49 protein-coding genes and 5 tRNA genes (2 of these 54 running past the window's edge) are annotated in these 57671 nt (G+C 58.5%); 15 read left to right on the forward strand and 39 right to left on the reverse strand.

Annotated features, from left to right (window positions below; all coding sequences use genetic code 11):
- The 3 genes in view from CORAM0001_RS00760 to CORAM0001_RS00770 are tightly spaced (at most 50 nt apart) and all read right to left on the reverse strand, a layout consistent with a single transcriptional unit that may run on beyond the window.
- Positions 1–2 carry a 2-nt sliver of a DAK2 domain-containing protein gene (locus CORAM0001_RS00760; protein WP_005509513.1) on the reverse strand. 1525 nt of this gene lie to the left of the window's left edge, so only 2 of the gene's 1527 nt are visible here; its start codon straddles the left edge of the window (only 2 of its three bases are visible, at positions 1–2); its stop codon lies beyond the left edge, outside the window.
- A 6-nt stretch (positions 3–8) separates the two neighbouring features.
- Complete coding sequence (locus CORAM0001_RS00765) at positions 9–674, reverse strand: uracil-DNA glycosylase (RefSeq protein ID WP_005509342.1); 666 nt, start codon at positions 672–674, stop codon at positions 9–11.
- A gap of 50 nt (positions 675–724) precedes the next feature.
- The gene (locus tag CORAM0001_RS00770; protein WP_005509401.1) at positions 725–1681 is read right to left on the reverse strand and encodes a thiamine-phosphate kinase; all 957 of its coding nucleotides are present in this window, start codon (positions 1679–1681) and stop codon (positions 725–727) included.
- A gap of 111 nt (positions 1682–1792) precedes the next feature.
- Here CORAM0001_RS00770 and CORAM0001_RS00775 point away from each other — a divergent pair, with 111 nt between their 5' ends.
- Complete coding sequence (locus CORAM0001_RS00775; protein WP_005509691.1) at positions 1793–2773, forward strand: DUF3515 domain-containing protein; 981 nt, start codon at positions 1793–1795, stop codon at positions 2771–2773.
- Positions 2774–2783: 10 nt separating this feature from the next.
- On the opposite strand, the gene CORAM0001_RS00780 is transcribed toward CORAM0001_RS00775, so the two are convergent.
- Together CORAM0001_RS00780 and CORAM0001_RS00785 are read right to left on the reverse strand one after the other, a co-directional pair.
- Positions 2784–3887 (reverse strand): D-alanine--D-alanine ligase family protein, encoded by a 1104-nt coding sequence (locus CORAM0001_RS00780; RefSeq protein ID WP_005509548.1) that lies wholly within the window; start codon positions 3885–3887, stop codon positions 2784–2786.
- A gap of 35 nt (positions 3888–3922) precedes the next feature.
- Positions 3923–4921 carry an NAD(P)H-dependent glycerol-3-phosphate dehydrogenase gene (locus CORAM0001_RS00785; RefSeq protein WP_005509423.1) on the reverse strand — a complete coding sequence of 333 codons (999 nt, stop codon included), beginning with the start codon at positions 4919–4921 and terminating at the stop codon, positions 3923–3925.
- 112 nt (positions 4922–5033) lie between these two features.
- On the opposite strand from CORAM0001_RS00785, the gene CORAM0001_RS00790 reads away from it, so the two are divergent.
- Positions 5034–6014: an NUDIX hydrolase gene (locus CORAM0001_RS00790; RefSeq protein ID WP_005509659.1), complete on the forward strand. Its 981-nt coding sequence runs from the start codon at positions 5034–5036 to the stop codon at positions 6012–6014.
- A 3-nt stretch (positions 6015–6017) separates the two neighbouring features.
- Here CORAM0001_RS00790 and CORAM0001_RS00795 read toward each other — a convergent pair whose 3' ends face one another.
- From CORAM0001_RS00795 to leuC, 4 genes are all read right to left on the reverse strand, one after another.
- Positions 6018–8486, reverse strand: a complete 2469-nt coding sequence (locus CORAM0001_RS00795) for a polynucleotide kinase-phosphatase (RefSeq protein ID WP_005509584.1) — start codon at positions 8484–8486, stop codon at positions 6018–6020.
- A gap of 2 nt (positions 8487–8488) precedes the next feature.
- Entirely contained in the window at positions 8489–9889 is a 1401-nt protein-coding gene (locus CORAM0001_RS00800) for a 3' terminal RNA ribose 2'-O-methyltransferase Hen1 (RefSeq protein WP_040360697.1), read from the reverse strand.
- A gap of 16 nt (positions 9890–9905) precedes the next feature.
- The gene (gene leuD, locus CORAM0001_RS00805) at positions 9906–10496 is read right to left on the reverse strand and encodes a 3-isopropylmalate dehydratase small subunit (protein ID WP_005509716.1); all 591 of its coding nucleotides are present in this window, start codon (positions 10494–10496) and stop codon (positions 9906–9908) included.
- A 62-nt stretch (positions 10497–10558) separates the two neighbouring features.
- Positions 10559–11986 (reverse strand): 3-isopropylmalate dehydratase large subunit, encoded by a 1428-nt coding sequence (leuC, locus tag CORAM0001_RS00810; protein ID WP_005509665.1) that lies wholly within the window; start codon positions 11984–11986, stop codon positions 10559–10561.
- Between the two features lie 65 nt (positions 11987–12051).
- Here leuC and CORAM0001_RS00815 point away from each other — a divergent pair, with 65 nt between their 5' ends.
- Positions 12052–12777, forward strand: coding sequence for an IclR family transcriptional regulator (locus CORAM0001_RS00815; RefSeq protein WP_005509568.1), 726 nt, complete (start codon positions 12052–12054; stop codon positions 12775–12777).
- A complete protein-coding gene (locus CORAM0001_RS00820; protein ID WP_005509714.1) occupies positions 12777–13961 on the forward strand; it encodes an MFS transporter in 1185 nt (394 codons plus the stop codon). Before CORAM0001_RS00815 ends, CORAM0001_RS00820 begins: the two co-directional genes overlap by 1 nt.
- Here the strand turns inward: CORAM0001_RS00820 and CORAM0001_RS00825 are convergent.
- The 6 genes from CORAM0001_RS00825 to CORAM0001_RS00850 form a co-directional block, all read right to left on the reverse strand.
- Positions 13958–15649 carry an ABC transporter permease subunit gene (locus tag CORAM0001_RS00825; RefSeq protein ID WP_005509400.1) on the reverse strand — a complete coding sequence of 564 codons (1692 nt, stop codon included), beginning with the start codon at positions 15647–15649 and terminating at the stop codon, positions 13958–13960. The genes CORAM0001_RS00820 and CORAM0001_RS00825 overlap by 4 nt on opposite strands.
- On the reverse strand, positions 15646–17112 hold the full coding sequence (locus CORAM0001_RS11370; RefSeq protein ID WP_005509490.1) for an ABC transporter substrate-binding protein: 1467 nt from the start codon (positions 17110–17112) through the stop codon (positions 15646–15648). The genes CORAM0001_RS00825 and CORAM0001_RS11370 overlap by 4 nt, the downstream gene beginning before the upstream one ends.
- A gap of 96 nt (positions 17113–17208) precedes the next feature.
- Entirely contained in the window at positions 17209–18417 is a 1209-nt protein-coding gene (locus CORAM0001_RS11375; protein ID WP_005509577.1) for an MFS transporter, read from the reverse strand.
- Positions 18414–19058, reverse strand: a complete 645-nt coding sequence (locus CORAM0001_RS00840; RefSeq protein ID WP_040360700.1) for an ABC transporter ATP-binding protein — start codon at positions 19056–19058, stop codon at positions 18414–18416. The genes CORAM0001_RS11375 and CORAM0001_RS00840 overlap by 4 nt, the downstream gene beginning before the upstream one ends.
- Positions 19055–19642, reverse strand: coding sequence for an ATP-binding cassette domain-containing protein (locus CORAM0001_RS00845; RefSeq protein WP_005509361.1), 588 nt, complete (start codon positions 19640–19642; stop codon positions 19055–19057). The genes CORAM0001_RS00840 and CORAM0001_RS00845 overlap by 4 nt, the downstream gene beginning before the upstream one ends.
- A gap of 52 nt (positions 19643–19694) precedes the next feature.
- Positions 19695–20633 (reverse strand): TDT family transporter, encoded by a 939-nt coding sequence (locus CORAM0001_RS00850; RefSeq protein ID WP_244261954.1) that lies wholly within the window; start codon positions 20631–20633, stop codon positions 19695–19697.
- 69 nt (positions 20634–20702) lie between these two features.
- On the opposite strand from CORAM0001_RS00850, the gene CORAM0001_RS00855 reads away from it, so the two are divergent.
- Complete coding sequence (locus CORAM0001_RS00855) at positions 20703–21617, forward strand: LysR family transcriptional regulator (protein WP_005509528.1); 915 nt, start codon at positions 20703–20705, stop codon at positions 21615–21617.
- Positions 21601–22026, forward strand: coding sequence for a carboxymuconolactone decarboxylase family protein (locus CORAM0001_RS00860; protein ID WP_005509465.1), 426 nt, complete (start codon positions 21601–21603; stop codon positions 22024–22026). The genes CORAM0001_RS00855 and CORAM0001_RS00860 overlap by 17 nt, the downstream gene beginning before the upstream one ends.
- On the opposite strand, the gene CORAM0001_RS00865 is transcribed toward CORAM0001_RS00860, so the two are convergent.
- The 9 genes from CORAM0001_RS00865 to CORAM0001_RS00905 form a co-directional block, all read right to left on the reverse strand.
- Positions 22020–23129, reverse strand: a complete 1110-nt coding sequence (locus CORAM0001_RS00865; RefSeq protein WP_005509542.1) for an acyltransferase family protein — start codon at positions 23127–23129, stop codon at positions 22020–22022. The two genes, CORAM0001_RS00860 and CORAM0001_RS00865, sit on opposite strands and share 7 nt — an antisense overlap.
- A gap of 224 nt (positions 23130–23353) precedes the next feature.
- A complete protein-coding gene (locus CORAM0001_RS00870) occupies positions 23354–24790 on the reverse strand; it encodes a hypothetical protein (RefSeq protein ID WP_040360705.1) in 1437 nt (478 codons plus the stop codon).
- Positions 24791–24984: 194 nt separating this feature from the next.
- Positions 24985–25057, reverse strand: a tRNA-Glu gene (locus CORAM0001_RS00875).
- A gap of 84 nt (positions 25058–25141) precedes the next feature.
- Positions 25142–25924, reverse strand: coding sequence for a TatD family hydrolase (locus CORAM0001_RS00880; protein ID WP_005509703.1), 783 nt, complete (start codon positions 25922–25924; stop codon positions 25142–25144).
- Positions 25924–26703, reverse strand: a complete 780-nt coding sequence (locus tag CORAM0001_RS00885) for a tRNA threonylcarbamoyladenosine dehydratase (protein WP_005509710.1) — start codon at positions 26701–26703, stop codon at positions 25924–25926. The genes CORAM0001_RS00880 and CORAM0001_RS00885 overlap by 1 nt, the downstream gene beginning before the upstream one ends.
- Positions 26704–26779: 76 nt before the next feature.
- Positions 26780–26852 (reverse strand) — tRNA-Glu (locus CORAM0001_RS00890).
- 39 nt (positions 26853–26891) lie between these two features.
- Positions 26892–26963, reverse strand: a tRNA-Gln gene (locus CORAM0001_RS00895).
- A 30-nt stretch (positions 26964–26993) separates the two neighbouring features.
- Positions 26994–27066, reverse strand: a tRNA-Glu gene (locus tag CORAM0001_RS00900).
- Positions 27067–27115: 49 nt separating this feature from the next.
- Positions 27116–27187, reverse strand: a tRNA-Gln gene (locus CORAM0001_RS00905).
- 281 nt (positions 27188–27468) lie between these two features.
- Between CORAM0001_RS00905 and CORAM0001_RS00910 the strand changes: the two genes are divergently transcribed.
- On the forward strand, positions 27469–28878 hold the full coding sequence (locus CORAM0001_RS00910; RefSeq protein WP_005509380.1) for a hypothetical protein: 1410 nt from the start codon (positions 27469–27471) through the stop codon (positions 28876–28878).
- Here the strand turns inward: CORAM0001_RS00910 and gltX are convergent.
- Both gltX and CORAM0001_RS00920 read right to left on the reverse strand, forming a co-directional pair.
- Positions 28862–30349 carry a glutamate--tRNA ligase gene (gene gltX, locus CORAM0001_RS00915; protein ID WP_005509651.1) on the reverse strand — a complete coding sequence of 496 codons (1488 nt, stop codon included), beginning with the start codon at positions 30347–30349 and terminating at the stop codon, positions 28862–28864. The genes CORAM0001_RS00910 and gltX overlap by 17 nt on opposite strands.
- 56 nt (positions 30350–30405) lie before the next feature.
- Positions 30406–31119, reverse strand: a complete 714-nt coding sequence (locus CORAM0001_RS00920) for a TIM barrel protein (RefSeq protein WP_244261955.1) — start codon at positions 31117–31119, stop codon at positions 30406–30408.
- On the opposite strand from CORAM0001_RS00920, the gene CORAM0001_RS00925 reads away from it, so the two are divergent.
- A complete protein-coding gene (locus CORAM0001_RS00925) occupies positions 31118–31840 on the forward strand; it encodes an SDR family oxidoreductase (protein ID WP_005509618.1) in 723 nt (240 codons plus the stop codon). The two genes, CORAM0001_RS00920 and CORAM0001_RS00925, sit on opposite strands and share 2 nt — an antisense overlap.
- A gap of 56 nt (positions 31841–31896) precedes the next feature.
- Positions 31897–33129, forward strand: coding sequence for an isochorismate synthase (locus tag CORAM0001_RS00930; RefSeq protein ID WP_005509553.1), 1233 nt, complete (start codon positions 31897–31899; stop codon positions 33127–33129).
- 11 nt (positions 33130–33140) lie between these two features.
- Here the strand turns inward: CORAM0001_RS00930 and CORAM0001_RS00935 are convergent, their stop codons facing one another.
- The 3 genes from CORAM0001_RS00935 to CORAM0001_RS00945 all read right to left on the reverse strand — a co-directional run bounded on the left by CORAM0001_RS00935 (position 33141) and on the right by CORAM0001_RS00945 (position 36490).
- Complete coding sequence (locus CORAM0001_RS00935) at positions 33141–33929, reverse strand: fumarylacetoacetate hydrolase family protein (RefSeq protein WP_005509430.1); 789 nt, start codon at positions 33927–33929, stop codon at positions 33141–33143.
- Positions 33930–33994: 65 nt separating this feature from the next.
- Positions 33995–34582: a 3'-5' exonuclease gene (locus tag CORAM0001_RS00940; RefSeq protein ID WP_005509395.1), complete on the reverse strand. Its 588-nt coding sequence runs from the start codon at positions 34580–34582 to the stop codon at positions 33995–33997.
- A 33-nt stretch (positions 34583–34615) separates the two neighbouring features.
- Positions 34616–36490, reverse strand: coding sequence for a DUF294 nucleotidyltransferase-like domain-containing protein (locus CORAM0001_RS00945; RefSeq protein ID WP_005509721.1), 1875 nt, complete (start codon positions 36488–36490; stop codon positions 34616–34618).
- Positions 36491–36551: 61 nt separating this feature from the next.
- Between CORAM0001_RS00945 and CORAM0001_RS00950 the strand changes: the two genes are divergently transcribed.
- Complete coding sequence (locus CORAM0001_RS00950; protein WP_005509408.1) at positions 36552–37205, forward strand: mycothiol transferase; 654 nt, start codon at positions 36552–36554, stop codon at positions 37203–37205.
- A 45-nt stretch (positions 37206–37250) separates the two neighbouring features.
- On the opposite strand, the gene CORAM0001_RS00955 is transcribed toward CORAM0001_RS00950, so the two are convergent.
- The 3 genes from CORAM0001_RS00955 to CORAM0001_RS00965 all read right to left on the reverse strand — a co-directional run bounded on the left by CORAM0001_RS00955 (position 37251) and on the right by CORAM0001_RS00965 (position 41560).
- Positions 37251–38267, reverse strand: a complete 1017-nt coding sequence (locus CORAM0001_RS00955) for a 3-isopropylmalate dehydrogenase (RefSeq protein ID WP_100066763.1) — start codon at positions 38265–38267, stop codon at positions 37251–37253.
- Positions 38268–38335: 68 nt separating this feature from the next.
- Complete coding sequence (locus CORAM0001_RS10855) at positions 38336–39844, reverse strand: HNH endonuclease signature motif containing protein (RefSeq protein ID WP_050773564.1); 1509 nt, start codon at positions 39842–39844, stop codon at positions 38336–38338.
- Between the two features lie 201 nt (positions 39845–40045).
- Entirely contained in the window at positions 40046–41560 is a 1515-nt protein-coding gene (locus tag CORAM0001_RS00965) for an acetyl-CoA hydrolase/transferase family protein (RefSeq protein ID WP_005509723.1), read from the reverse strand.
- Between the two features lie 289 nt (positions 41561–41849).
- Between CORAM0001_RS00965 and CORAM0001_RS00970 the strand changes: the two genes are divergently transcribed.
- On the forward strand, positions 41850–42926 hold the full coding sequence (locus CORAM0001_RS00970; RefSeq protein ID WP_005509636.1) for a GTP-binding protein: 1077 nt from the start codon (positions 41850–41852) through the stop codon (positions 42924–42926).
- A 151-nt stretch (positions 42927–43077) separates the two neighbouring features.
- Positions 43078–44580 carry an acetyl-CoA hydrolase/transferase family protein gene (locus tag CORAM0001_RS00975; protein ID WP_005509578.1) on the forward strand — a complete coding sequence of 501 codons (1503 nt, stop codon included), beginning with the start codon at positions 43078–43080 and terminating at the stop codon, positions 44578–44580.
- Positions 44581–44690: 110 nt separating this feature from the next.
- Here the strand turns inward: CORAM0001_RS00975 and serA are convergent, their stop codons facing one another.
- From serA to CORAM0001_RS01000, 5 genes are all read right to left on the reverse strand, one after another.
- Positions 44691–46286, reverse strand: coding sequence for a phosphoglycerate dehydrogenase (gene serA, locus CORAM0001_RS00980; protein WP_005509698.1), 1596 nt, complete (start codon positions 46284–46286; stop codon positions 44691–44693).
- 238 nt (positions 46287–46524) lie between these two features.
- The gene (locus CORAM0001_RS00985; RefSeq protein WP_244261956.1) at positions 46525–48279 is read right to left on the reverse strand and encodes a hypothetical protein; all 1755 of its coding nucleotides are present in this window, start codon (positions 48277–48279) and stop codon (positions 46525–46527) included.
- Between the two features lie 250 nt (positions 48280–48529).
- Entirely contained in the window at positions 48530–49546 is a 1017-nt protein-coding gene (gene ilvC, locus CORAM0001_RS00990) for a ketol-acid reductoisomerase (protein WP_005509455.1), read from the reverse strand.
- 53 nt (positions 49547–49599) lie between these two features.
- On the reverse strand, positions 49600–50103 hold the full coding sequence (ilvN, locus tag CORAM0001_RS00995; protein WP_005509600.1) for an acetolactate synthase small subunit: 504 nt from the start codon (positions 50101–50103) through the stop codon (positions 49600–49602).
- A gap of 34 nt (positions 50104–50137) precedes the next feature.
- Positions 50138–52048 (reverse strand): acetolactate synthase large subunit, encoded by a 1911-nt coding sequence (locus tag CORAM0001_RS01000; RefSeq protein WP_005509385.1) that lies wholly within the window; start codon positions 52046–52048, stop codon positions 50138–50140.
- Positions 52049–52425: 377 nt separating this feature from the next.
- On the opposite strand from CORAM0001_RS01000, the gene CORAM0001_RS01005 reads away from it, so the two are divergent.
- The 3 genes from CORAM0001_RS01005 to ilvD all read left to right on the forward strand — a co-directional run bounded on the left by CORAM0001_RS01005 (position 52426) and on the right by ilvD (position 56636).
- Complete coding sequence (locus CORAM0001_RS01005) at positions 52426–54081, forward strand: mechanosensitive ion channel family protein (RefSeq protein ID WP_040360809.1); 1656 nt, start codon at positions 52426–52428, stop codon at positions 54079–54081.
- 57 nt (positions 54082–54138) lie between these two features.
- Positions 54139–54657 (forward strand): PH domain-containing protein, encoded by a 519-nt coding sequence (locus CORAM0001_RS01010; protein ID WP_005509701.1) that lies wholly within the window; start codon positions 54139–54141, stop codon positions 54655–54657.
- Positions 54658–54791: 134 nt separating this feature from the next.
- On the forward strand, positions 54792–56636 hold the full coding sequence (gene ilvD, locus CORAM0001_RS01015; RefSeq protein ID WP_005509392.1) for a dihydroxy-acid dehydratase: 1845 nt from the start codon (positions 54792–54794) through the stop codon (positions 56634–56636).
- Between the two features lie 15 nt (positions 56637–56651).
- Here ilvD and CORAM0001_RS01020 read toward each other — a convergent pair whose 3' ends face one another.
- A complete protein-coding gene (locus tag CORAM0001_RS01020; protein ID WP_005509656.1) occupies positions 56652–57536 on the reverse strand; it encodes a hypothetical protein in 885 nt (294 codons plus the stop codon).
- 75 nt (positions 57537–57611) lie between these two features.
- On the reverse strand, positions 57612–57671 hold the final stretch of the coding sequence (locus tag CORAM0001_RS01025; RefSeq protein WP_244261957.1) for a DoxX family membrane protein. It continues 1314 nt past the right edge of the window; 60 of the gene's 1374 nt are visible here — the last part of the coding sequence; its start codon lies beyond the right edge, outside the window — the gene reads right to left on this strand; the stop codon is at positions 57612–57614.

Raw genomic sequence — 57671 nt, forward strand, 5'->3', positions numbered from 1 at the left:
ATGAATTCCTATTCTAGCGTCCAGTCGATAGGGGTAGCTCCCTGACGAATCAGCGACTCATTGGCCCGGCTGAACGGACGCGACCCGAAGAACCCACGGGATGCGGACAGCGGTGAAGGGTGCGGCGAACAGATGCAGTCCACGCCCGGGAGCCAACGCTGCAAACTCTGCGCGTCGCGTCCCCATAGAATAGCCACGAGAGGCTGATCACGGGCGACCAATGCTTTGATTGCATGCTCCGTGATTGCCTCCCACCCCTTACCGCGGTGCGAGGCAGCAGCACCCGGGCGCACAGTCAGCACACGGTTGAACAGGGCCACGCCCTGCCTACACCACGGAGTGAGGTCACCGTTGGAAGGAGTCGGGAGCCCCAGGTCGGAGGAGTACTCCTTAAAAATATTCGCCAACGACCGCGGTACCGGCCTCACATCCGGCTGGACCGAGAAGCTGAGCCCCATCGCATGCCCCGGGGTCGGATACGGGTCCTGTCCGATGATGAGCACCTTGACCTCATCGAATGGGTAAGTAAAGGCACGCAGCACATCGGTGCCCGCGGGCAGGTAACCGTAGCCGGCCGCGTTTTCCTCGCGCAGGAACTGCCCCATCCGGTGGATGTCATCGGCCACTGGCTCCAGCGCCTTCTGCCACCCTTCTTCGACCGGCAACGGATCCATGTCATGCAGCCTTTCTTCTCAAGACTTCTTCAAACTCTTAATTCAAACTCTTAAAAGGAAACCCAACCGGCATCGCGGGCAGGAGGTTTGCCGTCGATAAGCACCGAATCGAACTTCTCCTTCGACACCGTGCCGATAGCGCGGAACCCCGTCGGAGGCTCCCCCGGCGTCGAACCGATCAGTGTGTGGTCCTCCCCGCCGGTGAGCACCCACTCCCACGGGTCGATGCCCAGGTATTCGCCAGCGGCAATCTGCAACTCATCGGGCGCAATGGCATTGCTGTCAACTTCCAAAGTAACCCTGGAGGCCTGCGCAATAGCGCGGAGATCCACCACCAGTCCATCGGAATTGTCCGTGAGTGAACGCACACCTGTGGCCCGCGCCGTGGCACCCCTGCGGTATTCAAATTCGGGCGTACAGTGTGCTGCCACCAACTGTGCAAACTCACGTGGAACCTTCGCCGGGCTTCCGCAGTGCTGCAGCAGCGCAAGGCCCGCCGCAGAGTAGCCAATGCGTCCCGACGCAATCACCGTATCCCCCGCGCGTGCCGCTGAGCGCAGCAGCGGCCGTCCCAGCCCACCGAGTTCGCCCATCGCGCTGATGGAAATCACCAGAGAATCTCCGCTGACCATGTCACCGCCGACGAGTTCCGCCGGACATTGCTTGCCTTCCTGCCACAATCCCTCGGCGATCCCGGTGACAACACTCACCGGAGTATGCAACGGTGCTGAAATGGCGAAAAGCATGGCCGTTGGACGCGCACCCATCGATTCGATGTCGGCGAAATTCTGTACTGCGGCCTTAGCTCCAACTTGCTGGGGTGTCGACCAGTCCAGACGGAAGTGGCGCCCCTCCACCAGCATGTCGGTGGAGGTGACAAAGCGGGCGTTGGGAGTTGTCTGCGTCAAGACGGCGGCATCGTCGCCATTGCGTGCCGACGGGGCGATAGCCCGGATGGCCTCAATGACCCCAAACTCGCCAATATCGCCAATGGTCAATTCAGTCACAGTGTCGTGTCACATTCCTAATAGTCGATGGTTGACCGTTAATAGCGGAACCCGTCTCGGTATTGCCCCCAACCAATTGGAGTTGGTACCGGACAACGTAGAATCAGGCCCATGGTAGACGCACCCCCATCGGGAGAAACAGTTCAGTCCAAGGGTAGCCGGACACGCGCGGGCATCGCACTCGTTATCGCCATTATCTCTATCCTCGGCATCATTTTTGCCGCAAAGATTTACCAGGATAATCAGGCGGCGAAGCCAGTCACGATTTCCAACCCGGAGCTTCCCGCCAATGACTCGCCTGAATGTGCGGAACTGCTCGACCGACTGCCAGATCGCGCCGCAGGTCTGGTTCGCGCCGAAATTGCAGAGCCGGCTCCAGAAGGTGCCGCCGTGTACCGAGACTTGGAACAAGACCGCATCACGCTGCGCTGTGGCGCAAACGTACCTAGCCAATACAACGAACTGGCCAAGACCGAAGAGGTCAAGGGCATTTCGTGGCTGCGTGTTGTCGACAGTACCGACGAGTCTTTGGCGACTTGGTTCACCGTCGGGCGCGAACCGGTTGTTGCGATTACCGCCGAAGGTAATGCAGAGGCGGAGGATGCCCTGAGTGACCTCGCCGAGGCGCTGCGCCCGGACTCCGAGTACAAGAACAAGCCGGAGCGCGGCGGCGTCCCGCTGGCAGAACTGGCAGCTCCGGAAGCTGACAAGCGCTGCAGCGGCTTGGAGGCTGCCCTTCCCCGCGATCTTGGCAAACGTCACCGTCTGAGCGCAGAGGAAATGCCGGCTGACATGCCGAAGGACATGGTCATTTGGGGCGGCACCCCAGCCGATCCAGTGGTGCTGCGCTGTGGCATCGATGAGCCGGCTGGCTACAGCACCACCACGCAGCAGCTGACGCAGGTTGGCGACATTGTCTGGTTCAACGAACCAACGCTTTCCTCCGGTACTTCCGCAACCTGGTACGCCATGGGCCGGGAGCGCTTCGTCGCCGTTGAAATGCCGATGTCGGAGGCCAGCTCACTGATGCCGGTGCTCTCCTCGGTCATCGCTGACAATCTGGAGAACATCTCGCCGAGCGAAGAAAAGTAAGAACCCGCTGCTATCGACGAGCTACCAGCGCCCGCTCAATCAGGGCGCTGAGCAGCTCCTCGTAGGCAACACCTGAAGCCGCAAACATCTGCGGGTACATCGAAATCGGGGTAAAGCCCGGCATGGTGTTGACCTCATTGATAATCGGGCCATTATCCGTGACAAAGAAGTCCACACGAGTCAGCCCATCAGAGCCTAGTGCCCTGAACGCCCGACGAGCATCCGTGTCCAGCGCCTTCAAAACATCCTTCGGCAGCTCAGCCGGAATCTGCGCCGAGACGACATCATCCAAGTACTTGGTTTCAAAACCGTAGAAGCCCTCGTCGGAGTCCTCTGTGCCACGCAGCAATGACGGAACTGAAACCTGTAGGCTGCCGTCAGCGCGCTGCAGCACGCCAATCTCCACCTCGGCGCCGTCTACACCAGCCTCTACGATGACCTTCCAATCATGCTCGCGGGCCAGCTCTACCGCCGCATCCAGATTCGCCCAATCATCCACGCGGGAGATACCAATCGACGATCCGCCACGGGCAGGTTTGACGAACACCGGCAGGCCAAGGGTCTCCTTGTCCTCGTCGGAAAGCGACTCGCCAACGTGCAAAACAACCTGCTTACCGATAGGAAGACCCGCTGCCTGCAAGAGATTCTTCGTGCGCTCCTTATCCATCCCCGCAGCAGAAGCCAGCACACCCGGGCCAACATAAGCAATCCCGGAAAGCTCAAAGAGCCCCTGAATCGTGCCATCTTCGCCGTGCGGACCGTGGAGAACCGGGAAGATGACGTCGACGGTGTCGAAAACCTCGCCGGCGCGATCACCGGTGACGAAGCGGAATTCACCGCGGCGTGACGGCGAGGTGCTCAGCGCAACTTCCTCGCCCGGGATGACCTCCGGCATCGTACGCCCCTGTGTGCGCAGCGTATCCGTCTCACGCGTGCCGACGGTCCAAACACCATCCTTGGTAATACCAATGGGAACCACTCGGAAGCGGTCTTCATCCAGGTGATCCATAATTGCGCCGGCCGAGACACAGGAGACGCTGTGCTCAGGGCTTGCGCCACCGTAGATGACGGCGACGGAAATGCGATCTGCAGACGAGCTATTCGACGAAGTCATGGTGACTAAGTTTAGCCCCGACCTCGTTTAAGTGGTTACTCCGACTTGCGGCTGCGCCCCATCAGCTTGCGAATTGTCTCATCAACCTTCGCGCCTTCGTGGCAGACGGCGTAAACGGCCTCAGTAATTGGCATTTCCACGCCATTGCGACGAGCGAGGTCACGGACCGAGATTGAAGAAATCACGCCTTCCGCCACCTGACCGCGCGTAGCGTGCTGCGCCTGCTCCATCGTGTCACCGCGACCGAGACGATCACCGAAGGTGCGGTTACGCGACAGAGGCGAGGAACAGGTGGCCACCAAGTCCCCTAGGCCCGCCAGCCCCGCGAAAGTCTTATCCTCTGCGCCAACCGCGTCGCCCAGACGCGTGATCTCCGCCAGACCACGGGTGATGATGGTTGCGAGCGTGTTCTCGCCCAATCCCTGACCAGCGGCCATACCGCAGGCCAATGCGATGACGTTCTTGCAGGCACCGCCGATTTCGCAGCCAATTACATCGGTGTTGGTGTACGGGCGGAAGTAGTTAGTGGCAACTGCCGCCTGAATCATCTTGGCGTTGTTCTCATCAGCGCAAGCAATGACCGTTGCCGCTGGCTGCTCCATCGCAACTTCGCGGGCGAGGTTCGGGCCGGATAGCACCGCAATGCGCTCCGCTGGCAGGTCTGTGACCTCGGCAATAACCTCACTCATGCGCAGGTGCGTCTCGCGTTCCACACCCTTAGCAAGGCTGAGCAGAATCGTCTCCGGCCCGATGAAGTCCTTCCAGACCTTCAAATTGTCACGCAATGTCTGCGAGGGCACGCCCAGCACCACCACATCGGCGCCCGTCAGCGCGGCCTCTGCATCCGAGGTGGCCTCAATATTGCGAGGCAGCCCCAGGCCTGGAAGATAGTCGTGGTTTTCGCGGCTTATCTGAATACGCTGTGCCTGCTCCGCACGTCGCGACCACAGCCGTACAGGATTGCCTGCATCAGCAAAAACCTTGGCGAGCGTCGTGCCCCACGAGCCCGCACCCATCACTGAAACCTGCACCATCGCCGCGACCTTCCTCCGTTAGCCTCTAATCTCCAACAAGTCTAGCGAGACGTTCTCACACTGCGATACTAAACTAGGTCGGCGACAAAGGATTGAAAGGGAATTCACGATGATGCACGAAGAGGACAAGGACCTCAAGGGCGATACCTCCGTGACCGGTCGCCTGCGCCAGATTCCGACGAAGCCAGGCCAGGATGTCACCAAGCCGACCTTCGCGGCCGGCGCGGTTCTATGGCGGGGCGATGTCCACAACCCTGAAATCTGCGTGATTCACCGTCCTTCCTACGACGACTGGTCACTGCCGAAAGGCAAGCTCGACGCCGGTGAAAACCTCATTGCCACCGCCGTCCGCGAAATCTGGGAAGAGACCGGCTACCGCGTCCGCCTGGGTAAGCTCGTCGGAAACGTTTCCTACCCCGTCACTGGCCGCACCAAACTGGTCTGGTACTGGACCGCTGAGGTTCTAGACGGCGAATTCGAGCAGAACTCCGAGGTCAACGAGCTCCGCTGGGTCTCCTGGGACGAGGCTGAAAAACTTCTGTCCTACGACCTCGACCGCGACGTGCTGGTCAAGGCCCGCAAGCGCATGAACAAGGAACCGGACACCCGTCTCATTTTGGTTCGCCACGGGCGCGCACACCGTCGCGCCAACTGGAACGGCAATGATGCACTGAGGCCACTGGATAAGAAGGGACGTCGTCAAGCGGAACTGCTCGTCTCTGCCCTAGAGGGCTTTCGCCCCGAGCGCGTCTACTCCGCCGAGCCCGTGCGCTGCCAGGACACCGTCGCACCGCTCGCCGCAGAGCTGGGCATGCAGGTCACAGTCGACGAACGGCTTGGCGACGAGCGCTGGATTGCCAACCAAGTCGAGTCCAAGAAGGCCTTCGAGGACATTGTCGCGCTCGGCGGGGTCAGCGTGATCTGCTCTCAGGGCATCACTATCCCCGACCTGTTGGCCGCCTGGTCCGCGGAGGGCACCCTTCCCTTCGACGAGGAAATCCTGTGCAAGAAGGGCTCTGCCTGGGTGCTGGGCTTCAACGACGGTGTGATGACCACCGCTGATTACTACGCCTCGGCGCTGCCGGTGAAGTAAACCCTACAACCTCGGATCCATCGGCTCTGACTCCAGCGCCAACACGCCGAAGACGGGGACATGGATCCGATGCAGAGGCTCGCCAGCCGCTAGTCGCTCCAGCGACTCAATGCCCAGGGCATATTCGCGCAGCGCCGATGACTGCTTGTGCTGCAAATTTCGCCGCTTCAGCCGCTCTTGACGCTGCGGGTGCAGGTAGTCGTGCCCGTAAATCATGCGCAGATACTCCCGTCCGCGCACCTTCATGCCGGGCTGCACCTGACGCGACGTCTCTGCGTTTTCCATTGGCTTGACGACGGCCCCTTCCCCGCCCGACTCTGTCAGCTGCAACCACCACTGCGATGCGGCCTCTACCTGTTCCGGGTCACTGGGGTCGAGGACGAAGCAGCGCGTCTTCCGGTAGATCTCACTGTCTGCTGCTACCAGCCGATTCGCAATATCCAGGTGCCATGAGTGGGGCTTGTGATGCCAGGTGGCATCCTCACTTGCCAGCACTTGGAAGGGTGCGAACTGAATCTTGTTGTCCCTGTCGACATAGCGGTTGTAAGCAGCGCGAAACTTCTCGAGCTCGTCTAGAGTCTGTTCTGGAGCGGGACCGCCGACATCTATTCCCCTGTCGGTGGCCGCCTGCAGAGCGGCCGCGAGCTGCCTGGCAGCACCGATACCGACAGCAGCGGTGGGTGCATAGATGTCGTCGATAAGCCCTTGTGCCTTGAGATTCCAAGGCAACATTTCGCCGTCGAGCAGAACCCAGTCCCCGAATTGGTCGAAAAGCCCGGCGCGCACTGCCGCCTTGATCATTTCGTCGAGTGCCGGATTCTTACCTTCGAAGAAGGCGCGTCCCGTCCGGGTGTAGGCGTACGAACTAGTACCGAAACGGGTCGTCGAACCTGGCCGGATCAGGCACAGCGCAGCTCGGGAACCCATGTGCTTTTCCTGACAAATGACCTGGTCAGTGTGTGCGGCGTAGTAGCGGAATGCCTCCTCCGGGTGTTCCAGGAACCCTTCTCTCTGTGAGGTCGGCGCAGGTGACATGGTCGGTGGCAGGTACGGAATTTTCTCCGGCGCGAGCGTGAAACGACTGATAATTTCCAAAGCTGCGGCCGCACGGTCACTATCAATGCGAATGCGACCATGCCGGCCAGTTTGGATACCATCGACATCTAGCACGTCAGTGATGCGCAGCTCGGACTCCGGGCGATTGGTGGTTTTGCGGGATGGGGCCTCCCACCAGGTCTGCTTTGCATCGACCTGCACGGTCTCTAGTTCGGGATAGCGCAGCGCAGAGAGCTTGCCGCCGAAGACACAACCCGTGTCGATGCACATGGTGTTATTGACCCAGCGCAGACGGTCCGCTTCCATGTGGCCATAGACAACACGGGCGGCACCTCGGTAGTCCGCTGCCCAATCCAGACGTTCTGGCAGGCCATTTTCATCGACCTTGCCAGTAGTGGCACCGTAGAGCGCGAACTCACGGACCTTACCGGAGGCCCTGCCATGGAGGTGCTCAGGTAGTCCCGCGTGGGCTACGACCAGGGCTCCGTCGTCAAGCACATAGTGCACGGGCAGGTGGTCGATGAAGTCGCGGACGTCCTTTCGGAACTCCTCACTTTCGTCGGCGAGCTGAGTGAGCGTTTCGGCCAGCCCGTGACCGGTGGTGACGTTGTGGCCGTCGAGGGCGCGCACCAACTTAGAGTCGTGGTTTCCGGGCACGCAGAGAGCATTGCCGGCCGCGACCATCCCCATGACCAGCTTTAAGACGGCTGGGCTATTCGGCCCGCGGTCAACAAGGTCCCCAACGAAAATGGCGGTGCGGCCGTCTGGGTGATGCGCATTGCTGCCATCTGCCGAGAGCTCGTAGCCGAGCTTTTCCAGCAGTGCGGTCAGCTCGTCGTAGCAGCCGTGGACATCGCCGATGATGTCGAAGGGGCCGTGGAGATCGCTGCGGTCGACCTTCAGCGGCACCCGTTCAATGGTGACGTTGTCGATTTCCGCCGCGGAATTCAAGATGAAAACATTGTGAATCTTCTCGCGCTTCAGGTGCTTGAGCCCTCGGCGCAGATCGCGGTGCTGGCGCTCCAACACCTCTACTCCGAAGTTGCGGTCAGTGCGCTGCCTGTGCCGCTCCTTCACCTCCGCCAGCGGGAGATTCAAAACGATAGCAGCACTGAGCGCATGGTGGCTGCGCGCCAGCTTCACAAGCCGGGCGCGGTCCTGCGGTTTCACATTCGTCGCATCGACCACGGTGAGCAACCCTGCTTCCAGGCGCTTGCCGACGATCGTCTCCAGCAGCTCAAAAGCAGGCGTCGTCGCCGCCTGGTTATTCGGATCGTTGGAAACAATGCCGCGACAGGTATCCGAGGAAACGACCTCAAATGGACCAAAGTGTCGTGCCGCGAAGGTCGACTTTCCAGCGCCAGAGACCCCGACCAGCATGACCAAGCTGAGGTTAGGAAGCGAGATGGTACTCATAGTTAGCTCTCCTCTGCTGCGGTGAAGTCGTAGGAAAAAACTGCCATTTGTGTCGGTTGGCCATAGGTTTCGTGCACGTCCCCAATACCGTCGAAGTCCACCAGATAACCGAACTTCTCAGCCACGCCCTTCGCCCACTGTCGAAACTCCGCGCGGCTGAACTCGAAGCGGTGATCGAGGTGTCGGAACTGTCCAGGTTCCAGATTGGGATAGCACGCGTTGTAGTCACTGTTCGGTGTGGTGACGATGACATACTGCGGCTGGGCTACTCCAAAGACGTTGTTCTCCAACGCGGGCAACCGGTCGGCATCAATGTGCTCGATGACCTCCATCAGGATTGCCACGTCCATGTTCGCAATTCGCTCGTCGGCATAGGTGGCCGAGGATTGGAAAAGCTCCACCCGTGCGGCTTGGCGCTCCGGCATCCGATCTAGGTTCAGCGCCTTGTGCGCCTTACGAAGCTCCCCCACAGAAACATCGGTACCAACGATCTGCGCGATTCGCGGGTTCTCCAACATCGGCCCCAGCAACACGCCGGAACCACAGCCGATGTCCACCACACTGCGCGGGCGCAGGCTAAATACCTCGCGCAGGACTCGGTCTTGACGCTGTCGATTGAGTGGCTTGGCGGACTGGTCAGCGTTGGCCAGTTCGATTGCACCGGCTTCCCCAGCTTCCCCAGCAAGCTTCACGACGGCTTCGTTGACCAGGCCTTTTTGATCTGCGAGGTAGCGCTTTAGGATTTTCTCCCGCTTCGGGTGCTCCGGTAGCCAACCCTGCGCACGCGTAGCGAGCTTGTCGATTTCCCGGTCATCGACCCAATAGTGTTTCCCACCGTCGAGGACAGGAAGCAAAATATACAGGTGATTGAGCAAATCGCGGACGGTTGCCCTACCCGAGAGCGTTACCGTCGGTGAGAACTTCTGCCCGGCAATATTGTTGGAAAAATCGAGGGTGACTTTCCACCCAAGCGGTTCGAACAGAGCTCGGATCTCTTCGTCAGTGCCGGGTACCGCGGCGACTGTCACTGTGAGGTCGCTCGGGGCTTCGTCGTAAGGCGAGGGTTTCTCCATGGCCATCGCCGTGGAGAAGACGGATTTCAGCGCCACGGTCAAAAGCGATGACGCGGCCCACTGCCGGTCATTGATGTAGCCGGTCAGATTGAACGTATCGGCGCGGTACTGCTTGAGTTTCAGCAGCTCATCGCGGTCAATATCAACCCAGAGGGCTGCCGTGCATTCGGCATCGGTAGCCGTGGGAAAAAAGACTCGGGCAACACCGAACTTTAACTCGGCCTCATGCACGCGATCGGGATGCTTTCGCAGTATAAATCCCAAATCGCGTGCTGATTCAGCTCGTGGAGGCTGACCGGGCCGTGTGTGTTTGGTGATTGCCAGATACATGCGGCAATTCTAGCCCCTAGAGCGTCTTCGGCTTGTGGGCCGGACGATTCTTCTCGTAGGCCACAATGTCCGCTTCGTTGCGCAGGGTCAGGGAGACGTCGTCAAGCCCTTCCATCAGACGCCAGCGAGTGTAGTCGTCGACCTCGAACGGGAAGACCTGCTCGCCGGCCTCGACGGTGCGGGTCTCCAGGTTGACGGTGAGCTCCATGCCCGGGTTAGCTTCCAGCAGCTTCCACAACAGCTCGACATCGGACTGCTGCATCTGTGCGGCGAGCAGCCCCGCCTTACCGGCGTTACCGCGGAAGATGTCGGCAAAGCGGGAGGAGATGACGACGCGGAAGCCGTAATCCATCAGCGCCCACACGGCGTGCTCACGGGAAGAACCGGTACCGAAGTCCGGCCCTGCCACGAGGATGGAGCCCTTAGCGTATTCCGGACGATTGAGTACGAAGTCGGATTCGTTGTTGCGCCAGTTGCTGAACAGGCCATCCTCGAATCCGGTGCGGGTGACGCGCTTTAGGTAGACGGCCGGGATGATCTGGTCGGTGTCGACGTTGGATCGCTGCAGGGGAACGCCGACGCCGGTGTGAGTATCAAACTTTTCCATGGTGAAAGGTCCTTAGAAGTTCTGTTTGGATCTGTTGTGCAAAGATCGGCAGTGAGAGTCAGTTAAAGATCGGCCGGTGCTGCGAAGTGACCGGCGACGGCGGTAGCTGCGGCGACAGCCGGGCTGACCAGGTGAGTACGACCGCCCTTGCCCTGACGGCCCTCGAAGTTACGGTTCGAAGTCGAAGCGCAACGCTGGCCCGGAGTCAGCTGGTCCGGGTTCATGCCCAGGCACATAGAGCAGCCCGGCATACGCCATTCGGCGCCTGCCTCTTCGAAAATCTTGCCGAGTCCCTCTTCTTCAGCCTGCGCACGGACCTTTGCAGAGCCCGGCACGATGAGCATCTGAACGCCGTCGGCAACCTTGCGATTCTTCAGCACGTCGGCAACAGCGCGCATATCCTCGATGCGGCCGTTGGTGCAAGAGCCGACGAAGACCACGTCAACATTGACGTCGCGCATCGGGGTGCCCGGCTTCAGATCCATGTATTCCAGTGCACGCTCGGCGGCGATGCGGTCGGAGTCCTCAGCGATGAATTCCGGGTCCGGCACGGTCTCCCCCAGCGGCACGCCCTGGCCCGGGTTGGTACCCCAGGTAACGAATGGGGTCAGCGCGGAACCGTCGATTTCGACGACCTTGTCGAACTTCGCGTCCTCGTCAGTGACCAGGGATTTCCAGTATGCGACAGCCTCGTCCCACTGCTCGCCCTGCGGCGCGTGCGGGCGACCCTTCAGGTATTCGAAGGTGGTCTCGTCCGGAGCAATCATGCCGGCGCGGGCACCGGCTTCGATGGACATGTTGCAGATGGTCATGCGAGCTTCCATCGACAGCTTCTCGATGGCCTCGCCACGGTACTCAATAACGTGGCCCTGACCGCCACCGGTGCCAATCTTGGCGATAATCGCCAGAATCAAATCCTTGGCGGTAACACCATCCTGCAGTTCACCGGTGACGTTGACGGCCATGGTCTTGAAAGGCTTCAGCGGCAGGGTCTGGGTAGCCAGAACGTGTTCAACCTCGGAGGTACCGATACCGAAGGCCATGGCGCCAAAAGCACCGTGGGTTGCGGTATGCGAGTCACCACAGACGACGGTGGTGCCCGGCTGAGTCAGGCCCAGCTGTGGGCCGACGACGTGCACGATACCCTGCTCGCGGTCGCCCATCGGATGCAAGCGGATGCCGAACTCCTCGGCGTTCTTGCGCAGTGTGGCAATCTGGGTACGAGAGGTCGGTTCCTCAATCAGGTCGATTTTGCCGCCGGCGACAGTGGTCGGAACGTTGTGGTCCTCGGTTGCGATGGTCAGATCCGGGCGGCGTACCTTGCGCCCTGCCAGACGGAGGCCATCAAAAGCCTGTGGCGAGGTAACCTCGTGGACGAGGTGCAGATCGATATAAATCAGATCTGGTTCGCCGTTGTCGCCTTGCTTGACTACGTGGTCACGCCAGACTTTCTCGGCCAGAGTCTTCGGGCTGGTGTCCGTGGTGCGCATAGTGGGTGAGCCGCCTTCCGGATATATCGCTTTTATCTCAAGGAATGAGATGTTAATATCATGACATGGGACAGATTAGCACATCCGAGACGCCAGCTCTAAGCGGCATTAAAGTTCTCGATCGTTCGGTACTCATTCTCAAGTCCGTTGCAGAAACTCCTCGCACCCTCGCCGAGCTCTGCGAGGACACCGGCCTGCCCCGCGCCACCGCTCACCGCCTGGCCACAGCGCTGGAAGTGCACCGCCTCGTCACCCGCACTCCCGACGGGCGCTGGACAACGGGCCCCGGACTCACCGAAATCACACCTGTCACCACTGACCTGCTTGCCGACGCCGCAGCGCACATCCTCCCCAAGCTGGTAGAGGCAACTGGCGAGTCCGTGCAGCTCTACCGTCTCACCGGCGACACCCGCACCTGCATTGCCTCTATGGAGCCCGCCACCGGGCTGCGCAACACCGTGCCAGTTGGCTCTCGCATGCCACTGACCGCCGGTTCCGCCGCACGCGTTCTCCTGGCTTTTGGCCCGGCCAACCTCGCTGAGCGCATGCTGCCCGACGCCGACTTCAATCAACAGGATCTCGATGACTGTCGACGTCTCGGCTGGTCCGAGTCCATGGGTGAGCGCGACCCCGCACTCGCCTCCGTCTCCGCCCCGGTTTTCGACGGAAACCAGCGTATGATTGCAGTCCTATCCGTCTCCGGCCCCGTGGAGCGTATGACTCCGTCGCCCTATAAATGCTGGGGCGCAAAGGTTCTCGCCGCCGCTGAGGAGATGAGCTCCCGACTGTAATGCCCGCTTACCGTCACCTCATCCTACTTCTATCCATGTTCGCGGCGGTCGGTTCGTCCGTCGTTCACATGGGTGTACCTTTTCTCATCCCATCCCTGCAGGAAAACGGTCTAAGCCTCTCTGCTGCCGGTCTCATCGCAGCAATGCCGGCGGCCGGTATTGTCTTCACGCTCATCGCCTGGGGCTGGTTCGTCGACCGCTACGGCGAACGCGCGGCTCTGTTCGCAGGCCTTACTTCTACCGCCTTGACGACGGGGCTTGCGGCGCTGGCTTCGTCGTCAAGCCCGGCCCTGCTCGGGGCCACGCTCTTCCTCTCCGGATGTGCGGCGGCGAGCGTGAATTCGGCATCCGGCCGCGTGGTGTCGGGCTGGTATCCGCCGCATCAGCGCGGCACTGCGATGGGCATTCGCCAAATGGCTCAGCCCCTCGGCGCTGCACTATCAGCGGTAACCTTGCACCCTCTCGCACAGAACTACAGCATCGGTGTCGCACTCGCGATGCCTGCAATCCTGTGCGCCGTGCTGGCGTTGCTTGTGCTGGTAGGCGTGAAGAATCCCCCACGCCCTGATGCCTCGAGCCCCACCGTCACGGCCAGCCCTTACCGCGACGGCAAATACCTTGTGCGCATCCATATCGCCTCGGCGCTGCTGTCTTGGCCGCAGTCAATGATGGGCGCCTACATTCTGGTGTGGCTGTTGTCCGTGGGTTATGCCGATGGTACAGCGGGCACGATTGTGATGGTCTCACAGCTGCTCGGTGCCGGATCGCGAGCACTGATGGGTGTGGTCTCCGACCGAGTGCGGTCCCGCATTCGCCCCTACCGCTGGGTCTCGGGTGCGACTTTTATCTTGGCTGTCGCAATGATGATTGCCAGCTGGGCTGATTGGCGCACACTTGGCACCGTGCTGGTCTGCGCACTGGCGGTCGCGGTGGTCAGCCCGAATGGGCTCGCCTTCACCGCAGTTGCTGAGTACGCAGGTCCCTTCTGGTCCGGACGCGCTATGGGTACGCAGAACACGTTCCAGAACATTATCTACGCTGCAACGCCTCCGGTTTCGGGTGCGATTGTGGCCGCTGCGGGCTTCCCCGCGCTGTTTGCCGTCACGGCTCTGTTCCCCGCCGCCGCGCTGGGTATTGCGCCACGAGAAGATCAGAACCGCCACGGGCGGGTAGAGCTGGGCTAACCAGCCTGCCGCTTGCCGACGAATCGGTCGGTAGCAATGGTTGCGGTAACACCGAGGCTGGCTAGTCCAATCATCGGCCCCCACGCTAACCACGGCGCTCGCTCGAGATATTGCGTGGATTCGTTGAGGATTACTCCCCAATCTGGACTGCCTACACCTGCGCCTACGCCGAGGAAGCCGAGTGCTGCGAGGGCGATAGCATTATGGGCAATCCTGGTCACGGCATGGCGAGCTACTGCTGGAATAGTCATGGGAAGAACATGCAGCTTCAAAAGGTGCCAACGGCTGGCCCCCATGGTTTGCGCAAATCGGTAGTGCCCGGATGCAGCGGCTTCATTAGCAACTTCGACGCAATGTGCAGCCAGAGGAATCCACCCGACCAAGAACACCGCTATCGCAGCTGTCAGCATCGAGCGGCCCAACACTCCAGCCAAAATAAGGCCCAGCATTATTGCGGGTACCGCATTCATGGCATCTCCGAAGAACTGCACTGACGCCCCTAGATGCCCAATCACAAGGGCGATGAGTGCGCACACTATGGTCACCAGGATTGCAGTTCCGATTGTGGCGCCGATACCGTCGGCAAGCCGCGCCCAAATGTCACGGCCAAGCTGATCGGTACCCAGTGGGTGTTGCCAGGACGGTGAAATGAAGCGTTTAGCAGAGTCGATGTCCGCTCTGCGGGGGACTCCCAGCGCAATTAGCACGATAGGAATAATCGACAGGATGAGACTCCAGAAACCTCCACTCCCTGTAGGCCGGCCAACAGTGGCGATGCTTCCTCGCAGCTTCCGCGCATACTGCCCCCGTATTGCCTGAGCCACGAGTCCACAGATGATGCCGATCCCCAACACCACAGTCACTGCGCCTTGCAGAACAGGAATATCGCCCGCCGTAGCAGCCGCAACCACGTTCCGCCCAAAGCCCGGCAAATGAAAGGTGACCTCAATTGCTGCGGTGGCCGATAACGTGCCCGCAAAGAACAGCGTCAACTGCGACAGTGTCGGCAGTAGGCTACGCCACGTGACAAATCGAATAATCGTGGATTTTGGGACACCGTTGGTGCGCCATGACTCTACCCAGGGTTCTGCCAACGCAGAATCAGCTGAAATCAGCAACACGCGCCCATAGAGTCCCGCGGCGGGCAGGCCAATTGCCAGCACCGGCAGCACCATATGCGCCGGTGATGCCCAACCGCCTACCGGAAACATGCGCAGTTCAACAGCCAACCACCACAACAATAAGACCGCCACTACAAAATTTGGCAGTGCGGCGAGAACCGCTAGCACGCTCGGTGTCCATTTTCCGGCTTGCAATCCGGCAATCCGTGGAAGTACGAGCGCCAGCGCAACGACGACGCACAACGCCATGGAAGCCGCAGTCAATGCGAACGTAATACCGAAGCCGTTCACAGCCTGAGCGAAAGCATCTTGTCCGGTTACCCACGAGGTGCCAAAGTCACCGTGAAGAATATTTGTCGTCCACTGTTGGAGTGACTCCCAAGGCGTTGTCGGCAGGCCATATTCTCTGCGAACAGCCTCAATAAGCTCCGGTGTTATCTCCCGTTCCCGCTCACGGGCACGCAGAACGGCGTATGCGGGTTCCCGTCCTGTCAACCACGGCAACAGAGCCGTGAGGACGAGAAGTCCCACAATTGAGGCAACTACCGCGAAAGCTTTCCGAATCACTTAGCCGTCTTCTCTGTAATCAGGTGGCGCTCCATAGGATCGAGTGCGATACCACGAACATTCTTCGCACCGACTAGCGATTTTTCATGAGACAGCGGAACTACTGCACCATCAGCAACAATTTCCGCGCCGATTCGAGCTGCTGCCGACAGGCGCTCCTCATCGTCGCCAAGCTCAGCGGCCTTCTCAATATCGGCATCTATGGTTTGGTTACACAGCTGCGAGAGATTATAAGAGCTCTCACAGGTGAAGTCGGATTGTAGGAAGCTGATTGGGTCAGCCGCACCGAGCATGTAATTACGGGAGCCGACGATGACATCAAAGTTCCCCTCGAGCATGTCGGCTTCCAAGGAGTTGTAGTCGGCTACCGTGATGTCGACTGTGAATCCCATCTTGCGCAGCTGATCCGCAACGAGATTGGCAACTTCAGGCAGCTCCGCACGGGAATCCCACGTAGCCAAGCGGATTTCCTTCCCCTTGCCATTCGGCCCCGGCTTCACAGTGGTCTCAGGAGTTGCTGCCGCCCACGAGGCTGAACGATTAAAAATCGCCCCCTTCGGATTCACCGCTTGAGCTTCAAAAATGTCCCTAACCACCGGTTCCGGATCGATTGCAGCGGCTACCTCCTTACGCAGTTCGGCGTCGGCAAACACGCCTTTTGCGGTATTGAAATGCAGGAGATTGACACGAGGCAGATCCACCTTAGACACGTCCACGTCATCGAGGCCGCCAAGCGATGAGATTGGCAACCCCTTCACCAGGTCTTGCTCATCTGCGCGCAGTGCATTCGTACGAGCTGTGGAATCCCCAATGAAAGACAATGTCAGAGTCTCAGTTTCCGGCTTACCATTCCGGTAGTCGGCGAATGCACGTGCGGATACAGTACCGTCTGGGTTCTTCGTCTCGAGCTCAAACGGACCTGTACCATGCCCAAAGGGGTCAGGTACGTCCCCCTCAAATGCTGCGGGAGAGAGAACCATAGTTCCCGGATCAGCAAAGCGCTTCACCAAAATTGGATCATCTTTATCCGAAGTGACAGTAACCTCTCGGTCTCCTGTGGCCGTAGCCTGAAGTTGGTTCTTGCCGAGCCCCTTTGGCCTCGTCGGCGCATCAATGGCATGTGTGAGCGAGTTGGCGACAGCCTGCGCATCGACTGGCGTTCCATCGTGGAAAGTCAATCCATCCGGCAGCGTAAATACGACGGTGCGAGCATCCTTCACTTCCCACTTCTCTGCCAGTTCGGGCTTAACGGTGCCCTCGTCATCAATCGCCACAAGCATTTCCGTGGCACCTGCGCGGGTCGACAGGACTGCGTCATCGGAGTATGGCGAGAACTCTGCGACCGGTTCGAATTGCAGGGCTACCCGCAGCGCATTCGCATCACCGCTCCCCTGTGCAAAGCAGGAGGTCAATGCGAACGGCAGTGCCGCAGTGGCCAGAATTAGTCCAATTTTTCGATTCATACAGTTACTTCTCTTTCGTAAGTGTCGAGTTTTTTGGGGCGGGAGATTTAGTTGGCTGATACTCTCTAGTGCTTTGATGTCGGCTAGTGCTGCTGTCTAGTGCTGCTGTCTCAGCTTGATTAGCCCCACTGCCGATATCAGCAATAAAACGGTCATGATTGCCCACGGCGCTGCTGCCAACAGCTGTGGGGTCTCGGCCCAATCCAAGGTGGCACCAACCACAATTGACCCCACTAAAACGGCGAGTCCACCGAAGCTGTTCAGAAAACCGTATGCAGAACCGAGGTCCTTATTTCCGGTTAGTTTTCCGACGAGGTCTTTGGCTATCGGAACTGCAATCATCATTCCGAGATGCATCACTAACAGCATTGTCACTGCCGGGGCTAAGGCCCACCATCCCTCCATGCGGATAGGCGCGCAGACCGCAATGATGGCGAAGGCAAACGCCATCAGTCCAAAACCGCCACTAATGGCAACTCCTATAGGCAGTTTTTCGGCCCATTTAGTCACAGTGGTTTGCAGCCCGATAACGAATACCGCTGAGATGACAAAAAACCAGCTCAGATACTCATCGCTGCCCGTGGCGCGACGCAGTTCTACAGGAAGGGCCAAATACTGCTGGTTATAGGCGAGCAAATAGGTCGAGTAGAACACCGCGAACACAATGAACGCTCGATTGCGAAGGATTCGCCCCCACGCGGCAGTCATACTGCCACCAGCTGAATGCACGCCTTCCCATCTCCGCGCTAACAGCAGATGCATCACAAAGATGCCGGTAAAGATGGCTGCGCCGGCAAAGGAAACAGCTGAAAAACCAATCGGGATCAACAGCGCACCCACCACAGGGCCGGTAAGCGAGCCCAAACGGGAATAGCTTTCGTCAAGAGCAAAGAGTCGTACACGTGTACACACTCCTTGTTTCTCGAGTTCGGCACCCCCACCAGCCAACAAGGATTCAACTGCAGGCGAGAACAGTGCGGCCGCAAAGCCAATAAGGACAACGCCAACAAACATCATTGGCACGGAGGTTGCCAGTCCAGTTACCAGGAAACCTACAACGCGAAGCGCAACTCCAACGAGCAACACTTTGATTGCCCCGAAACGATCGACAAGACCGCCGCCCAGGAAGAACATTCCCTGTTGACTAAAGGTTCGTACACCAAGTACCAGCCCCACCACGGCACCGCTGGCCCCTAAGTTGTTCGAGAGCTCCACGGCAATGAACGGGACAACGAGGTAAAAGCCGATGTTGAAAAGCAGCTGCGTAATCAACAGTGCTTGAATCTTTTTGGGCAATTGCTTCACGACGCTAGCTCCTCGGCAGCCGACAGGAGCTCAACAACTTCAGGAATACCGGTTTTATCGAGCTCTCCAACCGGGCCGCTAAAGACCGCTTCCCCTGCTGACATGACGATTATGTGATCACACAGTCGCAACAAGCTGTTTATGTCATGAGACACCAGCAGTACCGTCGCTTCAGTGCCGAGTAGGACCTCCTCCAGCATGGAAGCGGTATCCCGGTCCAGAGCGGAAAACGCTTCATCGGCAATAATCAGTTCCGGTTTGCCAATGACCGCACGTGCGATTGCCATTCGCTGGCGCTGACCGCCAGAGAGCTCGTGGGGTCGTCGATATGCAAATTCCGGATCGAGCCCCAGAGATTCCAGCATCGCTCGAACATCTCCAGTTGCGAACTCACAAATGCTGTCGATTACCGGCCGATGTGGCAATAGCGTGGCGTCTGGGTTCTGCGGAATATAGCCAATTGGCCCCTGTGCCATCGTGACTGTGCCGCTGTCCGGACACAACTGGCCTGTCAGGAGACTGATTAGGCTACTCTTGCCCGCTCCTGATCGCCCCATGATGCCAACCACGCTTCCCTGCGGAATCGTGAGAGTGACATCGAGGAGCCTGCCTTTGCAAGTAACTCCATCGATACTGATCATGCGCAGATTCGCTCTTCCACAGTGCCACTTTCCAAATAGAGGATTCGTGTAGCGATCTTTCGTGCTACTCCCTCGTCGTGGGTGGCAATAACGATGGCTGTTTGCGTGCGCTCATGTAGCTTCTGCAGAGCGCCTACTACCTCAAGAGTCGCAATCGGGTCCAGCGAGGAAGTAGGTTCGTCGGCAAGCAGCAGCGAAGGCGACGGTTTCGTCGCCAGCGCGGCCGCAATTGCGACACGCTGACGCTGACCGCCGGAGAGCTCCATGGGATAGCGATGAGCCTGTTCTCGGGAAATACCGCAAGCCTCGAGAGCATCGAAACCACTGTTGTGCGCAAGAATTCGCACTTGCCGATCGCAGCGTACAAGAGGGTTAAGGCACGCCAAAGTGTCTTGCATAATAAAGCTGGTCCGCAGACCTTGTTGACTTAATGTGCGAAGAAACGACGTCTTTCCCGATCCTGACTGCCCCATCACCGCGACAATGTCCTTTGGGAAAATATCAAGTTTGTCGATGTGGAGTACGGTCAGTTCGCCAGCTGATACATCGACATCGCGCAAGCGCACTATCGCAGAATCGCCCATTCTCTCCTTCTTGCCAATCAGTTTCATTACGGGGAGTTTAACACCTTGAACTCTAAATCCGTACTGCCAGCTCTCGCGCCCACCAACCAAATCGAGCCACGCACACACACCAGTGCACAGCCAGCAAACACAGTAACCCGGCACTGACGGCGTACAGCCACTGCGCGTCGGCAGTGTCACCCAGACTGTGCGTACCAAGGCTCAGCGTGCCCACGGGGAAGGTTGCACCCCACCAACCAGGGCTGTATCCGGCCCAACGGATTACGGCGCGAGTGAATCGTCGTAAAGCAATGGCCGCGAGGAAGAGACCGACAATGAGCACGGTGGTGCCGTAAGCGACGGCGAAGGTTCGGTTGAAAAGCAGCTGCGCGGCGGCCGTGGACTGACCGACCAAACCGAGCGGAATCCAGGCAGTGCCGGCGATGGAATCGGGGATGCGCATGATGCCGGAGAACAGGGCGACGTAGCAGCGTACGAAGATCGGCAGAACCGTAATCAGCGCCATACAGAAGAATACTTGTGCGCAGACGTGATAGCGCGTGCCGTAGTCAACGCTCAGCTGCGCGCCGCTAGTCGCTGCCACCATCGGGGCGACCAGCGCAAGGCCCCACTGAAAAGTCGGCTCGCCTTCGAATCCTCGCAGTTGACGAAGGCTGACGTAGATTGCCAGCGGCGCGCCAATCCACCAGGTCGCCCGCTGCCACGCAGAATCGTTGAACACCGAGCTTGCGGAACTACCGAGAGCCATGATGCCCATCGAGAGCATGCCCCACGGTGCCATCAACTTCGAGTGGAAAGGCGGGTTTCGAAGACGCAACCAGCCAACCACTATGAAACCGAGAATGCTTACTGCCACGATGAGAAGCAGTTCCGGAACCATCGGCACGTCATGAATGTGCGCAAGCGTGGCGAAGATGGACGTACCCATCAGAGATCCTGCCCACGCGGGCCCGGCGGGCGCAAGCACATCACGGCGAGAAGAGTTGGTCATGCTCAAACCGTATTTGGCCTTGCTGCAGTCACAGCTATCACGAACCTCTGTAAGGGGTACCATTGATGCATGTACCCCTCCGCTGTGTCCGAACTCGAAGCACTTCTAACCGTCGCCCATGCGGGGTCGATCTCGAAGGCCGCGCGTGAGCTCGGCACCAACCAGCAGACCATGTCCGCACGCATCGCACGGGCGGAGAAAGCGCTGGGAATCACAGTCTTCGAACGCTCCCCTTACGGCGTCTCACCTACGGAAAAAGGGCAAATGCTTATCGACGCCCTCCCAGACCTCCTCGCCGCCTGCCACAGATTTTCGGGCATTGCCGCCAGCTTGCGTTCCGACAATGTTCCCCGCCACCTCACCCTTGCGGTGTCCAACACTGTCGCTGAGCTCTACTACCCCGGCTGGGCCGCCGAGTTCCACCGGCAACATCCCACAGTCAAACTGTCGATGGTGCAGGCAAACTCCCGCGAGGTGCGGCAACTAGTAGCCGACAGTGCGGTGGACTTCGGCCTGGTAGAGGGCGAGGCTGGTCGGCACGACCTCGAAGAACGGATCATCGGCACCGACGAACTGGTCCTCGCCGTGCCGACTGGGCATCCGTGGTCTGAGCGGGCTGCGGTGCATAATGCAATATCCATCGAGGAACTGCGCGCGACGCCACTTGTTATTCGCGAACCAGGTTCCGGTAGCCGAAAGGTGGTGGAAGATGCACTGGGCACTCTCACCGAACCCGCCGGAGAATTTGGCTCCCTTTCGGCACAGCGCGCTGGCATGATTGCGTTGGCATCGCCAACAATCATCGCCCGCGGCGCAATTCGCGATCAGGTAACGCTCGGGCGCATTGTCATCGTCCCCACCGACACCGTTTTTACTCGCAACCTCAGCGTGGTCATGCGTCGTGGCAGTGAAGCTAGTGGGGACATTTCGGAATTTATCCGCATTGCTAGTCCTATACTTAGCAAGCATGAGCAATCCCAATGATGAACTCTTTTCCTCCGACCGCTACGATGCCGGTATCCAAATCCGCCGCGAGGTAATGGGCGACGAATTCGTCGATGCCGCCCTTTCTCGTAACGCAGGCTCCGACGGAGAGACCCTGCAGAAGCACATCACCGCCACAGTCTGGGGCTCTGTCTGGAGCCGCGAAGGGCTGGCCAAGCGTGATCGCTCTCTGCTCAACATTGGAATGCTCGTCGCTCTGCGCGCCACCGAAGAGCTGCGTGGCCACATCAAGGGTGCCCTCGCCAACGGCCTGACCCGCACCGAGATCACCGAAGCCATCGTCCACGCTTCTGGCTACTGTGGCGCACCGGCCGCGCTGTCCGCGATGAAGGTCGCGCAGGAAGTGCTAGTTGCTGAGCTCGGCCCGCTTGACGACGACAATCAGTAGGCAGCCCACGGGCTCGCCGGCCCCGGTCGCCGCGTAAGCACATCAGTGATACACCGCAGCAGCCACGACAGTGGCAAAGTGATGACAGTGGTAACAATTGCCACTGCCAGCATCGAGCCCTGGAAGGTCTGGTAGCCCATCACCTTCATCACCCAGTCCATGACCAACACATGGACGAGGAAGAACTCGTAGGAAACTTCGCCCAGCCAGATCATGGCTGGATGACGAAGCCACCGTACCTCGGTGCCCAGTGCAATTGGGGCCACGAATGCACCAGCGGACAGGCCGTACAGTGTGGTCTTCCACAACGCCTGATTGACATCATCCGGCACTAAGGTTGCTGGCCCCACATGTGTGGTCGTCGACAGCGCAAACAGCACTAGCGCTATCAGCCAGCTGGCCGCCAAATTAACGCGCCAGCCAACCTTTCGCCCGTACGCCAGTAGCATGCCGATGGCGAACCAGTCGAAATACGCCATCGGCCACAGCCGTGACACTACCGGCAGCAGCTTTTCCTGATGAGACAGCACAGTCCAGACCGGACCGATAAGACCAAAACCAATGATGATGGCCAGTGTTTGGCCAGGACGCAGACGCCCCTTTGTAATCGTCCAGATGCCAAGTCCGACCAGAGGCAGCACCAGGTAGAAACCAACCTCCACCACCATCGACCACATCTGCGACAAACCTGGGTGAATCCAACCGAATTGGAGAGTCTGAGTAAAAGACATCGACCGCAGCCAGCCTTGCAGACCACCACCGGCCGGCGGCGGGTCATCTGCGGCGTGAATGAGAAACGCCGCAGTGACCACAATCCAATAAGCCGGCAGGACTCTCTTTGCACGACTAATGAAGTATTTCCGCAGGCTGGGCGGTTTCGCGAGGACGTCGTCAAGCGAACCGAGCCAACGTCCTGTAAGCAGAAACGCGCTGAGCACGAAGAAGATGGTGACACCGATTTCGAACCGACCGTTGAGACGCCCCCACCAATTGTCCGTGTAATGTCCAGTCCAAAACGCCGCGTGCGTAAGCAGGACGCCGAATGCGCCGATGGCTCGGATGCTGGTCAGCTCCGGGACGTAGGTGGACTTGGCCGAATTCATGCCATTATTTTAGGAGCGCAAAGTACTTCCCCGTGTTGTTTCGGCAAAAGTGGAATCTACATAATTTCTTCTACATGTTCTCGGCGGTGCTCAAGATGCACTGAGCAAACTCGTGCCTGTTCGAGCGCCCAGATGTTCTAGTTAAGGTCCGCTTGACGATGTCATTCAGTAATCAACTCACGAGCTATCAGACTAGCCGTTACATGCACGGCTCTATAGAAAAATCAGCCGTGAAATTCACCGTCCGGGAACGCGTCGACCCACGTGCTTTCATCTCTGCCAAGCACATCAATAATCTTCTCAATGAGCCCGGCATTGGCCTTAATGTCGAGCGCAGGTGGATTTGGCATCGATAAACGGTACTTGGGATTGAACGTGTCGAGATACTTCTCAGCCCATGAAATCCACGGACTGTCAGGCTCAATTCGCTTCACATATTCGAGATAGGAACACACCGCTTCAAACTTTTTTAACTCCTGAGAGCGCTGATACAACGCGTCGAAATAGAAATCCTTCGCGACAGTCTTCGCAGCGATTGGCTTAGCGAACTCATATTGCTTGGCTCGGAGCGCCCTCTCTTTGCCAGCAATCTCATAATCCGTCTTCTTCCAGAATTCCCGAATTTGATGCCACTTGAAATAGGACTCAATGCCGTCAGCAAACGCTTCTGAGTTCTTCTTCGAATCACGCGCGGACATCCCTCGAAATTCAAGGACAAGTTGACCATTCGGGATTTTTTCCCAGAAGCGTCTCATCTTTTCGCCCTCGTGCCAACGGTTGTGATCATCAATTTCTTCTTGCGTTGGCTCACGTTGCACCCGGTTATATCTCTCGCGGAACTTGAGCTCTTGAAGATCGAAATCAAAGCCGAGCTTGACTGCACGAAGCACTTTCTCTTTAGACCATGAGTCGTACCAAGTCTCTATTTCTATCCGGCCACCGTTCAGTTCAATCTCTGTGAAGAGCACATGCAAAACTCGCTTTACCCGCAATTGCACATCGGAACTAAACTGCCGCTTGTAGTATCCAAACGCTTCGACAGCTTTCTTATTGTATTTAGACACACGTTTGTCACCACGTAAAATCTCCCTCCACCCAACCAGTTTCATTGGCTCGATAGAGATAACAGCGGCCTTGAATCGGGGCTTCTCATGGCTATATACGAAGGTTCTTCCCTCGTAGTCAAAGACCTGGCTGCTTGACAGCCAAGACCTATCACGAGAAAGTTTCGCAGCTGCAGGTAACCAGAAGTCGTCAATTTCATCGATTGAAGCCACGATTGAAAAAACGTCGAGGTCCGACTCTCCAATACCTTGGCGTATTCGAGCTACGTAAGGAGTTAAATCAACTTCAGGCTTGGCGGGTTCCGGCGTTGGTCTTGGGTTTTTCAACGTGGAGGGCACGGGTGACTCTTTTGCATCCACATTCTTCCGCCGCTTCCTATTAACTACAAGCGGCTCGGTACCGGCGTAAACTCTCTCACCACGTTTTGTAGCTACAGCCTTCCACTTATCACCGTGACCCGAAATCTTGACTAGCTTATGCCCCTCTAACATGCGCGCTGTATTCTTAAACGCCTCATACGGAGGGGCACCGGTGCAGCCGTCCACAATCCATCCAAGGACTTTCTTCTGTCTGCCGGTTAGCTCTTTCGCAGCCATACCTCTATTGTCACGCAAACTAAAAGCGGGGAAAAGATTCGTTCGGCTGCTACCCCTGTAATTGTCTTGAGATTTATGGGGAAGGACATTTGAGAAGAGAAAATCCCGATTCGTAATCAATCGAATCGGGATTCTGTGTCGCAAATTCCGTTTTCATGAACTGTCTAGGTCAGAGAAGCGAAACTGCCACTTTGTACCCCGTACGGGATTTGAACCCGTGTTACCGCCGTGAGAGGGCGGCGTCCTAGGCCGCTAGACGAACGGGGCTTAGAACTTTTTATCCGCGCGCTGCGGACTTGTTAAACAATACACTAGACGTGGATATTAACTGCAAATCGCCAGGTCAAGGCGTTAAATGCCAAGTGCTTCCGCGTTTTCTGCCAATGCGTTTTTAAGCTCCGCTTCATCCATACTTCGCAAAGTCGCAACTTCGGCGACAGTGTCCCGCAACGCAGCGACGAGCGCTGCAGAAACCACCTCCACCGCATCACCGCTTCCGGGGTCGCGCGGAAGATCAGTTTCCAGCAAAAGCCTATCGACGGGCACCTGCGACACATAGGCCCGCCCGCGCTTTGTCCGCAGCATGAGCGGATTGACGGAGATGTAGCCACCGGCTCGGATAAGCCTGGTCAGCTCATCGCTGGTGCCACCGAAACGGTGAAAGATGGGCACGAAATTCTTACCGGACGTGGAGCCGGAGTTCGAGACCAAGTCCTGCTCCAGCAGGTCGAGCACCGTATCGGCGCTGCGAACCGTGTGAATGGACAGGATATGTGACAGGCTCGAGGCTTGGACAGCATCTAAGATGCTGGTGAAAACATGGATTTGAGTCTCGGCAGGAACGTCGTCAAGCCTGCGGGGCGCGAAGTCCAAGCCAATCTCGCCGACGAAACGGGTGCGTGGAAGGGCCTCGCGAAAGATCTCGAGCTCACGCTCGCAATTATCATCGATATACCACGGGTGATAGCCCACGGCGACCATGGGGAGATTCTCGCGCTCTAGCTCGACAAATCCGGAGGGCCGGACTGTCTGCGCGATGATCTCCACGCCTTCCTGCGCAATACCGGCTTTGAAGCGCTCGCGCGAAACCGGTGGCAGGAAATCGTAGTGAAAGTGGGTATCGATGAGCCGCATTACTTTTCCGTTGGTGGCTGGTTTTCGTCGGCCGGACCGCCGATGCGCGGGGCCAGCGGGGTTTCCTCGAACCCGAGCAGACGGCGAATGACCTTTCCGGCCAGCATCTGCCCCATGATTGGCGGTATGTAGCTCATGGTACCGAGGGTTTCCGCTTTAGCGCCGCTGCCTTTATCTGCAATTCGCACTGGTTCTTCGGAGGAGTACAGCACCTCAAGACCGCGAATGCGTCGGCGGATACACACCTGACGGACGACTTTCGCCAGTGGACAGACCTTTGTCTTATTGATTTTTGAGAAGGTCAGCCGAGCCGGGTCGAGCTTATTTCCGCCGCCCATAGCGGAAATAAGGTGGACACGATTTTCCGCGCACCACTGCGCGATCTCAATCTTGCCGGTGACATCGTCGATAGCGTCGATGATGTAATCCGGACGCGGTAACTGCTCGAAGGTCTCCGCCAGGTTTTCGCGTGTGAGAAAGATCTGGCGGGCATAGGTCGTACAATCCGGGTTGATATCGGCAACCATCGCCTCCATAACCTCGGCTTTGACCCGACCAATCGTCGAGACAAATGCCAGCGCCTGACGGTTGAGATTGCTCGGCTCCACGACGTCGCCGTCAATCAAGATGAGGTTGCCCACGCCACCTCGCGCGAGAGCTTCGGCACAACTCGACCCCACGCCTCCGAGTCCGACAACCATGACGGTAGATTCAGCCAACGTTTCTAGCCCCTCCTCCCCTAGGAGAAGCTTCAGTCGTGCGAAACGTTCACTGGTCATAGTCGCCCCTGGTCATAGTCGCCTCGATTCTTAAAAAACAAAAACTCCCCAGCCGACCGACTGGGGAGTAACTTTGTACCCCGTACGGGATTTGAACCCGTGTTACCGCCGTGAGAGGGCGGCGTCCTAGGCCGCTAGACGAACGGGGCTTAGAACTGAATCCAACTCAACCGAGTGAGCGAATTCCGCTGGCCTACCAGGACTCGAACCTAGAATGACGGTACCAGAAACCGTTGTGTTGCCAATTACACCATAGGCCAATAAAGACTGGCGCTTTCACGCCGTCTTTGTACCCCGTACGGGATTTGAACCCGTGTTACCGCCGTGAGAGGGCGGCGTCCTAGGCCGCTAGACGAACGGGGCTTAGAACTTTGCAGTTAGTGAATACATTCAACAATGAACTTCTTCACTGCTGGCCTACCAGGACTCGAACCTAGAATGACGGTACCAGAAACCGTTGTGTTGCCAATTACACCATAGGCCATCGCTGCTGAACGCAACGAGGAATAATATAGCTAATTCGCGCCAACAAGAGCAAATCACCTGGTCAAAGGCTCGTTTGAATTCGTGAGGACCCACAGCCCACCTCAGCAGTGCGCATGACTAATGCATAACTAATGCGGTGCATATAACTAACGCAGCCCGAGATCGAAAGCCCATTCGATCGCAACTCAAAGCCGATCCGCCCTTCAGGAGACACTTCGTGGTGAAGCGGCTGACAAACAGCCGCCACACACCAAGAACCAGACCTGAAAGGCAGGCATCATGACTTCCCCAACAACAACGGCAACAACCGCCCCTATCACGCTCGAGCTGGAGTTCTCCGACATCACGGAGCAAATGAACGGCACCATCGGTCGCATCATCGGCACTGTCACTATCCGTCAGTTCGCGAAAATCATCTCGGCTCTCAACCTCGACGCCAACCCACGCGTGTCCCGCACCGGCCGTATCACCGATGCCATCATGGAAACCATCGACACCACGCCGGAGCTCTTCGCCTACAAGTCCAAGGGTGTGCTCCTGGCCTCCACTCAGTTCACCAGTGAAGACAATCTCTACCGCTTCACCTTCAGTAACCGTCGCATCGAAGGCATCCTCGACGGCGGCCACAACTCGCTGGCTATCGCGCTGTTCGTCCTGGGCAAGCTCACTCCACCGCCTAGCCGCAAAATCAAGACGTGGTCCGAAATGAAGGAGGTCTGGTCGGAGCGTACGGAGGAAATCGAGGAATTGCTTGCCGACGAAAGCCTCACCGAGCTCGATGCCCGTGTTCCGGTAGAGGTACTCGTGCCCGGTGCTCGGGACGAGGACACTGTGCAGGACTTCTCCGATGCGCTGCTTGATATCTGTGCGGCCCGCAACAACAATGCGGAGCTCAAGGCGGAGGCAAAACTCAACCGCGCTGGCTACTTCGATGAGTTGAAGCACACACTGCCGCAGGGAATTAGCGACAACGTACAGTGGCGAACCAACGATACTGGACGTCTGAAGGTGAGCGATGTCATCGCTATGGCCTGGATTCCGCTGTCCTGTATTGACCTGCCGAAGGATGCCGACGGCAAGCAGATTGAAGCACCGTATCCGACCAGCCTCTACTCCGGCAAGGCCAAGCTGCTTGACCGCTTCGAGGATGTCATGAGCTCACCTGAGGTGACCAAGCCCAGCACCGAGAACATCAATGAGCGCACCGAAGAGGTAGTTCTCTACAACGAGAAGGTTCGCAGTGCCTTGAACCTCACCCGCGACTTCATCGACATTTTCGAGCGCATCAACGCGGAACTACCCGATCTCTATAACGAGAGTGGCGGCAAATTCGGTGGCATTGATGCAGTCAACAAGGCCAACAAGAAGAGCCTGCGGACTGGCAAGACTCCACAGAAGTACTCGAAGTTCTACCGTCAGCCTATCGGCTACGCGATTCCGGACGGGTTCATCTACCCGCTTGTCTATGCCTTCGCCGCCCTGCTCAAGCGCAACGAGGACGGCACGGTCTACTGGGGAACCGACTGGCACGAGTTCTTCAATAAGCACATGAGCTCGCTGGTCAAGGACTACCGCGAAACCTCCATGAATATGCTGAACCGCGACCCGCAAAAGGTGGGCAAAGAATTAGGCTCTTACACGAACTTGCATCGCTCAGCCCAGCTAGCTCTCTTTACTGAGCAGCAGTAAAAGGAGTGACCTCGAGCGCCTTGCGCAGTCGGCCCAGGCTGCGGCTGCGGCCAAGCAGCTCCATGGACTCAAACAGTGGCGGGGACACCTGAGCACCAGTCACGGCCACACGCACCGGACCGAAAGCCTTGCGCGGCTTCAGCTCTAGGTCCTCGATGAGGGCCTTCTGAAGTGCAGCTTCGAGCTTCTCGGTGACGAAGTCCTCTTCGCTGAGCGGCTCCACAGCTGCAATGGTGGCCTCCAGGACAGCGACGGCGTCTTCCTTGAAGTTACGACGTGCCGAGCGCTCATCGAAGGTGAACTCGTCCTCTTCGACGACCAGGAACTTCGAGAGGTCCCAGGCGTCGGAAAGCGTCTTCACACGGGTCTGCAGCAACGTTGCCAGGAAAGCGAACTTATCCGCCGGGTAGTCGGCCGGGAAGTCAAAGTGGCTTTCCAGGTACGTGCGCAGACGCTGCTCGAAGTCCTTCGGATCGAGCATGCGGATGTGGTCCGCGTTGATAGCGTCGGCCTTCTTCTGATCGAAGCGAGCCGGGTTGGACAGCACATCGTGGATATCGAAGGCCTTGACCATCTCGTCCATCGTGAAGATGTCCTGGTCGCCGTCCATAGACCACCCCAGCAGAGCCAGGTAGTTCAGCAGCCCCTCGCGGATGAAACCGTTATCGCGGTGGATGAAGAGGTTGGACTGCGGGTCGCGCTTGGACAGCTTCTTATTCCCCTCGCCCATAACGAACGGCAGGTGCCCGAACTCCGGGGTGAACTTGGCGACACCGATGCGCTTCAGCGACTCGTAGAGAGCGATCTGGCGCGGCGTCGATGGCAGCAGGTCCTCACCACGCAGGACGTGAGTGATCTCCATCAGAGCGTCATCGACCGGGTTAACCAGGGTGTAGAGCGGTTCACCGTTGGAGCGGGCAATAACGAAGTCCGGAACCAGGCCGGCCTTGAACTCGATACGACCGCGGACGAGGTCCTCGAAGACAATGTCCTCATCCGGCATGCGCAGACGAATCACCGGCTTGCGGCCCTCCGCGCGGAAGGCTTCCTTCTGCTCCTCGGTGAGGTTGCGGTCATAGTTGTCGTAGCCCAGCTTCGGGTCACGGCCAGCGGCCCTGTGGCGCTCCTCAACCTCTTCAGCGGTGGAAAAGGCCTCGTAAGCTTCACCGGCGTCAATGAGGCGCTGCAATACATCGGCGTAGATGTCCTTGCGCTGCGACTGGCGGTACGGGCCGTGCGGACCGCCGACGTCGATGCCCTCGTCCCAGTCAATACCGAGCCAATTCAAGGCCTCGATGATTGCCTGATAGGACTCTTCGGAGTCGCGAGCGGCATCGGTATCTTCGATGCGGAAGATCAGCTTGCCACCAGTGTGACGGGCATATGCCCAGTTGAACAGGGCGGTGCGGATGAGGCCAACGTGCGGAGTACCGGTTGGCGACGGGCAAAAGCGTACGCGAACATCTGACATGCTTTCCCACGATACCCGCCCTCCCACCTGCAGGCATGCATAGGGTTTGTATAGGGTTACAGAGTCCACTCCCCAGCCACTTCGCCGGCGTATCCGGCGGCGCGCAGCCGCTCAACCCAGCTGCGCAGTGGCACCTCACCGGAACCCGGCGCGCGGCGGCCTGGGAAATCGGCAATCTGGACGTGCGCCGGCAGGCTCACTCTTCCGGTCTCCACATCAGTGAGCCAAGCATCCACGTCGACGCCATTGGCCGCAAAATGGTAAAAGTCCGCGAGCACGCCAGCACCAGTCTGTTGCGCTAACTCCTCGGCTTGCCAGGGATCTGTAATGGGGTAATCGCTCATCCCGGACAGTGGCTCAATCAATGCGCGAACCCCGCTGAGCTCCAGCTCGGCAGTAATCTCAGTCAGCTTTTGCACCTGCAAGTCCGTTAGCTCCCCCGAGCGCCCCAGCAGCACGTTTGAGCATTTCAGCCCCGTGGCTCGCGCGATCTGGCTCACTGCCTCCAGGTGTCCCGCGGGCAGCCCATCTGTATCGAGCACTCCTCTCTGCCCCGCTGCCATATCGCCACCCCACAGGTTCATGGCATAAAGACCAAGGCTGTCGTCAAAGAGGTCACAAAAAGCGGAAACCTCATCGGGTGCGGGCACTGCGAGGTCAAATGGCCACCAGAATTCCACGGCCGCGTAGCCGTCGTCACGCGCGGCGTTGACGGCGTCGTGCGGGGACATGTGTGCGTAGACCGTAGAACAGTTAATAATTGTGCTCATGACCAAAACGGTAGTAGTAACTGGCGGCGGTGCGGGCATTGGTCGCGAAATTGCTCTGGCTTTCGCCGCCGATGGCTGGCACGTGCATATCTGCGGCAGGCGTATCGACGCGCTCGAGACTGTTGCCGCCGAAGCGGACAACATCACCTACTCCAGGTGTGACATCACCGACCCCGAGCAGGTCCGTGCGATGTTTGAGAACGCGCAGGTGGCTACGGGAACTATTGATGTTGCGGTGCTCAATGCGGGGCTGCCCGGCACGCCCGCGGAGTTCGGAGAGACCGACATTGAAGACTTCCGGGCGGTCATCGATACGAATGTGGTCGGCTCGTACCTGTGTGCACGCGAGGCTTTTTCGCGGATGAAGGCGGGGTGTGAGGGGAAGGCGGACCAAGCAGGCGGCCGAATCCTGGTCAATTGTTCTATCGCGGCGCAGGTGCCGAGAGCGCATACGGCGGCGTACGCGACGTCGAAAAGCGCGCTTGCCGGAATGACCCACGTGCTTGCCCTCGACGGACGCGAGTATGGCATTACGGCAACGCGCATTGATATTGGCAGTGCGCAGACTGACTTGTTGGGGACGTTCACAGGCAGCGAGCCAATGTTCGATGCCAAGCAGGCTGCGGAGACCTTCCTCTACGCCGCGAATCTGCCGGCAAGTGCAGTCATCGATCAGCTCACGATTACCGCTGCGGGTATGCCCTTTTTGGGTAGGGGTTAGCCTGCCCCTTAAACTGAAGCACAACTGGGTTTAGATTGAGGAGGCGGGTTAGGGCTATGTCCATGGAAAACCACCCCTCTCTGGGCGGCGGAAACGAAGAAGAGAAGCAGGAGAATTCTCACTCGTCGAACGAACCTGCAGCGACTCCGAAGCATTCGACGCGCTGGGACACGTCCCGCCCGACCACCGCTCCGGACTTTTTGCTCTCCCGGGCACACGGCTCCATCCGCACGCAAGGCATTGAGGAGCAGCTTTCCGACCCCTGGCTCGCGGCCGAGGGACTGCACTCAGGCATTCACAAGATGGTGGTCGGCGCACTGCCCTTCGACTTGGACAAGCCCGCCGCCCTGACCGTTCCCCGGGAAGTCATCCGCTCCTCGCAGCCGCTGGAGCCACCCGCGCACTACCGTTGGAACGCACCGAAGCCCCACGCCAACATCGTCGCTTACGATCCCCCGCTCGACGAGCACGCTGAGCGCATCGCAGCAGCCATCCGCACCATCGAGTACTCGGCGTTGGAAAAGGTCGTGCTCGCGCGCGCTGTGGAACTCGAAATCGATCCCCCGATTGACCCGCTCCTACTCGCATCGCGGCTTATCGACGGATCCCCCAACCGCGATGGCTTTGTCGTAGATCTCTCCCCCGCCGGTTCCGATTATGAGGGCAAGTTGCTCATCGGTTCCTCCCCGGAGATGCTGGTCCGCCGTACGGGTGACATCGTTGAGGCGTTTCCCTTGGCCGGGTCGCTGCCGAGGTCCCGGAATGAAGAGGTGGACCGGGCAACGGCCCGTCGTTTAGCGGACTCGCGCAAGAACCTGGATGAACACGCCTTCGTTGTCGACGACATCGCCGACAATTTGGCACCACTGTGCAGTTCGCTGGATGTTCCGGACAGCCCCGAGCTGATGAGCACCGCCGAGATGTGGCACTTGGCCACGCATATCCGCGGTCGGTTGAAGGATCCGTCGCTGTCCGTGCTGGATTTAGCGCTGGTGGTGCACCCGACGCCAGCCATTTGTGGCACGCCGACGGAATCGGCCTTCGGCGTCATTCAGGCCGTAGAGACCGACCGCGGCTTCTACTCGGGCGCTGTCGGCTGGTGCGATGAGAATGGCGACGGCGAGTTCGTGGTCTCCATCCGCTGTGCCGAGATCGACACTGAGGGATCCGTGGCACGACTATGGGCCGGAGGCGGCATTGTGTCGCACTCCGACCCAGAAGAAGAAGTCACGGAGACCAGCGCCAAGATGGGCACTGTGCTCCGCGCTTTTGGAGTTAAGGGCGCTTAAGCCACAGCAGCTTAAGCTCGCTCCACCGGGTTGGCCAGCTTGCCGATACCCGGAATCTCGATTTCGATGCGGTCGCCCGGGAACATCGCAGCGGTACCGGCCGGGGAGCCGGTGCAGATGACGTCACCCGGCAGCAGCGTAATCGAGGCGGTGATGAACTCGATGATCTCCGGGATGGACATAATCATCTGGTTTGAGTTGGAGTCCTGCTTAGTCTCGGTAACGCCCTCGTGAGTCAGGTGCGCCTTGATTGGCAGCTCGTTGTAGTCCAGCTCCGTCTGGATCCACGGGCCCAGCGGGCAGAAGGTATCGATGCCCTTTGCGCGTGCCCACTGACCGTCGGCGAACTGCAGGTCACGGGAAGAAACATCATTGACGATGGTGTATCCGAAGATCACATCGTGAGCGTTTTCCTTCTTGACGTTCTTGCACGGTTTACCAATAACCAGTGCCAGCTCGCCCTCAAACTCGACGTTAGTGGCGAAATCTGGAATGCGAATCGGCGCTTCCGGACCAATGACGGCCGTCGGCGGCTTGATGAACATCGTCGGCGGCAGCGATTCTGCCGACTTCTTGAACACCTCGGCGACGTGGTCAGCGTAGTTACGACCAATAGCGATGACCTTCGACGGCAGCATCGGGGCAAGCAGACGTACGTCGGCAAGCGGCCAGGAACGACCAGTCTTATTCAGCTGACCGAAAGGGTGCCCTTCGATCTCGTGCAAAGTAACTTCATTGCCTTCGCCCTCTACGAGCGCGAAGCACATGCCCTCTGGGTGGGCGATTCGAGCAATACGCATAAAAGTAGGGTACACGTCACATTGCGATAATTATGCAACGACCCCCACTCTCTAAACTCTTCGCTCTAAACTCCGCGGGATTCCTGCGCAAGCCACACCAGCGCACAAGCCAACGCATCGTTGAACGCGTGATGGGCCTTAAAACGGGGAATGCCGTACTTGTCGCACAGTGACCACAACCGCAGCTCATCACGGACCGGCTCGCGGTTAGCTCGCAGAATCGCGTCATATTCGCGTGTCATAGTGTCCGCCACGGGCACATCAAAGCGCGCATCGAAGTACTTCCGGCACAACGGATCCAGGAACCCAACTTCCATCCGCGCGTAGTGCGCCAGCAGCTTCCGCCCCCGTAGAGCTTCTAACAGCTTGCCGACGGCTACCTCTGCCTCTACCCCGGTTGCGACCATGTCGTCGGTAAGCCCATGCACCGTCGCTGACTCGCCGACGCTCACCTCCTCGCGCTCTGGGCGAATGATAAGGTGTCCCGATTCTTCCAGCACGATGTCGCGGCCTTCCACCGCAACCCAACCGATGGAAAGCAGCTGATCTTTGGAAGGATCCAGACCGGTAGTTTCCACATCAACCGCGAGCCAAGCATCGTCACGGATAGGTGCGTCCAGGAGTTTCTTGCGGGGTTTGAAAAACTTCAACATTGCGCGCTCACACAGCTAACTCACACAGCTAAACTACGACATAGCCCGGATCGGATACTTCGCCCCGAGGCTCTGCTGCAACTTGCGGATAACTCCAAACGCATCGCGCAGGTGTTCTCTTTCCAGGCTGGAGAGGCGCTTCGGGTAGATGTGGTTATTTGGCTGCTCACCAGCGTTGAACTGTGCCTGCTGGTGATCAAGCTGCACCGTGCATAGGAACTCGAACGCATCCGCCAGATCTTGCGCACCCTGGCGACTCACGCTTCCGGCACCCGCACTAGCCGCCAAACGCTCACGTGTCGACAGCTGCGGCAGGCCGGCTGCCACAGTAAATAGGCGCGCCATCTGCACCACAGCAGCAGTGCCACCCTTTTTGATGTCCAAGGTTTCCGCGTGCTCGCCGCCCTTTTCCAGCACCAGACCACGGAAAAACCCGAGCGGCGGCTCCCGCCAGGCCGCGAGCTTGGCCAAATGCGCATGCAGGCGCTGCGACCCCTGAGCCAGCGGCAGGTAGGCCGCGCGCAGTTCCTCCACTAGTTGCACATCGCCCGCCACCCCACGCATGTCGAAGAAGGTCTGTGCATGCAACAGGGCTTCCGCCTCCGGAGCTGTAATCCACCCGTGGAAGGTGCGCAGCCACTGCGACTTAGTCATCCGCCACGCAGGATTGCTAGCCATCATGTCCCCTGGACAGAGCGGATAGCCGACTCGGTCGAGGTTGGTGCAGATTTCGTCGCTAAGCGCGGCGAAAAAGTCGGAGTGAGAGTCGGCGTCGTAGTCGTCGGCGAGAACCAGCGCATTGTCCTGATCGGACGCGAGCCCCATCTCTCCGCGCCCGTGCGAGCCCAGCACCGCAAACGCGTAGCTGACTGGTGGAGGCCCGAGCTTTTCCTCCGCAAGCGCGACCAGGCGTCGGGTGACAGCATCGGCCACGGCGGTCAGCAGCTTGGCGACCTCCTCCCCCGAATCACCTCGGTCAATAAACCGGCCGACGATCTGCCGCGCATTCTGAGCGATTTCCGCGATCTCCGATATGTCACTCTTTCGAGCAAGCGTCGCCGTCGCGTACACGGGATCGGTGTGCAGACTGCGCAGGAGGTCTCCAATGACAATCATGCCGACCACTCTCGTCCCGTCATGCACCGGCAAGTGGTGGTAACCACGCTCGGCCATCAGCAGCATTGCTTCAAACACCAGCAGGTCGGGACTGATGGTTTCCGGGTTCCCGGTCATCACTTCGCTTACGAGACTCTCGGCTGGCTTGGCTTCTGCCAGCACTCGACGACGGAGGTCACGGTCAGTGATGATGCCGACGAGCGGGCTCTGGTTGGCGCCTGCAGACTCCATCACGAGCAGACTGGAGACATTCCGCTCCGTCATAATCTGCGCCGCCTCTTGCACTGTCGCATCAGCGCTGCAGGTCACCAGCGATGTTTCCATCAGGTCCGCAACCCGTGTGCGCAACGACTCCGATGCCGCTGTGCTCCGCAGCTTCGATGCCACTGCGCGAATGCGCGCGTTCTCACCGCCGTAATAGCGCCGGACCTCTACGAACTGATCATTGAGCTGGTCAAAGACCTCCTTGGAGATCACCAGGAATACACAATCCTCCACCGCCGTCATTGTGTACAGCGAGGGGTCACTGCTCAGCAACGTCGAATAGCCGAAATGATCGCCCACATCGCGCCTGTCCAACAGAGTGCCAGCCGGGTCGAAGATATCCACCATGCCGGAGCGAATAATGAAACAGCTGCTATTATCCGCACCCGCCCGGATAATCTCCGTGCCACGACGGGCATAGCGCATGGTCAAAAGCGGTGGGATAGTCGCGCGCTCTTCATCGGTGAGGTCCGAAAAGGGGCGAGTATGGCTGAGAAAGTCTGCGATTTCTGCAAGCTCGACGGTCATGGGGTCAATTATCCCCTATTTTTGCCCCCAATAGGACTGATTTGCGGGAATACTCGACCTTATGACCAATTCCACACACAGCGCTTCAACAAATCCCGAATGGCCGCTCGATGCCCACATCCTCGGCAGGATGGACAAGCTCGCGGCACTCGTCGTCACGCTTGACGACGACACCTTCAACGCAACCCTCCCCATCCCAGCCATAAACTCCCTGGCCGTGCTGCTGCGTCATGTGACCGGGTCCGCGCGCTACTGGCTCGAGCGCGTCTGCCTTGGGCGTGATTACGTCCGTGATCGCGATGGGGAGTTTTCCGCCCATTGTAGTGTTGCGGAAGGGCTGGAGATTTACCACCGTGACCGCGCGGCTATCGAATCCGCACTGGTGGAGTTGCAAGGCGTGGACCGCGCTGCTGCTCCTGCTGTGATTCCTACCGATAAGGACCGTTGGTGGTGCAGCAGTATCGAAGGAGTGATTGTGCATGTCTTCCACGAGGCGGCTCAGCACCTGGGACATGCGGAGATTACGAGGGATGCGCTGGCAGCAGGGCTGGGAGGCGATGGTCCCGATGACGGCGCAGGAAGCTCATTCCCGCACCCCCTCGACACCATCATCGATGTGCTTGCCCAGGTCGGACATGCGTCGGACTTCATCGAGCACACTGCCGACAGTAAGACTCACATCACTACCGTCGACGGCAAAACTGTGATTGTCTAGCCCCCCATTGTTTTTACTGCGCCGCTTCGTGCACTACCGCATTCGCTACTTCAAAGCAGCAGCAATGCGGTCGCCGACCTCAGTGGTCTTAATCGGCCCACTACCGCGGGTAGCCATGTCAGCCTCCACAGCAGCCTCGATGCGCTGGGCATCTTGCTCACGCCCCAGGTGACGCAGCATCATGGCACCCGACAGAATGGCAGCGGTCGGGTCAGCGATCCCCTTGCCAGCAATGTCGGGTGCGGAGCCGTGAACGGGCTCAAACATGGACGGGTTGGTATTGGAGGCGTCAATGTTGCCGGATGCCGCCAGGCCGATACCACCCGAAACTGCACCAGCTTCATCAGTAATGATGTCGCCGAAGAGATTGTCGGTGACGATGACGTCGAAACGCGAAGGATTAGTGACGAGGTAAATCGTCGCAGCGTCGATGTGCGAGTAATCGACGTCTACCTCTGGGTATTCCTTAGCGACCTCATCGACCGTGCGCTGCCACATACCGCCGCCGTGCACGAGAACATTGGTCTTGTGGACAAGAGTCAGCTTCTTACGGCGGGTCATAGCCAGCTCGAAGGCGTAGCGAACAACGCGCTCAGCACCGAAGCGGGTATTGACGGAGGTTTCGTTGGCAACCTCGTGAGGCGTACCGACGCGGATTGCGCCGCCGTTACCAGTGTAGGCACCTTCGGTCCCCTCGCGGACGACCACGAAATCAATTTCGCCCGGGTTCTTCAGCGGAGACTCGACACCCGGGAAGAGCTTGGAAGGACGCAGGTTGACGTGGTGATCCAGCGCGAAGCGCATCTTCAGCAGCAGACCGCGCTCGAGAACGCCCGGAGGTACGTTCGCCGGGTCACCGATGGCACCGAGCAGAATAGCGTCGTGCTCGCGCAGAGAGTCGAGGTCGGCGTCGGTAAGCAGTTCGCCATTGCGCAAGTAGCGACGCGAGCCGAGGTCGTACTCGGTGGTGTCGAACTCGCCGATAGCAGCCTTGAGCACCTTCAGTGCCTCTGCCGTAACTTCCGTGCCGATGCCATCACCCGGAATGACGGCGATCTTCAGCTTTCCTGCCTCAGTCATTTTTTGAGATACCCTTCTCACTATATGGACATGGTTGAGTGTAGCAGAATCTAAGCCTCGCCTTTGCCACCATCCCCGTCCCCCTCGCCCTTTTCCACCTTTTCTTGTTCCCGTCGCATATCGCACCGCGCTTTATCCACAAGACCGCGGAGACTGTTATGCAATTTGCGACGTTTCTCATTGTGCTCAGTCAGCGCAGCGGTCTTCTTTTCAGTCTGCGAGGCAAAGGTGTAACGACCATGCCCAGTGCACTCTTTTTCCGACCTCGCAAATGGTCCTTCATCACAAGAGAGGAACGTCCAAGCTTCCACCCCATCGTGACCCCTGACTACCCGCCACATTCCCGCAGTTTTGAGGTTGTGATGCCGTCGACAAAGGCAGTGCAGATTCTCTGTGTGAGTCGCTCCTTCCGTTTGCCGCTCACCACCGGAAAGGCTGTGATCAAATTCCACAATATGGTCGATATCACACTTTTCCGCAGGTACATCACAACCAGGAAAGCTGCATACACCATCACGGGCACGCACGAACGCACGCTGCAGCTCGGAGGGGCGATAGCCCTCAACCGCACTATCCCCCAGCACCCGCAATGTCGATACCCGTTTCAGCCAAGACTCGGCCACCAGCGAAGAAAGCCAACCAGCACCAGCGAGCCACACTGGAGTGCTTTCCGGTTCGCCACCCACCCCGGGAGAGAGCACTCGGAAGAGCTCCAGATTCACCTCCACCTCACAAGTACCGCGTAACGCATGCATAAAAGCTGCCACGCGACTCACTTTCATCTTCTTAGACACTGCGTCGATAATTGCAAGAGCTTCCACCGCATGATGCCGCTCGAGCACGACCGTCAACGTCGTAGCACCAGCATCGCCGTGTTCATCAACTGCGATAAACTCCTTAGCCGTCATACGATCGCCAAAGTAGTCGAGAGCCGCAGCTTGAACCTCCTGCACCTCTTTCGACTCCGCAGGATTATCCGCAGACTCTCCACCCTCCTCGACTTGGTATGCCGCCGCATCAATTGCGGCATCTACGGTCGCCTCCACATTCCGGGCCAGGACCCTATCAGCGTGCACCCCAGCGACATCCGCATCACGCGGCCGCACTTCCGGAGCACACTCGCCAATCACTCGCTGCACCCGCGTTGCCATCGCACGCACGCCACGGAGCGCCTCCCCGTCACGCCTAGGCTTAACGACGTCCACGAGACCCGACTCCACCGCGTCAACCTTGTCATCGGCTACAGGCCGGGTATGTTTACCAAGCATTGCTAAATGCCTCATTGACAGATGCCCGCGCTCCTGACACATTTCCGATAGTTGCGGCATACGTCCAAGCATGTAGCCAATTTCCATATATTTGTTCACTTCGGCGCGTGAGATTCCAAGCACCACCGACCAATAAGCCAAATGAGCTTCGACATCGCCATCATCTGGTGGTGCGACCCGCTGAGCGATAACCATCTGCAGACGATTAATCTCCCGCATCACTTCAGCGAGCGGATGAGCCCTCACCTCATGACTGAACCGAAATTCCCCACACGATTCCAACTCTGACATCGCACTGCCCCCTCCCTAACGAGGTCCCCTAACGAACAGTTCTTTATCAATTCGCCCACACCATATCCCCCACCCCGGATTCAAACCGCTGCACACCCCAAAAATCACCACATAATTCGAACACCCTTTCGACCCACTATCGAAAGAAAATCCCGCCCTACGACGCAAACTTCGTCGTAAAGCGGGAAACGTACTAGAAACCTAGTCGACCGGCTTCATGGAACCGTTCTCGAGGAAGCGGCGGTGGAAGTCGTAAGAAGTAACCAGGTCATGCGGAGTGTGCATGAACGGGGTGGCCTTCTCAGCACGCTCGACGTACTCGAGCAGCGCCTCCTTGTACATCGGGTGCGCACACTTCTCAATAATAAGGCGGGAGCGCTGACGTGGCGCCAAGCCACGGAGGTCAGCCAGGCCCTGCTCAGTGATGATGACCATCACGTCATGCTCGGTGTGGTCAACATGGGAGACCATGGGCACGATGGCAGAAATATTGCCATCCTTAGCCAACGACGGGGACACGAATGACGAAATGTAGGCATTACGGGTGAAGTCACCGGAGCCGCCAATGCCGTTCATCAAGCGCGAGCCAGCTACGTGGGTGGAGTTGACGTTGCCGTAGATGTCGGCCTCAATCATGCCGTTGGTGGCAATCAACCCCATACGGCGAGTCAAACCCGGGTTATTGGAGAGATCCTGCGGACGCAGCACAATCTTGTCACGGTAGTCAGCAGCATTCTCATTCATTCGAGCTGCATATTCCGGAGACAGCGAGAAAGCAGTACCGGAAGCCACGGTCAGCTTGCCAGCATCCATCAAGTCAATCATGCCATCCTGAATGACCTCAGTGAAGGAGGTCAGGTTCTCATACTTGGAGTCGAGCAAACCTGCGAGCACGGCGTTCGGAATGTTGCCGACACCCGACTGCATCGGCAGCAGGTTCTCCGGCAGACGACCGGCCTTGACCTCACCATCGAGGAAGTCGAGCAGGTAGCCTGCGATGGCCTTCGAGGTCTCATCCAGCGGCTTGAACGGCGAATTACGATCCTCGGCATTAGTCTCAACGACAGCAACGACCTTGTCGACATCAATCGGAACATACGGGGTGCCAATACGGTCACCCGGAGTCAGAATCGGAATCTCCTTGCGGTTCGGAGGCAGCCCAACACTGTAGATGTCGTGCATACCCTCGAGATCCTCGGACTGCCAGGAGTTGACCTCGATAATGATCTTCTCCGCAGCATTGAGGTAAGAAATGCTGTTACCAACCGAAGAGGAAAGAATCAGGGAGCCATCGGCCTTGATGCGAACAGCTTCGACCACGGCAACATTGACCGGACCAAAGAAGCCCTGCTCAGTCATCGGGCCGGAATGCGACAGGTGCATATCACTGTAGTACGCGTCGCCTGCGTTAATGCGGTTACGCATGGCCGGATCGGACTGATACGGCATACGCCACTCCACCCCGTTGGCCTTCGCTAGCACACCATCAAGTTCCGGAGCAGTAGACGCGCCGGTCAAGACCTTAATCCTGAATTCGTCGCCACGCTCGTGAGCGGCCTCGATGCGCTCAGCGAGAGCCGGCGGGACAACCTTCGGGTAGCCAGCACCGGTAAATCCGGCAAAGCCCACCATGTCTCCATGGTTGATGAACTGCGCCGCCTCCTGCGCGGTCATCACCTTGGATTTGAGACCAGCATGGGCAATACGATCTGACATGAATTCACCTTTCTACATCCCCCAACGCGACTATCGGGGGTAGTACTTCGAACACCGAAGCACACCCCCAACCCTATCAACGAAGCGGTTAGCGCCCTTCATTCAGAAGTCCGAAAGCGCCCCCATTTTGGGCACACTTCACGCAACACCAAAACCGACTACAACACCGTTTTATGTCCTACGTCACAACCGGACGGTAATCAGCCACACGACACATTTGCAATCCCTCGCGTAACCCAATTCACGCACGAGTTATTGATAAGCATTTTCAGTACGCTAATCTTGTCGGGTGACTTCTACTGAATTTTCTGATAGCACCCCCCAGACCACTCCTGTCACCGTCCTGTCCGGATTCTTGGGCGCCGGCAAGACCACCCTCCTGAACAACCTCCTGGCAAACTCACAAGGGCGCAAAATCGCGGTCATCGTCAACGATTTCTCGGAAGTCAACGTCGATGCCGCTCTCATCGAGCAGGGCACATATCTCGAGCGCGGCGAAGACCGTTTCATCGAAATGTCCAACGGCTGCATCTGCTGCACGCTGCGAGATGACCTCGTGGAAAACGTCGGTAAGCTCGCGCGCAGCGGAAAATTCGAGCACATCGTCATCGAATCCACGGGCATCTCCGAGCCCATGCCAGTCGCCGCTACCTTCGAGTGGGAATTCGATGACGGCCGTCGCCTCGCCGACATCGCCCCAATCGACACGATGGTCACGCTCGTCGACGCCTCTACATTCCTCGACAGTCTCCGCCAGGGGCGCGCGCTGCCTGACGACGAACGCACGGTCGCCGACCTCCTTGTCGACCAGGTGGAATTCGCCGATCTTATCCTCATCACCAAATCCGACCTCGCAGGCGATAAGCTCACCGGCGGTACCGAGGAAACGATCCGCGCAATGAACCCCCGCGCACGCATCGTCCGCGTGACTAACGGCGAAATCGCCACCTCTGCCATTCTCGACGCATCGCTTTACGACGAAGGCACGGCGGCCACTTTCCACGGATATGCAGAAGAACTTGCGAATCCCCACACGCCGGAGACCGAAGAATACGGCATTTCTTCGGTTGTTTTCCGAGGCAACCGCCCCTTCGACCGCGAACGACTAATCAAGGCCCTCCGCGGTACAAAGGGCCTCGTACGATCCAAGGGGCACTGCTGGATTTCCGACCGCCTCGAAGTCGCCCACGTGTGGAGTCAGGCGGGGCCGAACCTGAAGATTACCCCTGCTGTCATGTGGGCACAGACCGATGTCCCACCATCCAATGAGGTCGTACTCATCGGTGTGAAATTTAACCCAGAGACCACACTGCAAGCATTCGAGGATGCCATGCTGACCGACGAAGAAGTGCGGGAGTTGCTGTAGCAAAGCCCCTGGAAGAGCGCCGATAAACGACCAACTGAAGCGATTACTATGCCATGAATCACTTCCCAACCTGCGGGTGTGGCAACACGCTGTTAGCGCATGCTAGGTTAGGCGACAAAACTAAAGTCGAACAGTCTACTTAGGAGATGACATGTCTGATCGCATCGCACATGCCGGTTTGCGCGGCAAGGTAATGACCGCCGACGAGGCGGCACAGTTTATCAATCACGGTGATGCCCTCGGCATCTCTGGCTTCACCGGTGCTGGCTACCCGAAGGCTCTGCCGACTGCGCTGGCAAACCGCGGCAAGGAACTCCACGCCAAGGGTGAAGAATTCGCTGTCGACATCTACACCGGCGCTTCCACCGCCCCGGACTGTGACGGCGTAATGGCAGAAGCTGACATCATCCGCTACCGCATGCCGTACCAGGGAGATCCGGCACTGCGTAAGTCCATCAACTCCGGCAAGGCAAAGTACCAGGACATCCATCTCTCCCACTCCGCGCTGTACATCGAGCAGGGCTTCCTGCCGATTGACGCCGCAATTGTAGAGGTCACTCGTATTACGGAAGATGGACATCTCATTCCGTCGTCAAGCGTTGGCAACAACGTTGAGTGGATGGACAACGCCGACAAGATCATCATTGAGGTCAACTCGTGGCAGTCCGAGGAACTCGAGGGCATGCACGACATCTACCGCATTCAGCACCTGCCTAACCGCACGCCGGTGCCGATCAACGCCCCGGGTGATCGCATTGGTACCCCTTACATCGACATCAACCTGGACAAGGTTGTCGCAGTTGTCGAGACCAACGCGCCGGACCGCAACTCCCCGTTCAAGCCGTTGGATGAGACCTCAAAGGCCATTGCTGGCCACTTCCTCGACTTCCTCGAGGGCGAAGTTCGCGCGGGTCGCCTGGCTTACGACCAGTACATCATGCAGTCGGGCGTCGGTAACGTGCCGAACGCTGTGATGGCGGGTCTGTTGGACTCTAAGTTTGAGAACATCAAGGCCTACACCGAGGTTATTCAGGACGGCATGATTGACCTGATTGACGCAGGTAAGATGACCGTCGCTTCGGCTACTTCCTTCTCCCTGTCTCCGGAAGCGGCCGAGCGCATGAACAACGAGGCTGCTCGCTACCGCGAAAACATCATTCTGCGCCCGCAGCAGATTTCTAACCACCCGGAGGTTGTCCGTCGCGTCGGCCTGATCGCCACCAACGGCATGATTGAGGCCGACATCTACGGCAACGTCAACTCCACCCACATCAACGGCAGCCGCATGATGAACGGCATCGGTGGTTCCGGTGACTTCACCCGTAACGCCTTCGTTTCCTCGTTCATCTCGCCGTCGCTGGCGAAGGACGGTGCAATCTCGACTATCGTTCCGTTCGCTTCACACATTGACCACACCGAGCACGACGCCATGGTCATCATCACCGAGCGTGGATTCGCTGACCTGCGTGGCCTGGCACCGCGTGACCGCGTGGCCAAGATGATCTCCGTTGCACACCCGGAGTACCAGCCACTGCTGGAGGAGTACTACGAGCGGGCGCTGAAGACCGCTCCGGGCATGTCTACCCCGCACGATCTGCGCACTGCCTTCGACTTCCACGTCAACATGATTGAGAAGGGCTCGATGAAGGGCTAAGGCAGTAGGGCTACGGCTGCATAGATCAGCTGGGAAGCAAAAATCCCCTCCGAACGGAGGGGATTTTTCATTGGTTAGAATCTAGCTATAATGCGCTTAAGCGCTCAGAACTAGTCCAGCTCAAGCTGCAGAGCGTGGGTAGCGGAGATCTCCTCGGTGATCTTTTCGACGAGCTCCTCCGGAACCTCCTTGGAAACGCGCAGCACCAGGATGGCAGTCTGATCTGCTTCCTGCGGAGACAGAGCAGCAGCCTCGATGTTGATGCCGGACTCACCGAGAGTGGTAGCAACGCGACCCAGAGCACCCGGAACGTCCTTGTACAGCAGGAAGAGGTTACGGCCCTGAGCACGCATGTCGATGCCGCGGCCATTGATACGAACAATCTTCTCAACGCGGTTCAGGCCAGTGAGAGCACCAACGACGGTAGCGGTGGAGCCATCAGCACCGATGACCTTGACCTCGAGAACGGAGCGGTGGGAGACGGACTCCGGCTCGGTCTCGACAGTGAAGGTCACACCACGCTCTTCTGCGATACGCGGAGCGTTAACGAAAGTGACAGGCTCTTCCACCATGAGGGAGAACAGTCCACGAATCGCTGCCATGCCCAGAACGTTAACGTCCTCAGTGTGCAGCTCACCGCGAGCGGTGACCTCAACAGCGGCTGGAGCGCCCTCCAGCAGACCGCCAGCAACCAGACCCAGCTCACGAGCCAGCTCGAGCCACAGGGCTACCTCTTCGCCGACAGCGCCACCGGAAACGTTGACGGCATCCGGGACGAACTCGCCAGCCAGTGCCAGCAGTACGGACTTAGCGACATCGGTACCGGCGCGGTCCTGAGCCTCAACGGTGGAGGCGCCCAGGTGCGGAGCACAAACAGTTTCCGGCAGGCCAAACAGCGGGGAATCCGTGCACGGCTCGGTCGCGTACACGTCGAAGCCAGCACCGCGGATGTTGCCAGCCTTGATCGCGTCGGCAAGCGCCTGCTCGTCGACGAGACCGCCGCGGGCAGCGTTGATGATGATCTGGCCCTTCTTGGCCTTGCCCAGGAGCTCAGCATCGAACATGCCAGCGGTTTCCCTGGTCTTCGGCAGGTGAATGGTCACGAAATCAGCGCGAGCCATCAGTTCTTCCAGCTCAACCAGCTCAACACCGAGCTGAGCAGCACGGGCCGGGTTCGCGTACGGATCGTACGCAATGATGTTGGTCTCGAAAGCAGCGAGACGCTGGGCAAACAGCTGGCCGATGTGACCGAAACCGACGATACCGACGGTCTTGCCGAAGATTTCGACACCCTTGAAGGAAGAGCGCTTCCACTCCCCCTCACGCAGGGACGCGTCCGCAGCCGGCAGCTGGCGAGCGGTGGCCAGCAGCAGTGCGATTGCGTGCTCACATGCAGAGTGAATATTGGAGGTCGGAGCGTTGACAACCATGACGCCGCGCTTGGTAGCGGTATCGATGTCGACGTTATCCAGGCCCACGCCGGCGCGGCCGACGATCTTCAGATTCGGAGCAGCCTCGAGAACTTCCTGATCCACGGTGGTAGCGGAGCGGACGAGAAGTGCGTCAGCGTCACCAACCGCAGCCAGGAGCTCAGCGCGGTTCGGACCATCTACCCAACGGACCTCAACGGAATCCCCCAATGCGTCCACGGTGGACTGCGCCAGCTTGTCGGCGATGAGGACAACGGGGCGAGCGTTCTGGCTCACAAGCATCTCCTGGTTTGTCTCGAAAAATTTATGCAGTATGTGCGGTGTCACTTAAGAAAACTACTAAAGCGTGCACGCGCATTACGTCTCATCATAAACTCTGGGGGTAATCCACGGGGGTACTGACCTAAGCAAAACGGCGCTTACTACCCTTTGTTTAGGGAGTAAGCGCCGTTGCCCCCGACATTCAAGTCGGCAATTATTTCGCGTTATATTTTTATTTCTGCTGGTCTATAACCTACTGATACGTAACCAACCACGGACGCGGCTCGATGTTCATGGTCTCCTCAGGGGTAAACATCGGCTGATCCTCGTCGATGAAGTTCTTCCACGCCTCGAAAATCTCCGGCTGCAAATCCTGCAGCATGACATTCCAGGTCTCAAACTTTTCCTGCGGGATACCGTGACCGTCGGCATGCAGAACGAATGCGAGCTCCGGGTGCGACAGATCCAGCGTCTCGCGGTCGCGAATCATCTGTAGCTGGAACTGGTGCAGCATCAGCATCTTCTGCGGAAGGTTGTTCTTACGAGTCAGCTCAGCCAGCCAATCAGCAACGCGGTTGACTTCTTCAGCCTTAACGTGACCAACCTGGGTCGCCGGAACCTGCCCCGGTTCCATCTTCCACTCCGGATCCAGCGCCAGACCGACGTTTGGCATCTTCAGCAGTTCTTCGTAGAACTTGGCCTGATCCAAGAAGTCTGCACTACCCGGCTGCAGGTCGATGATGACGTAGCCGCCAGCCTTGGTCATGGCCTCGACGTACGGCTTCAGAGTTTCAACCGGAGCCGGCTCGGAGTAGTCACCGCGCGGGCCCGGGTCAGCCTGTGCGACCGAAGCGATAATCTCGAAGGCCGGCAGCACCGGGTCATCAGCGAACTTCTCGTACTGCTTGACGTAGTCCTTCGCACGTGCGACGGCATCCTCCGGATCATCCTCGCCCATCACACCCAATGGAGCGACGCCTGGGTGACCATACGTTGCAATCAGATGACGACCGGGGAACAGCAGTGTGCCTCCACCTGGCAGCTCCTTGACCTTGTCATCTTTGGCCAGCTCGATGGACTGATCGAACTTGTCCTTATCGCCGAAAACCTTACCCAAAGCAATCAGGGACTCGCCGTCGCGAGCAGCGGAAATCGACTCAGAGGTAGCACGCGCGTCGCCCACCGGCAGCCAACTGACCTTCAAGCCAGCGGCGCGGGCCGTAGCAATGGAGGCCAAACCGGTACCCGGTGCGGCCAGTGCCAATTTATTCTTGACCTCCTTTGGCGATCCCTTCGGCAGGGTGACGCTCTCCTGTCCCTTGTCATCCTGCCCATCGCTGGCGCGATCCTGAGCCTCTTGGTTGGCTGCCTCATCCTTCGTTGCATCGCCCTCGACGACAGTTGGCTTCTCCGGATCCATCTCAACGACAGCGCGTGTCGGCTTCGACTCCGTCTCTTTGAGAACCTTAAACTCAGTACCGACGAGCTCCTTAAGGCCATCGGTCGTACCCGGATCTGCAATGATCTGACGGCCCTCTCCCCCAGTCAGGTCAACTGCACCCACAGTAAGGACTGTCTTTGCGCCCAGACGATCGATCTCTTCTTCCACATCGGCGATATCGGCGCCAGTATCACGGCCACGAGCATCCTTCTTCGGGCTCTTGGCAGTAGTGTCATCTTCCGCGTCTTCGGCACTACCAGCCACCAGCATCGGCAGACCAGCAGCAACCGCGATGCCTGCCGCCCTACGCTGCTCAGCAGGGCCAGCCGAGGAAACGACAACCGCTTCCGAACTGTCAATCAGGCTTTCCGACGCTGCGATGTCGTCGCTAAGAACCGTCGATTCAGCGTCCACCTTCTTCGTGGAAACAGCGCTGTCGGAATTACCACACGCGACCAAGGCGCTTGACCCCAACGCCAGACTGACCGTCAGGGCAACGGTTGCCGTCACGCGCCGCGTCATTGCGGATACTCGCACAATTACCTCCGTGAAATGATTTGATTTCAACGATTAGACTATCGAACGTCTTTGTTGAGGGAGACCTTTCAACCCAGATTAGAACCCCGGATACAACTGGGCTACACCCGTTCGGCCGTAGTTGCTTTTATCTCAGATGTTTATCTCAGATGTTTATCCCGCACGTTTCATTGAAAGAAAACTAGTAAGAGAGATACGAAAAGGGCCTCATCACGGCGGTGAAGCTCGGTGATGAAGCCCTACTTCGCGAACAAGCGAGGGATTCGCTTAAGCAACAAACTTAGGCAGTCTCAGCGCGAGCGTCGACCTTAACCCAGCTCATCAGGTCACGCAGCTTGGAGCCGACCTCTTCAATCTGGTGGTTGTTGTAGGAAGCGCGCAGGTCCTCGAGCTCCTTGTTGCCGCCCTCGACATTGGCAATCAGGCGCTTGGTGAAGGTGCCGTCCTGGATGTCAGACAGAATCTCGCGCATGTGCTGCTTGGTATCAGCGGTAATAACGCGCGGGCCAGACAGGTAGCCACCGAACTCAGCGGTGTCGGAGACCGAGTAGTTCATGTTGGCAATACCGCCCTCGAACATCAGGTCAACAATCAGCTTCAGCTCGTGCAGGCACTCGAAGTACGCCATCTCCGGCTCGTAGCCAGCCTCAACCAGAACCTCGAAGCCAGTCTTAACCAGTTCCTCGGTGCCACCACACAGAACAGCCTGCTCACCGAAGAGGTCGGTCACAGTCTCTGCCTCGAAGGTGGTCGGGATAACGCCAGCGCGGGCACCACCGATAGCCGCAGCGTAGGACAGAGCCAGGTCGCGGCCCTCACCCTTCGGGTCCTGGTCAACGGCAATCAGGCACGGAACGCCCTTGCCATCGACGAACTGACGACGAACCAGGTGACCCGGGCCCTTCGGGGCAACCATGCCGACGGTGATGTTGTCAGCCGGCTTGATGAGGTCGAAGTGGATGTTCAGACCGTGGCCGAAGAACAGCGCGTCGCCGTCCTTCAGGTTCGGCTCGATGTCCTCGCGGTAAACCTTTGCCTGGGTGGTGTCCGGAACCAGCACCATAATGACGTCTGCCCATGCAGCGGCATCTGCGTTGGACTTAACCTCGAAGCCAGCTTCCTGGGCCTTCACAGCGGACTTGGAACCCTCACGCAGACCGATAACAACCTCGACACCGGACTCGCGCAGGTTCTGAGCGTGAGCGTGACCCTGGGAACCGTAGCCCAGGATGGCGACCTTACGCCCCTGGATGATGGACAGATCAGCATCGTCGTCGTACAGCAGTTCAATAGCCATTAAATTTAGCCTCTTTTCGAATCGGATTCGTTAAAAACCTTAGCGTTTAGTTGTTAGCGGGTCTGGAGCATCGGCTTCGGCCCGCGCGCCATTGCGACGGTACCGGACTGAATGAGCTCACGGATACCAAACGGCTCGAGGACCTCCAGCAGGGCTACGAGCTTCGAGCGCTCACCCGTCGCCTCAATGATGACAGACTCTTGAGAGACGTCCACCACGCGGGCACGGAAGAGATTGGCGGCATCGACGACCTGCGGACGGTTGGTGTTGTCACAGGAAACCTTCACCATCAGCAGTCCGCGCGACACCATGGTCTCTGGGGGCTGGCGGACCACCTTCAGCACGGGCACCAGCTTGTTCAGCTGCTTAGTAATCTGTTCGATTGGCAGCGTCTCCGTCTCGACCACAACGGTGATGCGATTGACGCCCTCGGTCTCAGTTTCACCCGAGGTAATCGACTGGATGCTGAAACCTCGGCGGGTAAACATGCCCGCAATGCGGACCAGAATACCCGGCTCATCGAGGGTCAACACGGATAGAGTGTGCAGTTCAGCCATTTTGGGACTCACTTCCTGTTGCTTCGGATCCCGATTAGCGGGTCTTCATGGACGGGTGGTTAGCGTCGGGCTGCTTCGCGGCGTCCTCGGCGTTGTCCACAACAGTGCCGTGGATGTCAGCCGGGGTTTCAGCTGCTGAGTTCTCATCGTTGAACAGCGGGCGCAGACCGCGGGCGTATTCGACCTCATCATTGGACTTGCCAGCTGCTACCATCGGCCACACCTGAGCATCCTCACCGACAATGAAGTCAATAACCACCGGTCGGTCATTGATCTCGCGTGCCTTCTTAATTGCGGCCGCGACATCCTCCTTCTTAGTCACGCGAATCGCCACGCAGCCAAGCCCCTCGGAGAGCTGGACGAAGTCCGGCAGGTAGGAGTTATCCTCCGGGCGCAGCTTGGTGTTGGAGTAGCGCTGATCGTAGAACAGCGTCTGCCACTGACGAACCATGCCCAGGTTACCGTTGTTAATCAAGGCAACCTTGATGGGGAAACCTTCCATTGCACAGGTGGTCAGCTCCTGATTAGTCATCTGGAAGCAACCGTCACCATCAATGGCCCAGACTTCCTTTTCAGGAGCAGCTGCCTTGGCACCCATCGCAGCCGGAATTGAGTAGCCCATCGTGCCGGCACCACCGGAGTTAAGCCAGGTGCGCGGGTTCTCGTACTGGACGAACTGCGCTGCCCACATCTGGTGCTGGCCGACGCCAGCGGCATAGATGGCCTCCGGGCCAACGATGTCGGACAGAGTCTGAATTACAAACTGCGGAGCGATTGCACCATCAGCGGGCTCTTCCCAACCGAGAGGGAACTCGTCGCGGAGACCGTCGAGAAGCTTCAGCCAGTCGGTAATCTGCGGGCGGCTAAGACCGAGCTTGGTGTAGGACTCGCTCAGTGCAGCAAGGACCTCGCGGGCATCGCCGACGATGGGAACGTCGACTTCGCGGAGCTTGCCAATCTCTGCCGGGTCAATATCGGCGTGGATAACCTTCGCGTTCGGCGCGAAGGAATTCAGATCACCGGTAACACGGTCGTCGAAACGCGCGCCAATCGTGATGAGCAGGTCGGACTTCTGCAGAGCAGCGACGGCGGACACCTTGCCGTGCATGCCCGGCATACCCATGTGCAGCGGGTGCGAGTCCGGGAATGCGCCGCGAGCCATCAGCGTGGTCACGACCGGAACCCCAGTCTGCTCGGCGAACTCGACCAGCTCCTTGGAAGCATCAGCCTTAATGACACCGCCACCGATGTAGAACACCGGACGCTTTGCAGCAGCAATCATCTCAGCGGCTTCGTCAATCTGACGCTGGTGCGGAGTCGTCACAGGACGGTAGCCCGGCAGGGCAATCTCCGGCGGCCAGGTGAAGTCAATCATCGTATTCTGGAGGTCCTTCGGGACATCGACCAGAACCGGACCTGGACGGCCAGAAGAAGCCAGGTGGAATGCCTCAGCGAGCGCGCGAGGGATATCCTCAGCTTCAGTGACCATGAAGTTGTGCTTAGTAATCGGCATGGTCACACCGCGGATGTCAGCCTCCTGGAAAGCGTCAGTACCCAGCAGCGGGCGACCGACCTGACCGGTGATGGCGACAACCGGAACGGAGTCCATCTGAGCATCCGCGAGCGGGGTTACCAGGTTGGTAGCACCCGGGCCGGAAGTCGCGATACAGACACCAACCTTGCCGGAAACCTGCGCGTAACCAGTGGCGGCGTGGCCAGCTCCCTGCTCGTGGCGCACGAGGACGTGGCGGAGCTTTTCCGAGTCATAAATGGGATCGTAGAGCGGAAGCACTGCACCACCGGGAATACCGAAGGCTACCTCGACACCAAGCTCTTCAAGGGATCGGACAATGGCTTGTGCACCAGAAATTCGCTCGGGGGCGCTGGTGCGCGCCTTAGCCGCGAATTGGGCGGGCGATGGGGTGTGCTGCTCGTGCGCGTTCACGATTTCGCTCCTGGGTCATGGTGGGCAACTACTCCACTCACATTCACGCGAAGAAGCTACGAATGTGGCGTTGGCTACAACCCTAACGTCCACATAGTGAGAAGTCAATCCCGCCAATTGGACACCCCACCCGTATCGCACCCCGAGTACCCACCCGATTCCAACGAGAACCCCACCCCAACTTTGGGAATCACTCTACCTAGATACTCTCCGACCACTACCCCGGGGGACACCCTGGTCCTACAAACCCGAGACCTACACACCCGTGCCCCGCAGGCCTCAAGTCCTCAAGCCTCAAGCCCAAAGCTCGTCTTTATGCATAATTCTTTACCTTTAAACTCAGCGCATATTAAGGCGAACGACCTACGGTGGATGGCATGGAATTTTTGCAATACATGTTGTTACGGGCATGGCAATGGGTGGCCAATAACGGCCTTGCCATCGCATGCCTGGCCATCCTGCTAATTCTTGTTCCCCGTATCCGGCGGTTCGTTCTGGCAATTGCGGACGGAAACATCTCCTCCGAAGAGGAGCAGTCCAAGGGACGGCGCGCCCTGATTGGCGCTGTGGTTTACATCGTCGAAGTCATTGCATACTTCGTCTTAATCATCGCGATGCTGTCGAAATTCGGTATCTCGCTAACCGCAGCCGCCATCCCTGCAACAGTTGTTTCCGCTGCTGTTGGTTTTGGCGCCCAAGGCGTCATCGCCGACTTCCTCGGCGGCATGTTCATTATCGCCGAGAAGCAGTACGGCATCGGGGACTGGGTAGAATTCCACTCCCCTTCGGGCACTGTCCAAGGTGACGTAGTCAATATGACATTGCGCGCCACCACAATCCGAACCCTCAACGGCGAGGAAATCATCGTGCCCAACTCCGAGGCACGCATGTGTATCAACTACTCCTCACAGTGGTCCCGTGCTGTTGTTGAAGTTCCCGTACCGATGACCGCTGGTGGCTCCATTAAGGATTTGGAAGAGCGCACTGTCGCCGCTGCCAAGCGCGCAATCGCACTGGACTCCGTCAAGGATGCAGTTCTCTCCGAGATCAAGCTACAGTCCTCCACGGAGCTCAATCCGCCGACGGTTATGGGCCTGCCGTGGACCGTCACTATGCGCTTGATTGTCGACTGCAAACCGGGCGACCAATGGCTCATCGAGCGCGCCATCCGCGCCGCAGTCATCGACACTTGGTGGGATGATTACGGCGAGCGCGCCCAACAGACCCCGTTTGCTCCCGCCGAAGAAATCACCGGCCACGTCCGCGATGACACAATGATTGAACAGCTCAGGCAGGCCGATGCTAAGCAGGGGCAAAAACAACAGCTTGACGACGGCGACAGCGCTTCAACCGAAGTTGTAGAAGCGGTAGCGAACACTACTGCCCAGCCGGATACCGCAGAAACCAAGCTGCTGGAAACCCAGACCGTCGATAAGCAAGACGGGAACGAGCGATCCGACCTGCCGCATACGGGTGCTGACCTCGATGATGCTCGACGCGAGCAGGAGGACAGCGGAAGCAACAATGCCATCCGCAAGCTGGTTAGCCACCCTGATTGGAAGACGCTCACGACGCGCCAGAAGGTCCGACGAATCCTCTCCGCAGGTGGGCGTGCTCGCGTTTCGACAATCATGCTCTTGGTAACCCTAATGGTCCTCGGCGTTTTGAATCTGATGACGGTAGAGACAGAGGACGGCCCATCCGGCTGGTTGGCACCGAGTAGGTGGAGCGACCGCGCGGCAACGCAGGAAGAGGTCTCGGAGGAGTCGTCGGCTCCGCAATCATCGAGCCAGCCGACTAGCGCCACACAAAGTGTGCAGCCCACCGAGACTTCACAGCAGACTCAGACGTCACAGAATCAGCCGTCCGAGACTTCACAGCAGACTCAGAGCACGCAGAACCGCACACCTTCGACCGCCACCTCCACCGAGCCGGACTCTAATCAGAGCAACATCGACAACGAGAGCACTGGCGGATCGCAGTCGACAGACTCCACTAACAACGCAGAACCAAACTCGGCCGGGGCGCAATAAGGCGCCACCGCCTACCGCGCATTAACCAATCCGAACTACCCGCTACAATCAAAGGCCATGACTGACTCGACTCCACAGCCAAAAATTGCGACGCAGCGATTTCGCCCACAGAAGACGCATCTGTTCATCGTTGCGTTCATGCTCGTGCTGTGTGTAATTGCCACCGGTTTTGCCCCGTGGCTGGCCGTTACTTTCCTGGCGCCGTTGATTTATACGCTTTGGATTTTCCGAGTACGCACCACCATAGGGCCACGCGGTATCACTGCGGTGTACCTATTGTCGAAGCGCCGTTCGGTACCCTGGAGCGATTTTGCGGGCATCTTCTTCAACAAGGGCGGCCGCGCCTTCGCGGTAACCAAGTCAGATGAGCGCATCGCCCTGCCGGCCATCTCTTTTAATTCGCTGCCGGAGTTGAAGGAAGCCACTGGCGGTCTGATTCCAGATCCGATTGCTTCGGCTCGCATGGCGGAAAATGACAAGGTCGAGGTTTTCGACCGCGATGGCTACTCCGTAATGAAGAAGGTCAGTGAGGTTGAGGCTGATGCCAAGCCTAAAGGTGACGCCTCTGCCGAGTAACATATAAGCAGCCCACAAAGCCCCTAAATCTCATTATGCGGACACTAGTGACCGCGAAATGAGACATTGGGGGCTTTTTGTGATTAATATGGATAATTAATTACTTTGCACCCTATCTAGGAAGGGCAGCCCCCATGATCCCCCTTCGCTCTAAAGTCACCACTGCCGGCCGAAATGCGGCTGGTGCGCGTTCCCTATGGCGCGCAACTGGTATGACCGATAACGACTTCGGCAAGCCGATTATCGCAATTGCAAACTCTTACACTCAGTTTGTTCCGGGGCACGTGCACCTGAAGGATGTTGGCGACATCGTCGCAGAAGCTGTGACCGCAGCCGGTGGCGTCCCCCGTGAGTTCAACACCATTGCTGTCGATGATGGAATTGCGATGGGTCACGACGGCATGCTCTACTCGCTGCCGTCCCGTGAGATTATTGCTGACTCTGTGGAGTACATGGTCAACGCTCACACCGCTGACGCATTGGTCTGTATTTCCAACTGTGACAAGATCACGCCTGGCATGCTCAATGCGGCTCTGCGTCTGAATATCCCGGTGGTCTTCGTTTCCGGCGGGCCGATGGAATCGGGATCTTCGGTTGTTATCGATGGCGTCGTCAAGCCCGGCTCTGACCTCATCTCGGCTATTTCTGCATCCGCGAACGACAAGGTCGATGACAAGAACCTGCTCGACATCGAGCGCTCGGCCTGCCCGACCTGCGGATCGTGCTCGGGTATGTTCACCGCAAACTCGATGAACTGCCTGACCGAGGCCCTCGGCCTGTCCCTGCCGGGCAACGGTTCTACCCTGGCGACTCAGCAGGCGCGTCGCGATCTGTTCACCCGCGCCGGTGAGCTGATTGTGGACCTGGCGAAGAGCTACTACCACGATGGTGACGAGTCCGTGCTGCCGCGCAACATCGCCAACCGCGACGCCTTTGTCAACGCAATGACACTTGACGTTGCCATGGGCGGTTCCACCAACACGGTGCTCCATATTCTCGCTGCCGCGCAGGAGGGCGAGATTGACTTCGATCTCTCTGACATCGACGCCATTTCCCGCCGCGTGCCTTGTCTGTCCAAGGTGGCACCGAACTCGGACTACTACATGGAGGACGTCCACCGCGCCGGCGGTATTCCCGCCATCCTCGGCGAACTGCGCCGCGCGGGCCTGCTGCAAATGAATGTCCGTTCAGTTCACTCCCCGTCGCTGGAGGAGCACTTGGACAACTGGGATATCCGCGGCGGCAAGGCCACTGATGAAGCGATTGAACTGTTCCACGCAGCCCCCGGCGGCGTGCGCACCACCGAGCCGTTCTCCACGTCCAACCGCTGGGAGAGCCTGGATACGGACTCCGAAAATGGCTGCATCCGCGACTTCGACCACGCCTACACCAAGGAAGGCGGTCTGTGTGTCCTGCGCGGCAACATCGCCGAGGACGGAGCTGTCCTGAAGACCGCCGGTATCGGCGAGGATCAGTTTCACTTCGAGGGCACCGCTCGCGTCGTAGAGAGCCAGGAAGAGGCTGTCTCGGTCATCTTGAACCGCACGTTGCAGCCGGGCGAAGTTCTCTTTGTCATCTACGAGGGTCCTTCCGGCGGCCCGGGCATGCAGGAGATGCTGCACCCGACCGCATTCATCAAGGGCGCTGGCCTGGGTAAGGTCTGTGCACTGGTTACCGATGGTCGCTTCTCCGGCGGTTCCTCCGGACTGTCTATCGGCCACGTTTCCCCGGAGGCCGCTGCCGGCGGCGCAATCGGCCTCGTCCGCAACGGCGACCCGGTGTACATCGATGTCGCTGAACGACGCCTTGAGATTCAGGTGTCCGACGAGGAGCTGGCCGCTCGCCGCGATGAGGAGCTCAAGCGCGACAAGCCGTTTACTCCGCACAAGCCGCGTCCGCGCAAGGTGTCCAAGGCGCTGCGCGCATACGCCAAGATGGCGTCCAGTGCGGATAAGGGCGCGGTCCGCATTGTCGACTAGCTAGATCAAACCCGCTTAAAGGCCTGTGCTGACCGCACGGGCCTTTGGCGTTTCTAAGGTAGCTTTGCGTCCAGTCTTCTGCGTGGGCTTCACCAAATCCCGGTACTCGACGTCCGCAATCCCCTCAGCGATGTCCTCGGTGTGTGCATATTTGCCGCCTTCGGTGATTGCCGCCATTACATATCCGGGGCCAAAAACAACGGAAGAGTGCCACGAACGCCGGTTGGACCAGCCCATCTTCGCGCCTTCAGAGCCGGGCAGGCCGGCAAGACCAAAATTCTGTCGATAGCCATCGGCAGCAATCGGCGACCAGTGTCTCATCGCCTCAAGCACCTCAGAATCAGGATGCTTCAGACGAAGCTGGGAAATAAAAGACACCACATCTTCCGCCGTAGTCCTCGATACTCCCCACTTCTCTCCGCCGGAGGTGTTGAACAGGCCGTACTCGGTCGCAATGGAATCGACCGATTCCGGGTACTTCCGGTAGAAGTCGGCTGCCAAATCGTCGTCGGAACGCGAAATCATCTTTTCGACGCGCTCGGCATCGTCGGCAGTGCCGTGTTCGAGCACATACTGACCGATATACAACTTAATCAGGGATAGCGCCGGCAGCGGGCGTTGCGATGCCTGGCTGCTGTACCCCACGCCCACCGGCTCGTAGCTCACTGCCATTTGCGTGCGCGGGTCAGTCTCAATCAACCCTTCGGCGTTGAGATTCATACGCGGCAGGCTCACCCCATGTGTCGGCCAGGCGCTTGCCGACGAGACGGAGGCTGCAACCTCATTGTGCTCGCCGGCAGCGGCTGTCGACGGTGAGTGAATCGACGTTGTCGCGCCTATCGAGGACATGAAAAAGACCACCGCGAGGGTGGTCTTTATTGCGTGTCTCGACTTTGGCATAGGGGGCATTGTACCCCGGCCCTAACCGAGAACCTAGTTTAGGTCGCTCGACTGTTGGTGTATCTGCGAGCCGCCTTAGCCAACAAACGGCAGCGTGCCGGTCGTCAGCCACCACAGGCCAATTGCCGCGGCGAT

The sequence above is a fragment of the Corynebacterium amycolatum SK46 genome, assembly GCF_000173655.1.
Taxonomy (GTDB): domain Bacteria; phylum Actinomycetota; class Actinomycetes; order Mycobacteriales; family Mycobacteriaceae; genus Corynebacterium; species Corynebacterium amycolatum_A.

Excerpts from the sequence above, each read along its gene's own strand:
- CORAM0001_RS00765 (WP_005509342.1), bottom strand. The coding sequence starts at position 674 with ATGGATCCGTTGCCGGTCGAAGAAGGGTGGCAGAAGGCGCTGGAGCCA.
- CORAM0001_RS00775 (WP_005509691.1), top strand. The coding sequence starts at position 1,793 with ATGGTAGACGCACCCCCATCGGGAGAAACAGTTCAGTCCAAGGGTAGC.
- CORAM0001_RS00780 (WP_005509548.1), bottom strand. The coding sequence starts at position 3,887 with ATGACTTCGTCGAATAGCTCGTCTGCAGATCGCATTTCCGTCGCCGTC.
- CORAM0001_RS00785 (WP_005509423.1), bottom strand. The coding sequence starts at position 4,921 with ATGGTGCAGGTTTCAGTGATGGGTGCGGGCTCGTGGGGCACGACGCTC.
- CORAM0001_RS00790 (WP_005509659.1), top strand. The coding sequence starts at position 5,034 with ATGCACGAAGAGGACAAGGACCTCAAGGGCGATACCTCCGTGACCGGT.
- CORAM0001_RS00795 (WP_005509584.1), bottom strand. The coding sequence starts at position 8,486 with ATGAGTACCATCTCGCTTCCTAACCTCAGCTTGGTCATGCTGGTCGGG.
- CORAM0001_RS00800 (WP_040360697.1), bottom strand. The coding sequence starts at position 9,889 with ATGTATCTGGCAATCACCAAACACACACGGCCCGGTCAGCCTCCACGA.
- leuD (WP_005509716.1), bottom strand. The coding sequence starts at position 10,496 with ATGGAAAAGTTTGATACTCACACCGGCGTCGGCGTTCCCCTGCAGCGA.
- leuC (WP_005509665.1), bottom strand. The coding sequence starts at position 11,986 with ATGCGCACCACGGACACCAGCCCGAAGACTCTGGCCGAGAAAGTCTGG.
- CORAM0001_RS00815 (WP_005509568.1), top strand. The coding sequence starts at position 12,052 with ATGGGACAGATTAGCACATCCGAGACGCCAGCTCTAAGCGGCATTAAA.
- CORAM0001_RS00820 (WP_005509714.1), top strand. The coding sequence starts at position 12,777 with ATGCCCGCTTACCGTCACCTCATCCTACTTCTATCCATGTTCGCGGCG.
- CORAM0001_RS11370 (WP_005509490.1), bottom strand. The coding sequence starts at position 17,112 with ATGAATCGAAAAATTGGACTAATTCTGGCCACTGCGGCACTGCCGTTC.
- CORAM0001_RS00840 (WP_040360700.1), bottom strand. The coding sequence starts at position 19,058 with ATGATCAGTATCGATGGAGTTACTTGCAAAGGCAGGCTCCTCGATGTC.
- CORAM0001_RS00845 (WP_005509361.1), bottom strand. The coding sequence starts at position 19,642 with ATGGGCGATTCTGCGATAGTGCGCTTGCGCGATGTCGATGTATCAGCT.
- CORAM0001_RS00850 (WP_244261954.1), bottom strand. The coding sequence starts at position 20,633 with ATGACCAACTCTTCTCGCCGTGATGTGCTTGCGCCCGCCGGGCCCGCG.
- CORAM0001_RS00855 (WP_005509528.1), top strand. The coding sequence starts at position 20,703 with ATGTACCCCTCCGCTGTGTCCGAACTCGAAGCACTTCTAACCGTCGCC.
- CORAM0001_RS00860 (WP_005509465.1), top strand. The coding sequence starts at position 21,601 with ATGAGCAATCCCAATGATGAACTCTTTTCCTCCGACCGCTACGATGCC.
- CORAM0001_RS00865 (WP_005509542.1), bottom strand. The coding sequence starts at position 23,129 with ATGAATTCGGCCAAGTCCACCTACGTCCCGGAGCTGACCAGCATCCGA.
- CORAM0001_RS00870 (WP_040360705.1), bottom strand. The coding sequence starts at position 24,790 with ATGGCTGCGAAAGAGCTAACCGGCAGACAGAAGAAAGTCCTTGGATGG.
- CORAM0001_RS00880 (WP_005509703.1), bottom strand. The coding sequence starts at position 25,924 with ATGCGGCTCATCGATACCCACTTTCACTACGATTTCCTGCCACCGGTT.
- CORAM0001_RS00885 (WP_005509710.1), bottom strand. The coding sequence starts at position 26,703 with ATGACCAGTGAACGTTTCGCACGACTGAAGCTTCTCCTAGGGGAGGAG.
- CORAM0001_RS00910 (WP_005509380.1), top strand. The coding sequence starts at position 27,469 with ATGACTTCCCCAACAACAACGGCAACAACCGCCCCTATCACGCTCGAG.
- gltX (WP_005509651.1), bottom strand. The coding sequence starts at position 30,349 with ATGTCAGATGTTCGCGTACGCTTTTGCCCGTCGCCAACCGGTACTCCG.
- CORAM0001_RS00925 (WP_005509618.1), top strand. The coding sequence starts at position 31,118 with ATGACCAAAACGGTAGTAGTAACTGGCGGCGGTGCGGGCATTGGTCGC.
- CORAM0001_RS00920 (WP_244261955.1), bottom strand. The coding sequence starts at position 31,119 with ATGAGCACAATTATTAACTGTTCTACGGTCTACGCACACATGTCCCCG.
- CORAM0001_RS00930 (WP_005509553.1), top strand. The coding sequence starts at position 31,897 with ATGTCCATGGAAAACCACCCCTCTCTGGGCGGCGGAAACGAAGAAGAG.
- CORAM0001_RS00935 (WP_005509430.1), bottom strand. The coding sequence starts at position 33,929 with ATGCGTATTGCTCGAATCGCCCACCCAGAGGGCATGTGCTTCGCGCTC.
- CORAM0001_RS00940 (WP_005509395.1), bottom strand. The coding sequence starts at position 34,582 with ATGTTGAAGTTTTTCAAACCCCGCAAGAAACTCCTGGACGCACCTATC.
- CORAM0001_RS00945 (WP_005509721.1), bottom strand. The coding sequence starts at position 36,490 with ATGACCGTCGAGCTTGCAGAAATCGCAGACTTTCTCAGCCATACTCGC.
- CORAM0001_RS00950 (WP_005509408.1), top strand. The coding sequence starts at position 36,552 with ATGACCAATTCCACACACAGCGCTTCAACAAATCCCGAATGGCCGCTC.
- CORAM0001_RS10855 (WP_050773564.1), bottom strand. The coding sequence starts at position 39,844 with ATGTCAGAGTTGGAATCGTGTGGGGAATTTCGGTTCAGTCATGAGGTG.
- CORAM0001_RS00965 (WP_005509723.1), bottom strand. The coding sequence starts at position 41,560 with ATGTCAGATCGTATTGCCCATGCTGGTCTCAAATCCAAGGTGATGACC.
- CORAM0001_RS00975 (WP_005509578.1), top strand. The coding sequence starts at position 43,078 with ATGTCTGATCGCATCGCACATGCCGGTTTGCGCGGCAAGGTAATGACC.
- ilvC (WP_005509455.1), bottom strand. The coding sequence starts at position 49,546 with ATGGCTATTGAACTGCTGTACGACGACGATGCTGATCTGTCCATCATC.
- ilvN (WP_005509600.1), bottom strand. The coding sequence starts at position 50,103 with ATGGCTGAACTGCACACTCTATCCGTGTTGACCCTCGATGAGCCGGGT.
- CORAM0001_RS01005 (WP_040360809.1), top strand. The coding sequence starts at position 52,426 with ATGGAATTTTTGCAATACATGTTGTTACGGGCATGGCAATGGGTGGCC.
- CORAM0001_RS01010 (WP_005509701.1), top strand. The coding sequence starts at position 54,139 with ATGACTGACTCGACTCCACAGCCAAAAATTGCGACGCAGCGATTTCGC.
- ilvD (WP_005509392.1), top strand. The coding sequence starts at position 54,792 with ATGATCCCCCTTCGCTCTAAAGTCACCACTGCCGGCCGAAATGCGGCT.
- CORAM0001_RS01020 (WP_005509656.1), bottom strand. The coding sequence starts at position 57,536 with ATGCCAAAGTCGAGACACGCAATAAAGACCACCCTCGCGGTGGTCTTT.